The sequence below is a fragment of the Proteiniphilum acetatigenes DSM 18083 genome, from assembly GCF_000380985.1.
GTDB lineage: Bacteria > Bacteroidota > Bacteroidia > Bacteroidales > Dysgonomonadaceae > Proteiniphilum > Proteiniphilum acetatigenes.
The window spans coordinates 1-57671 of sequence record NZ_KB905708.1; the positions used below are offsets into that span (position 1 = coordinate 1).

At 41.8% G+C, this 57671-nt stretch carries 41 protein-coding genes (1 of these 41 running past the window's edge); 17 read left to right on the plus strand and 24 right to left on the minus strand.

Annotated elements, in window-relative coordinates:
• Window positions 1–151: ATP-binding protein (locus tag F597_RS21145; RefSeq protein WP_044060366.1), on the plus strand; the 151-nt coding region annotated here is incomplete at its 5' end.
• Window positions 152–703: 552 nt separating this feature from the next.
• Here the strand turns inward: F597_RS21145 and F597_RS0117425 are convergent.
• The 8 genes from F597_RS0117425 to F597_RS0117460 all read right to left on the minus strand — a co-directional run bounded on the left by F597_RS0117425 (window position 704) and on the right by F597_RS0117460 (window position 11896).
• Window positions 704–3700, minus strand: a complete 2997-nt coding sequence (locus tag F597_RS0117425; RefSeq protein WP_019541037.1) for an anti-phage protein — start codon at window positions 3698–3700, stop codon at window positions 704–706.
• A 560-nt stretch (window positions 3701–4260) separates the two neighbouring features.
• Window positions 4261–5577, minus strand: a complete 1317-nt coding sequence (locus F597_RS0117430) for a hypothetical protein (RefSeq protein ID WP_019541038.1) — start codon at window positions 5575–5577, stop codon at window positions 4261–4263.
• A 34-nt stretch (window positions 5578–5611) separates the two neighbouring features.
• On the minus strand, window positions 5612–6130 hold the full coding sequence (locus tag F597_RS21150) for a hypothetical protein (protein ID WP_019541039.1): 519 nt from the start codon (window positions 6128–6130) through the stop codon (window positions 5612–5614).
• 177 nt (window positions 6131–6307) lie between these two features.
• Window positions 6308–8530 (minus strand): antiviral reverse transcriptase Drt3b, encoded by a 2223-nt coding sequence (drt3b, locus tag F597_RS0117440; RefSeq protein WP_019541040.1) that lies wholly within the window; start codon window positions 8528–8530, stop codon window positions 6308–6310.
• A complete protein-coding gene (gene drt3a, locus F597_RS0117445) occupies window positions 8527–9942 on the minus strand; it encodes an antiviral reverse transcriptase Drt3a (protein ID WP_019541041.1) in 1416 nt (471 codons plus the stop codon). The genes drt3b and drt3a overlap by 4 nt, the downstream gene beginning before the upstream one ends.
• Before the next feature lie 178 nt (window positions 9943–10120).
• Window positions 10121–10552, minus strand: a complete 432-nt coding sequence (locus F597_RS0117450; RefSeq protein WP_019541042.1) for a hypothetical protein — start codon at window positions 10550–10552, stop codon at window positions 10121–10123.
• A gap of 2 nt (window positions 10553–10554) precedes the next feature.
• Window positions 10555–11214: a trypsin-like peptidase domain-containing protein gene (locus tag F597_RS0117455; RefSeq protein ID WP_019541043.1), complete on the minus strand. Its 660-nt coding sequence runs from the start codon at window positions 11212–11214 to the stop codon at window positions 10555–10557.
• A 268-nt stretch (window positions 11215–11482) separates the two neighbouring features.
• Window positions 11483–11896 (minus strand): helix-turn-helix domain-containing protein, encoded by a 414-nt coding sequence (locus F597_RS0117460; RefSeq protein WP_019541044.1) that lies wholly within the window; start codon window positions 11894–11896, stop codon window positions 11483–11485.
• A gap of 815 nt (window positions 11897–12711) precedes the next feature.
• On the opposite strand from F597_RS0117460, the gene F597_RS21155 reads away from it, so the two are divergent.
• The 6 genes from F597_RS21155 (at window position 12712) to F597_RS0117495 (ending at window position 26212) form a co-directional block, all read left to right on the plus strand.
• Window positions 12712–15873, plus strand: a complete 3162-nt coding sequence (locus F597_RS21155) for a SusC/RagA family TonB-linked outer membrane protein (RefSeq protein ID WP_081624411.1) — start codon at window positions 12712–12714, stop codon at window positions 15871–15873.
• Between the two features lie 43 nt (window positions 15874–15916).
• Window positions 15917–17770 carry a RagB/SusD family nutrient uptake outer membrane protein gene (locus F597_RS0117475; RefSeq protein WP_169337997.1) on the plus strand — a complete coding sequence of 618 codons (1854 nt, stop codon included), beginning with the start codon at window positions 15917–15919 and terminating at the stop codon, window positions 17768–17770.
• 136 nt (window positions 17771–17906) lie between these two features.
• Window positions 17907–18587 carry a DUF3823 domain-containing protein gene (locus F597_RS0117480; protein WP_019541048.1) on the plus strand — a complete coding sequence of 227 codons (681 nt, stop codon included), beginning with the start codon at window positions 17907–17909 and terminating at the stop codon, window positions 18585–18587.
• A gap of 145 nt (window positions 18588–18732) precedes the next feature.
• Entirely contained in the window at window positions 18733–21339 is a 2607-nt protein-coding gene (locus tag F597_RS0117485) for an alpha-glucuronidase family glycosyl hydrolase (RefSeq protein WP_019541049.1), read from the plus strand.
• A 151-nt stretch (window positions 21340–21490) separates the two neighbouring features.
• Window positions 21491–24256 carry an alpha-glucuronidase family glycosyl hydrolase gene (locus F597_RS0117490; protein ID WP_019541050.1) on the plus strand — a complete coding sequence of 922 codons (2766 nt, stop codon included), beginning with the start codon at window positions 21491–21493 and terminating at the stop codon, window positions 24254–24256.
• 138 nt (window positions 24257–24394) lie between these two features.
• Window positions 24395–26212: an alpha-amylase family protein gene (locus F597_RS0117495; protein WP_019541051.1), complete on the plus strand. Its 1818-nt coding sequence runs from the start codon at window positions 24395–24397 to the stop codon at window positions 26210–26212.
• 105 nt (window positions 26213–26317) lie between these two features.
• On the opposite strand, the gene F597_RS0117500 is transcribed toward F597_RS0117495, so the two are convergent.
• Together F597_RS0117500 and F597_RS22925 are read right to left on the minus strand one after the other, a co-directional pair.
• A complete protein-coding gene (locus F597_RS0117500; RefSeq protein WP_245542049.1) occupies window positions 26318–27421 on the minus strand; it encodes a glycosyltransferase family 4 protein in 1104 nt (367 codons plus the stop codon).
• Entirely contained in the window at window positions 27309–27761 is a 453-nt protein-coding gene (locus tag F597_RS22925; protein WP_245542051.1) for a hypothetical protein, read from the minus strand. Before F597_RS22925 ends, F597_RS0117500 begins: the two co-directional genes overlap by 113 nt.
• 435 nt (window positions 27762–28196) lie before the next feature.
• Between F597_RS22925 and F597_RS0117510 the strand changes: the two genes are divergently transcribed.
• On the plus strand, window positions 28197–28412 hold the full coding sequence (locus F597_RS0117510; protein ID WP_019541054.1) for a hypothetical protein: 216 nt from the start codon (window positions 28197–28199) through the stop codon (window positions 28410–28412).
• A 64-nt stretch (window positions 28413–28476) separates the two neighbouring features.
• On the opposite strand, the gene F597_RS21160 is transcribed toward F597_RS0117510, so the two are convergent.
• Together F597_RS21160 and F597_RS0117520 are read right to left on the minus strand one after the other, a co-directional pair.
• Window positions 28477–28815, minus strand: coding sequence for a DUF4907 domain-containing protein (locus F597_RS21160; RefSeq protein WP_157279225.1), 339 nt, complete (start codon window positions 28813–28815; stop codon window positions 28477–28479).
• Window positions 28808–29833, minus strand: coding sequence for a Kelch repeat-containing protein (locus F597_RS0117520; protein WP_019541056.1), 1026 nt, complete (start codon window positions 29831–29833; stop codon window positions 28808–28810). Before F597_RS0117520 ends, F597_RS21160 begins: the two co-directional genes overlap by 8 nt.
• 312 nt (window positions 29834–30145) lie before the next feature.
• On the opposite strand from F597_RS0117520, the gene F597_RS0117530 reads away from it, so the two are divergent.
• The 4 genes from F597_RS0117530 to F597_RS21170 all read left to right on the plus strand — a co-directional run bounded on the left by F597_RS0117530 (window position 30146) and on the right by F597_RS21170 (window position 34621).
• On the plus strand, window positions 30146–31489 hold the full coding sequence (locus tag F597_RS0117530; protein WP_019541058.1) for a DUF4270 family protein: 1344 nt from the start codon (window positions 30146–30148) through the stop codon (window positions 31487–31489).
• A complete protein-coding gene (bamG, locus tag F597_RS21810) occupies window positions 31476–32699 on the plus strand; it encodes a BamG family beta-barrel-assembly machinery protein (RefSeq protein WP_019541059.1) in 1224 nt (407 codons plus the stop codon). The genes F597_RS0117530 and bamG overlap by 14 nt, the downstream gene beginning before the upstream one ends.
• A 507-nt stretch (window positions 32700–33206) precedes the next feature.
• Window positions 33207–33839: a sensor histidine kinase gene (locus tag F597_RS22480; RefSeq protein WP_157279227.1), complete on the plus strand. Its 633-nt coding sequence runs from the start codon at window positions 33207–33209 to the stop codon at window positions 33837–33839.
• Window positions 33839–34621, plus strand: coding sequence for a LytR/AlgR family response regulator transcription factor (locus F597_RS21170; protein WP_019541061.1), 783 nt, complete (start codon window positions 33839–33841; stop codon window positions 34619–34621). Before F597_RS22480 ends, F597_RS21170 begins: the two co-directional genes overlap by 1 nt.
• 58 nt (window positions 34622–34679) lie before the next feature.
• Here the strand turns inward: F597_RS21170 and F597_RS0117550 are convergent, their stop codons facing one another.
• Window positions 34680–35933 (minus strand): MFS transporter, encoded by a 1254-nt coding sequence (locus F597_RS0117550; protein WP_019541062.1) that lies wholly within the window; start codon window positions 35931–35933, stop codon window positions 34680–34682.
• 506 nt (window positions 35934–36439) lie between these two features.
• On the opposite strand from F597_RS0117550, the gene pdhA reads away from it, so the two are divergent.
• The 5 genes from pdhA to F597_RS0117575 all read left to right on the plus strand — a co-directional run bounded on the left by pdhA (window position 36440) and on the right by F597_RS0117575 (window position 41641).
• Window positions 36440–37549, plus strand: coding sequence for a pyruvate dehydrogenase (acetyl-transferring) E1 component subunit alpha (gene pdhA, locus F597_RS0117555; protein WP_019541063.1), 1110 nt, complete (start codon window positions 36440–36442; stop codon window positions 37547–37549).
• Window positions 37546–38523: an alpha-ketoacid dehydrogenase subunit beta gene (locus tag F597_RS0117560; protein WP_019541064.1), complete on the plus strand. Its 978-nt coding sequence runs from the start codon at window positions 37546–37548 to the stop codon at window positions 38521–38523. The genes pdhA and F597_RS0117560 overlap by 4 nt, the downstream gene beginning before the upstream one ends.
• 96 nt (window positions 38524–38619) lie before the next feature.
• A complete protein-coding gene (locus F597_RS0117565; RefSeq protein WP_019541065.1) occupies window positions 38620–39948 on the plus strand; it encodes a dihydrolipoamide acetyltransferase family protein in 1329 nt (442 codons plus the stop codon).
• Between the two features lie 82 nt (window positions 39949–40030).
• A complete protein-coding gene (locus F597_RS0117570) occupies window positions 40031–40864 on the plus strand; it encodes an ROK family protein (RefSeq protein WP_019541066.1) in 834 nt (277 codons plus the stop codon).
• 210 nt (window positions 40865–41074) lie between these two features.
• Window positions 41075–41641: a SagB/ThcOx family dehydrogenase gene (locus F597_RS0117575; RefSeq protein ID WP_245542048.1), complete on the plus strand. Its 567-nt coding sequence runs from the start codon at window positions 41075–41077 to the stop codon at window positions 41639–41641.
• Window positions 41642–41645: 4 nt separating this feature from the next.
• On the opposite strand, the gene F597_RS0117580 is transcribed toward F597_RS0117575, so the two are convergent.
• From F597_RS0117580 to F597_RS0117630, 11 genes are all read right to left on the minus strand, one after another.
• Complete coding sequence (locus tag F597_RS0117580) at window positions 41646–43064, minus strand: sialate O-acetylesterase (protein ID WP_019541068.1); 1419 nt, start codon at window positions 43062–43064, stop codon at window positions 41646–41648.
• A 491-nt stretch (window positions 43065–43555) separates the two neighbouring features.
• On the minus strand, window positions 43556–43951 hold the full coding sequence (locus F597_RS0117585) for a heavy-metal-associated domain-containing protein (RefSeq protein ID WP_019541069.1): 396 nt from the start codon (window positions 43949–43951) through the stop codon (window positions 43556–43558).
• 97 nt (window positions 43952–44048) lie between these two features.
• Entirely contained in the window at window positions 44049–45665 is a 1617-nt protein-coding gene (locus F597_RS0117590; RefSeq protein ID WP_019541070.1) for an efflux RND transporter periplasmic adaptor subunit, read from the minus strand.
• Between the two features lie 58 nt (window positions 45666–45723).
• Window positions 45724–47322: a TolC family protein gene (locus F597_RS0117595; RefSeq protein ID WP_019541071.1), complete on the minus strand. Its 1599-nt coding sequence runs from the start codon at window positions 47320–47322 to the stop codon at window positions 45724–45726.
• Window positions 47309–51157, minus strand: coding sequence for an efflux RND transporter permease subunit (locus F597_RS0117600; RefSeq protein WP_019541072.1), 3849 nt, complete (start codon window positions 51155–51157; stop codon window positions 47309–47311). Before F597_RS0117600 ends, F597_RS0117595 begins: the two co-directional genes overlap by 14 nt.
• 138 nt (window positions 51158–51295) lie before the next feature.
• Window positions 51296–51808 (minus strand): HYC_CC_PP family protein, encoded by a 513-nt coding sequence (locus tag F597_RS0117605; protein ID WP_139224222.1) that lies wholly within the window; start codon window positions 51806–51808, stop codon window positions 51296–51298.
• A gap of 229 nt (window positions 51809–52037) precedes the next feature.
• A complete protein-coding gene (gene ablB, locus F597_RS0117610; RefSeq protein WP_019541074.1) occupies window positions 52038–52910 on the minus strand; it encodes a putative beta-lysine N-acetyltransferase in 873 nt (290 codons plus the stop codon).
• A complete protein-coding gene (gene kamA, locus F597_RS0117615; RefSeq protein WP_019541075.1) occupies window positions 52876–54192 on the minus strand; it encodes a lysine 2,3-aminomutase in 1317 nt (438 codons plus the stop codon). The genes ablB and kamA overlap by 35 nt, the downstream gene beginning before the upstream one ends.
• Before the next feature lie 166 nt (window positions 54193–54358).
• On the minus strand, window positions 54359–55963 hold the full coding sequence (locus F597_RS0117620; RefSeq protein ID WP_019541076.1) for a 4Fe-4S binding protein: 1605 nt from the start codon (window positions 55961–55963) through the stop codon (window positions 54359–54361).
• Between the two features lie 118 nt (window positions 55964–56081).
• The gene (locus tag F597_RS0117625) at window positions 56082–57023 is read right to left on the minus strand and encodes a DUF362 domain-containing protein (protein ID WP_019541077.1); all 942 of its coding nucleotides are present in this window, start codon (window positions 57021–57023) and stop codon (window positions 56082–56084) included.
• 128 nt (window positions 57024–57151) lie between these two features.
• Window positions 57152–57671, minus strand: the final stretch of a protein-coding gene (locus F597_RS0117630; protein ID WP_019541078.1) for a TonB-dependent receptor. 1382 nt of this gene lie beyond the right edge of the window; 520 of the gene's 1902 nt are visible here — the last part of the coding sequence; its start codon lies off the right edge, out of view; the stop codon is at window positions 57152–57154.

Sequence of the window (57671 nt, forward strand, 5' to 3'; positions counted from 1 at the left end):
CAAGTCACCCAGCCAGTGGGCGGAGACACTGGATGATGAAGTGTTAGCCACAGCCATCCTGGATCGACTGCTATATCGTTGCGAGGTGATCAGGTTCGAGGGAAACGGTTACCGTATGGACAACCGGAAAACTTTCCTTGAGAAAGAATAAAAAAACAGTTGAATACAATAAAAAAAAGATAGTTAATGTAATGTTAAACCTGTACATTGGATATTGCCAAAAGTTGTACACTCAACATTGCCATTTTTTGTACATTGTAAATTTGCTAATTACAAACTCTTTTATGAACTTTAAAAAGGATATAAAAAATATGGGGTTCACCAAATGCTTACAATGCTTTTGGGTGTCCCTGCCATCTAGATTCATGTTTATCTTTGTTTTGAAAACATAAACACTCAAAAGGGGAAGACCTTCGGCACCCGGGCGGGGACAGCATACCGGAGTGGCTGGTTGTGGACATTCCAGCATGTTGACCCCTGCAAGTCTTTAAGAATAGAGGCCTGCCTGGGGCAGTTCTACAGAGAGGTCAGGATGAAACGGAATTTACAGCTATCTTTGAAAATCGGGTTTTGCTGTCTCTACAGCAAAACCCTCCGTTTCTTATTTACACAAATTTTGGACACTGTCGATAAATTACACGGCTGAAAATGGGAGTATCCCACCAACCTAACACAGCTGGAGGGATACTCACTCAACCCTATTTTATTTACTTAACATTTTCATTTTTAATGAATTAGCTATTTGCTGTTTTTCCTTATAATCAATGTGATTATTATATACATAAGCTCTTGCCCTTGCTCGAAGAATTGAGAATGCTACATGATTATCCTCAAATTCCTTAGAAAGTTCTCTGAGTTCTTTTATAGAAAGTTTACTATATGCACTTTTGATACTAAAGGTTACTAGTTTTGCGGCTGGCGTATTTATTTCTTTAGCCACTTCATCAAAAATGTCTTTTAAGTCTTTATTTCCAACACAATATATCATTTTAGAGAAAATCCCTATACATTGTTGAAATGTCATATATTGGAAGAATTTATTTATTTTTTTCACAATTTCTTGATTACTATCCCCCTCTTCTATTCTATTTTTGAGAGACTCTATTAATTCATTTTGAGTGAATTTACTTATTTCCCCAAAAAAAGTAATAGTTCTAAACGCTGTATAATATAGTTCTGTAATAATCTCCTTCAGTTTTTCTTTATCAATAGATCCTTTTCTGTTTTTTACTATTTGTCCTACAATCTCGATAGCTTTAAGTGCATGAGACATTTCTTGTACTAACTCATTCGCTTCTTCTTTTTCTATTTCATTATCTTGGTTAGCATTTTTTTTCTCATTTATCCTATCACTCTCTTCTAGATTTTTTTCTCTTTCTTTTTTGGGATCCCTATTTGCTTGTATAATATTTGAACTAATATCCCTTACTATGCCTTCAATTTGATTATAATAGTCATCATCTTTGTGTAAAGTTATAGGTGTGTAGTTGTCATAGGGTGCCATTAAGGAAAGTGTAGCCTCATCAATAAGGAAATCGTCTTTAGAATGATGTGTTGTCAAAACTAATATGTTAGCTGCTTTTTCATCTGATAAGTTGTTACATAGATCTGTAATAATTCGCTTACCTTCTTCTTGATGAATTAATTCTACTAATTTTCTAGAGATTAAAAAGTAAAAAATATAATTATACCTAAATTTATAATCACCATCATCATCCTCTGTTAATATGTTTGATATTATAAGATTATCTTTTATTTTTGTCAGGTTTTTTGCTACATATTTTTGATTGTATAGCCTATAAAACTCATCCAAATAATTCCCACTAAAAGAATCCATATTCGTTTGATATAGATTAAAAGCTAGTTCCGATAAAAAATTGAAATAAGAATCTATGTCTTCATTTTTTATTTTAGCTTTATCTGTTAATGCAACGTATATCAGTGATTGATAGCAATAACCTAAAGACGTTTGTTCTAAATTGTGTGGTGTTGCATATATTAGTGTTTGGAGTATTGATAGTACATATACCGGATAGGATGGTATTAATTTATTGCCTAACACTGTTTGGATCTGATCAAAGTGTATTTTCGTTTTTTCTAAGATGATTTGGTCTGTATAAGTTTGAGGAGATTCGTTCAAAAGATGATATTTCTCAATTAACTCATTTCTTTTTTTGTATCCCAAAGGTTGAATATAGTAATAATTTATTTCTTTAAATTCGGCATTTAAAGCAGAAGAGAAAGTAAATATTGAAGTCGTACCTATAATAATTTGACTAAAGTGTAATTGCAGATTCTTTATAATATTGATTAAAGTTGCAGCATTATATGTAAAATTCTGTAAATTGTCAATTATTAATATTTTTTTCTCTTTATCATATTGTAGATAAGCTTCAAAATCAGCAACTTCATATTGTTCCTCAAATAATTTTTTTATTGTCTTATTCTCTTCATATTTCATTAAATTTTTTGCGTCCAAAAGGATTGGGTACTTGTATTTATCTAGAAAGTTTAAATATAACATATTTAATAAACTTGTCTTTCCAGATTGAGCATCTCCTTCTAGACTAATAATAGGCCTACTTTCTTCTAATAATCGCTTAGAATTATATACATCATCGATTCTTTTTTCTTTTGTAGATATTCTCTCTAAGTCAGGGAAAACAAAGATATCCGATAGGTGGATATTCTTACGATTTTCGAACTTTAAAGGTAAATCTAGTGAATCCAACTTATCAATAAACCCTTGTTTCGGTTTGAAAGTTTTATCAATATTTTTAGCTCCATTTATAGAAAAGTTATTTTCAAAGTTACATATATATTTATCTTTATCCCAGTTATATTCTTTAATTATTCCACTTTTTTCTAAAATATCAATGACTATGCTTTTAAAACCTGAACTTTTCTCATCTTCGCTTTGTAATGCTTTTCCTGAGATGTATATTGTTTCTTTCTTTGTTTTGAGATCTTGATTTTTAATATGTTCTTCTTCGTGTTCGTGCCCGTATATAAGTATTTGAGAATTCTTCTCCAAGTGTTGAGTGAATGCCTTTCTGTTATTTGGTTCAGTATTAGGTGTAAACCAATTTAACGGATGATGAAATATCGACAAATTTAAAATATTACCTTCACAAGAAAAATCATCTGGAATTTTAGTAAGAGGAAAATACATTTTTCCAACATTTTCCTTTATGCTTGACATCCATGCCGTATTATAACAGGTGAACTGAATATAGCTACCATCTATTTCTCTTTTTATTTGGTACACGAGTTTATTAGAAGGTATCTCTCCTTTAATTTTTTTATAAAATGTCCAAAAATCATCCTGCACCTTAATACAAGTATCAATTATACTATTATCTTCATTGTATTTTGCGGAATGAACATTATCTATTATAATATCTCGCACTTGGTTCGGTTCGTGAAAATTACAGTCATGATTTCCTGGCACAAGAATATATTCAAATGATGTATCTTCGATAAATCTTTCTAGGGAATTTTTAAATTTCGTAAGTATTGTCTCAGCCTCATTATATCCTTTCCCTTTATTTGCTATATCTCCAGATATAATAATGAATATCTTGTCTATCTTACTAAAATCTAAATGCAAGGCTGATACTATTCCAGCAATCTTATCTTGAATCCAGTTGTTTGTTTCTTTGATGTGTAAATCTGTTAAATGAATTATGCCTATTTTCATCAATTTATATATTTTATAAGGTTGTTACAGGGTAAATGACTGATTAATAATTCTGTGCTGGTCGTTTATTAAAAAATAATAGGTTGATAATATACATATTTTTATATTTTGCTCCATATTAAATTAATCGACTCAAAATTAAATATTTTATTCTAATAAACAATATATGTTCCATTTTATATTCTCCTATTTTTACAGTTATATATTGCTTGTCCAATTTGTGGGGACTGGGAGTTGGTTTTGAACAAATTTTAATTATTTTTACCGAGAGGATCAGGTTATAAACAGAACCCTTCAATTACTATTTACACACTTAATGGGATAGTGTCTCTCGGGGGCTTACACAGTTCCTGGAATACTCCCAAATCATAACAGGGATGGTTGCAGAAGTGTGGTATTCTCGTACATTATTTTTAGTTATCCTTTGGTAAAGATGTAAGTACTTGGGGTATTTCCCCTTTATTATTCGGCCGAAATGCATCTATCTCAGAATTCAACACCACCTCATCCCTAGGTCGTATGGAACACTCAGAGTAATATCTATTATCACACGTCTTTATTTATTGCATATCAAGAGGTAAAGAATTTTGTATAATACTTTTGTTGTATAATCGATATATTTTAAGAGATTCTGTCATAAGGCATACTCCTTCTTTTAACCATTGTTTGTTTCTGCAATCTTTTGTCATTTCGATCTTCGGTGTATCTTCTGCATATAAAGATTTTAAACATTTATCATACATAGAACATTTAGGATCATAGATTGGGTATTTTGTGATGTCAATTTTGGGTGAAACTCGATTGATAACCATTTCCAGTCCTCGTAAAAACGCAATATCCTTATATGTTGATTCCCCTGTTGGAAGTTTTGCCATTAGTGTAAGATTCTCTGCCTCAGCTAAAGGTAATCCGTAAAAATCAAGTAATAATTGGATTGATTTATCTGATGTTATATCGGTTTCATACAGTAGTTTCAGTAAGAAACTTTCTCCGCTCTCAATTTCTAATGAACAATTTTTAAAAACCTTAGAAAAATATTCTAAATCACCTCCAATAGCTGATTCTATAGTTGATTGATAATCTGAAATAAATTTCAAAGAAAGATCTTTTACTGTTCTGCATTTGATATGATGTAATTCTGATTCTTCCAACATATGTTTATACAGGGTAATGCCAGTCATTCTTGGATTTTTACGTACAATATCTAATACTTCAAAAAAGCCATAAGCTGGATTATTATACATTAACGAACATAAGCATATACTAAATAACATTTTCTTGTCATCTGCAAACTCACGAAGATGGTCATTACATATAATCTGAACAGCTTTATATGGAATTTCTGAATGCTCTGTTGTTGCATCGAAAAAAGATTGGAAGATATGTGACATACTTTCTATGATACACAAATATCCGAAAACAAATTGCTCCGTTTCTCTTGTTTCTGTATTGACTCCTAAAACATCAACGCCAGCCTTGTTATTTTTTGCCTTTAATATATTTATTTGATCTATCTTATTAATTGAAATTGATATTCCTACACTCCCCTTTAAAACTTTATATTGTTCTATCAGTGTATCAATCACAGGATAGAGTGGTCTGATATTTAGTGGTATTTCAATAGTGTCATTTTTTGCAAAATATTCTCTGCAAAATCCATAATAATTATTATATATTATTCCATATGATATTCCGAATATAGTGCTTACAAATTGCAAGTAATGTAAATATTCGTGCATGAAAGTTCCTTTAGTTGCTGCATCTAACTTATGTACTTCTTCATCTACCATTTCACTATAAATATACATGTGAAAAAAATTAGTTTCACATTTACCTCGTTTTTCACCATCTCCAATTATATCCCAAAAACCATTCATATCTTAATCTATTAGTTAATGAAGATTCATATCATTATATACTTTGAATTGTCACTTCAATTTTTTCGCCTTCAATGCAGCCAGTACACTTTAAGGGATTGAAATCTTCCAATTCTTCATTGCTTTCAATATCATATGATTCTGATGCTGGGCTATCTTTTATTGAATCTAATATTTCTTTTACTTCTTCAAAAACACTTTCTGGCAGTTCAGAAGACATATCGAACCGCTTTCTACTTCCTCCGACATACATATAATCGAACAAATTTGGATAATACTTCTTTATGTCTTTTCCTTTCTCTTCATACAGCTCAAAGTGAGCAAAAGCAATTATATTCCCTCTTTTTGTAGAACCTATTACTTTAGGTTCTAATCCGACCCAATTGATTTTATATTTTATATCAGTATGGCCTTTCCATGCAGATTTTCCTCCAATCCCTATCACGGCATCATAGTTCCAGTTTCGAATTTGTCCCATACAATCCTGAATTCCAAATATTCCTCTTTCATCAGGATCGTGTTTATGTGTTCTCTTATAAATTAAAACTCTCATATTTTGTTTATATTAGGACATTATATGCAATCATTAGTGGACACTAATGAGGTATTTACAAAACTAAAAATACCCCAAACTCCAAAGGTATTTTTATTGTATCTCCTCAAAAGAAGAAAAATGCACCGCTATGTGTGTAAAGTATTTGAAGTTTGTTGCGGAACACTATGTCTTTGTCTATGAATAAACTTCTTGAGAAACTTTGGCGTTAATTTCATAATTCAAATTAAAACCTTTCCATTTTATGAACCATGATTTCTGTTTCATGGCATATTCTATTATTTCTCCCTGTTTTAGATTATCTTCAACTCCAAATTGAGCTAAAACTTTTTTCTTGAAGGTGTTGTCTAAGTGAGGACAAGACAAAATATCCATTTTTAGAAGAATTAATTCGGTTGAGATATCTCTTTGCTGCTTGTCGACGTCTTTGATTTTTTTCAATATAACCTTTTTCAGAAAATTCAAACTCTCTACATATTCCATATTGTCAGAATAGTAGTACAAAAGTACCGAAATTAATAGCATATTCCAAAATGTATATTCTTTTATATCTCTTTCTCTTAAATCTTTTTTTACACATAAATACTTATTGATTGTGTCGTCTGAAATTGCATATCCATTTCCCATTTCCTTAAGGGCAAGTAATAAGTAAAATGCCTCTAATTGAGAGTTTTGATTAAATGGAGTTGTCTGCATTACTAAATTGATTTCGTCTTGAATTTTCTTAAATACAATCTCTATATTTGATTTGTCAAAACGAATAACCTTTTCCTTTTTCAATTGATAATTATTTTTGAGGTATAGTATTACTACATTAAGTATTGATAATACTTTGAGAGTCGTGTTAATGCGTTTGTTATTCGAATACAAAAAGAAAACAATATCTAAGATGTTGACAATAAAATTTGTTAGCATCTTCTCATCCTGCTTTCTAAGTTTAATACACTTATCTCTTTCTTCAGAAGATAAATTGTCACTATGTTTTGCAAAATAGGAAAGATACTTGAATCGGCTATCAAATTTCTTGAGTAATGTTTCAAGTTTTGAACAAATCTTCGCTAATGAATAGTTAATCAAATTCTTATATTCAACCCCTGATTCTTTAATAATTACTTTGTATTTGGTATTAAAAAGATTTGGACTTATATATAGACTTCGCTTCTCAGATAACAATTCCCGAAGTTTTTCAATTTTAAAATTATTTTCATCCTTCTCTTCTACATTAATTATGTCCTTTTCTTCTTCATCCGAATCCTCAGAAATTATTTCATTTTGAATTTTAATTTTTAAATTTTCAGAAAATAGATTATCTATTTTTTGTTTTGCTAAAGTAATGTCTGTAATAAAGGGTTTTTCAAAGAGCGTCGTTTTGGCGTCGCTTATTGTTAATTTGTATTGTCGTAAACGTAAAGTAAACTGTTCTAAAATATGATTTTTGGTTGCTTCATCATTATAAAATAGAAAATAATCATCAACGTAGCGATAACACTCATAATCTTTATTGAGATATTTTTCTTGTGAGATCATATAATCCTCAACGTCCTTATCTACTCTTTGTAAAATAATCTCTGCGAAAATCCTTGAAAACTCGGGACCAATAACAATACCATTTGTTTCTCCAAAATTCATTTTCTGCATTAAATCGTCAAATTCATTTCCAAATGTGTCTTCATATTGTTTATTGTTCCAAGCATTTTTACCCTGTTCTATTCCTCCCAATGTCGCCCAAAGAATAGAATGTGTGTAGATGCTGTTGAAGCAATCTTGAATATCAAATTTCAGCAACTTATCAAACTTCTTCTCTGCCCGTTGATAACGATAATCTTCATAGAATTTGTAAATGTTACTGTATTTCTGATAGCTAAAGTAGGATTTTAAGTTTTCATACTCATTCATGTATTCTTCTTTACTATCTACTTTTCTACCAAGTAATTGTTCGTGTAACCTGTCTTTGTAATAAAAATAACAAGCGACCTTGTCCGGATGACGAATTGAAAAGTTACTCAAACTACAATGATGTAAGATTAAGTACTTATATTTTTCATAAAACTCAACCATTTGAAGTTGATTGAGGGGATGTATAATGGTTAATTCCCTGAATTTTCCTTGCTTATGGGCTATTCGATAAGAGAAGGGAACTCTGATTTTTTGTTTTTCTATATTTAAAGAACCATCTGTTTTATTTGCGGAAATTCCCAATAATAGCTTAAGAGACTCGAAAGCCTCATCAGGCATATTCTTATCCCAATAAAGGTTATTATCTGCCGTTTTAATCTTGTATTTTATGAGGAAACGATAAAAGTGTCGATTTGAAAAAATTAAAGGTGTTTCGTATGGCAGAACATCTGAAAAGATAACTCTTTCCTTTTTATATTTCAGTTCAATCTTTTTCCGTTTCATTGTAAAATCTTTTTTATCGTTTTCATTTCATCTTTCGAGAAAATATGGTACGTTCTATCCTTAAAACCTTTTTCAAAAATTACATTTCTGTATATAAAATTCTTTATTTTCTGTTCATGTAGTTGTTGTATACTTTCATTCGGAAACAGTTTGTTATAAAGAGATAGTTGTTGTGTCTTTAAAAAATCGTCAAGTTCAAATATATCGTTATAGAACTCTTTATCCAACAAGTAATTAGAGTGAAATATGCCTGTTTTAACTCGGCTTTTCGCACCACTTAATTTTGTATTTGAGCATGAAAAACGTAATGCTAATAGAAGGTCCTTTTTTGCATTTTTGATCCCATATTTATTAGTATTATTAAAGTTCTGAAAGCACTTTGTTATCCGATCTCTTATTTTTTCTTTTTTTGCATCCGATAATCCAAATAGCACACTTGTCTTATTTCCGTTCCTTTTTATGTATAACGCGTAACCCAAATAAGTGATAATTTTTTCATTCATATTTGGTACAGATAAATCTAATAAACTGCATTTATCATCACCATTATCCTTTAATGATAAATTTTCTCTACTAACAATATCTTTTATTTTGGTAAAATAACTATCAATATCTTTTTTGGGTAGTTTTGGAGAAATGATAATAAATATATCATCAACGTAGCGGGCGTAATAAATGACATCCTCCATATTTCTGATCTGGTTGTCAATATCTTTCATATATAATTCGGAAAGATAAGAACTAATTCCGACACCTCGCGGAACCCCTTTGTCGATATCAATCTTCTCAGGATCTTTTTTTCTATTATAATCCTCTATAATTTGCCTAATAAATTTCTTTGACTGTGTGTTCAATAGTGTATTGTTACTGATTTTCCTTAGCAACTTATCTTGTATAATGGATTCAAAAAATTTTGATACATCAGTGCGAATTATATATTTGGGACTGCTGTCATTTAGTAATAACTTTATTTGAGATAAAATTAGATGTCGACTGCTTTGCTTTACATTGAAAGTTTTACGAACATTATATTGTAGTTGTTTTATGGCGAAAAAAGCCTCTCTTGTGTCCTGAATTATAAAAACATCATTCTCTGTTGGTAATAAATCAAATTTAAAATCCTTACTATTAATCTCCTTACTTATTTTTTCTAATTCATCATGTCGTATTTTCTTTTTCTCTAGTATTAATTCCTCCTTTTTCTGCTTATTTTCTATTAGTGTCAACTTTTCCTCTTCAGTCCGATCTTGTGATTTTTTACGTTTAATTTGCGTACTTTTATCATGTAACGATTTAATTTGGTTAAGAATACCTTTGTACTCTGTTCCTAAATATTCTGTGATAGTGTTTTTCCGATTTTCAATATCATAGATAGTTTCAAAGTTATCTGCTGTAAAAGACTGATCTAGCATTGTATCTGCTTCTTAGTTTACTAATTTTATAATAAAGAGAGTTTATTTAAAGACAGATATTGTTATTCCTCCGGTCAAGAAAGCTTCCGACAAAATCTCTCCTCTGTCCTTCGAATTATATTCCGGTTCTGTTCAACATCGGTTTCATTGCTTGTCCTACAGACACGACGACATAGGGTTATTGGAATTTATAAGTATTACAAAAGACATTCAGTCCAGCCTTAAGAATTATTGCAATTGATAAGACAACAAATGGACTACATAAAGCTGCAGCAAATCCCAGTTCGTTTCCAACAAAATTTGATACGCCAGCAATTATTATTTGCGTAGTGATACCTCCTTCTAATTTCAATTGTTTTACTAATTCAGTTTCAGGCGAGTCGTTACAAATCAATTTAGCTACTTCCGATAAAATTTTTTGAAAAATACTTTTGTCCCAATTATTTATACCTTTTGCCGTCATTCCAATGGCGGGCATGCTGGAAATTTCAATTCCTATTGTTTCCAAAGGGATTCCTGATAATTCTAAGTTGTAAACGGCTAATTTTAAAGTCGGATCCAGGCTATCAATAAAATCCGTATATTTAAATTGTTCAAGTATGTTTTTCATTATTAAAATGTTTTTAGTGTTTCATTAATTATAGAACTAAAAGTCACATAAGTAACGTTGGTGTCACTAGCTAATGGAATATCTCCAATTGAGACTACATTAGGAGGTGCCAAGGTTCCTCTAACTACACCACATAAAGATCCATCAGATCTTTTAACAACAGCAGATCCAGAACTACCTTGCAAAGTTTGATGAGAAATAATTAGTTCGTCAATTTTAATTGTCTTCATAAAAATTCTCCTGCCTTTAGCCGACACATTTGTTATAGAGACCGTTTCTAAAAAAGATCCAAGAGTTGAATAGGGGTACCCTATTACAAGAAGTTCTTCACCAACCGAAATACCATTAAAGTCTATATTTATCTTAGGGAATGGCACCTGAATGTCAGTTGTTCTTCCTTTAAAGAATGCTAAGTCGTGAATTGGATCAGCTTTGATCATATCTACATCAATTGCTTGAATACTATCAATTGGATATTCTTGAATTGCAGCAATGTTTCCGGAATGTGGAGGTATCCCTATTTTAAATTCTGTACATTGTCCAATTTGATGTAATGTGGAAACGAAAATGGGAAAACTGTCTTTTTGTCCTACGAGAACTGAGCTGGCTAAGAGTCTGTCAGTGGATGCTAAAGGTAGTACTATGGCCATAATATTTTGCATTTATTTTTCATTGTCGTTATTTAAACTTAGGCATAACGCTTTATTTACACAATAAGGATGGAAGAGCTTTGAAATGACGGAAAACCTTTCTACGCACCTTCTCAAAATGTTTGGGCAGGGAGAAACCGGAATCTTATTTCTTGTCCTTTAATAATTGTTCCAGAAGAGCGCTTTTTTCTTTTTCCAGTTCGAGCATCCGTTCGTAGAGGGCGGTTTTTTCCTTACTCAGTTCGATGATTTGCTCAATTGGATTATATGTCCCCAGTAATTATTTCTTTTCTCCCAACAACTTTTCTAATAGCGCGATCTTTTCCTGCTCTTTTTCCAATAATCTTTCAAAAAGTTCCGCGATCTTATCTATTGGGTTATTGATAATATTATCTCCGGCAATATAATTATAAGCAGAGCCTGAGTTATTGTCGATCCTATTATTCTCAATAATCACCGTTACCGGATCTTCTTCCAGTTCTTTGATCAGTTGGGGAGCTACGTTCAGGGCTTTGGCTAATTTATCAATTATCTCATCTTCCAGCACTTTTTTCTGTTCGAAATTGGAAACGCGTGCCTGGGTGATTCCCATCATATCAGCCAGGACTTCCTGCTTGATTCCTAAAGAGTGACGAATGCGCTTTACGGCATGTCCGTGATGTGTATTTTTGAAGGTCTGCTCTTTTGTTTCCATTTTTTATTTGTTTTTCCGTGTTATATGGCAAAAATAGTGATTTTCGGTGATATACTTATAATTATATCCGGAAATTGCATAATTATACGCCGATTTTGTTTGGTTATTCACAAAAAATCTTTTTTTCTTTGTCATTGTATTACTTTTTTTAAGAATAGTTTTTTCTTGTTCACTATGTAATCGGCTTATAATAATCTGATTGCCTGTGTAGGAAATTGAATCTCATAGAGAGCGAATCTCTTAATTGTGTAAATATTAAGTGAAAAATCACCAATCTGTTAAAAATTACCCTATGGATCCATAACAAACTAAAATGAATTATTATCTTTGTATCGTTAAACTACGGTACGAAGTAATATAGCGCTTTTTTTGATCTCCATAACGAATCAGCAAAATTCTAAGCAAAAGGTCAAAAAAATGGAAGCGCCCTTAGCAATAAGGGCGTGGACATTGTCATATTCTTTTGCGATGGCTTATTGCTGAGCCAGTTATGGGGAATAGCGACAATCGTCCGCGCCTCTTTTTTATATCCCGCATATACATTAGAGTTTATCGAATAAGATTTCAGATGCCTGATTTTCAGTAATCTTATTTCTTTATCAATAGAGTATCAATACTTCGCCAGCACGATTGCCCGTTACCGCACCGGGTTTCAGTTACCTGAAAACTCACTCCTCTTTCAGCCGGCGTTCGCCGGAAATACCTGTTTCATTTTTCAATAAATGCCGATAAGCATTTGCCGTTGTAGCGACTCAGATTCACTGTCGGCCTGTAAGGATAGAGCATATCCTTAATACGTATTTAATTTTAATCGCATGAATAAGACATTTAAAATCATTCAATTGCCTCAATGGGGCAGGGTAGGGCTATCCCTTACCATCCAATTCATTTTTGTGTTTGTATTATTGGGCACGCTCAATGGTTTTGCCAGTAACTATGTTCCCGACACACAAACTTCTTTGGGCGTACAACAGCAAAAAAGACAGGTTTCGGGAACCGTATCGGATGTAAACGGTGAAGCTGTTATCGGAGCCAACGTGATAGAAAAAGGTACCACGAACGGTACCGTTACCGATCTCGACGGGCATTTTTCACTCACCGTTGCGGGTGACGCTGTATTACAGATATCCTATATCGGCTATCTGGAGCAGGAGATCAGCACTGCCGGAAGAACTTCTTTCGATATTGTATTGCACGAAGACACGAAATCGTTGGATGAAGTGGTGGTCGTGGGGTATGGAACGCAGAAGAAAGTGAATTTAACGGGGGCACTGGCTTCCGTCGGCCGGGAAGAGATCAAGTCAATTTCCACGGCTAATCTGGTGACAGGTTTGGCAGGGAAGCTTCCGGGGCTGAAAGTGACCCAGCGAACCGGGGAGCCGGGTTCATATACTACTTCCTATGATATCCGCGGGTTCGGTGCTCCTTTGATTGTGATGGACGGAATAATCCGCGACGGAGCTGATTTTGCAAGGCTCGACCCTCATGACATCGAAAGTATTACAATCCTGAAGGATGCTTCGGCTGCTGTTTACGGGATAAAAGCCGCCAATGGAATCATTTTGGTCACTACGAAAAAGGGAGAAACGGGAAAACCCACGATTTCCTATACAGGAGCCTATGAATGGCAGAGAATAAGCAATACTCCCAAAGTGGGAACGGCCTATGAGTATGCTGTCCTGACCACTGAAAATGAAATCAATGGCGGAAGAGCGCCCGGCGAAACAACGTATACGCCCGATGACCTTCAGAAATTCAAGGACGGGACTTATCCCAGTACGGATTGGTATCATGTTGTCGCCCGCGATTTTACTACGTTGAGCAGGCATAACCTGAATATTTCGGGAGGAAGTGACCGGATCAGATATTTTACTTCCATAGGGTATTTAGGTGAACAAGGTCTTTGGAAAAGCGGTGACCTCAATTATCATAAGTATAATATCCGGTCAAACGTTACCGGGAAAATCACCGATGAGTTGGAGATCCAGGTAAATCTGGATGGTATGCTTGAAAACAAGAATGAACCGGGAGAGGCTGCATGGAACGTTATTAAATTCACATGGATGAACATTCCGACTTATTCCGTGTACGCGAATGATAATCCGGAGTATTTGCAGGATATGACCTATCCGTGGAATCCGGTAGCCATGACAACGGCCAGCATAGGAGGATATACAAAGACCAAAACCAAGACTTTCCACGGAAATATGGTTTTGAATTATGATGTGCCTTTTATCAAAGGGCTACAGGCCAAACTTACATACGGATTCTATAATAAAGACTGGTTCCAGAAAGCGTGGCGGCAAAAATACTCGACTTATGATTATGACAAAGTAAACGATGTGTATATCCTGAAAGGAACCCAGAACAGTCCTTCGAACCTCAGTGCGAATTACTATCCGACAGAGATCACTACGTTTCAGGGACAACTCACCTACGAGAAGACGTGGAATGAAAAACATACTATTAAATCATCGGTTGTCTTTGAGGACAGGTACGCGAAGAATGATAACCTGTGGGCCAGAAAGGAATTTGCTATCGATATAGACCAGTTCTTTGCCGGTTTATCCAAAAATGCGCAGGTTAATTCAGGAAGCCTGTATGAAGATGCGAATCAAAGCCTTATCGGACGGTTGAATTATGATTATTTATCCAGATATCTCTTCGAATTCGCGTTCAATTACAGTGGTTCATCCAAATTCCCCAAAGGTAAAAGATGGGGATTCTTTCCTTATACTTCCGCAGGATGGCGCATATCAGAGGAGGAATTTTTTAAAAGGGTTTTTCCTGTTATTTCCAATTTGAAGGTGAGGGCATCGTGGGGAGAAATGGGAGATGACGGTGCTTCTTCTTTTCAGTTCCTGACAGGATATAACTATCCTGACAGAACGTATGTGATCGATGACCAGGTCATACCGGGCCTCGGGTTCAGGGGAATGCCCAATCCCAACATCACCTGGTATACCGTCACTACAAAAAATATAGGGCTTGACCTTGATATAAAAGACGGATTGCTATACACGCAATTCGACCTTTTCAGGCGGGATCGCACCGGACTATTGGCTACACGCACCCTGACTATCCCGAGAACCGTCGGGGCCGATTTGCCGCAGGAGAACCTGAATGAAGACATGCGGAGAGGATTCGAACTGGTAGTGGGACATGCGAAAAGAACAGGTGACCTGAGATATGACATTTCCGGGAACTTCACGTTTACAAGGGGCAAGCCTGTGCATGTGGAAAGGAATCCGGACGGGAACAGCTACCTCAATTGGAGAAGTAACCCGGTCGGCCGTTGGGATAATCAGACATGGGGTTACCGGTATATCGGCCAGTTCCAATCGGAAGAGGAAGTGCTTACCTCTCCGATACAGGACGGACAGGGAAACAGGACGCTGCGTCCGGGTGACCTGAAATATGAGGATGTGAACAGGGACGGGATCATTAATTCTCTCGACGAAGTGCCGATTGCCCGGAGCCATATCCCTGAAATAAATTATGGATTGAATATCAACGCATCCTGGAAACAATTCGACCTGAATCTCCTTTTTCAGGGAGCAGCCAATTTCAACTTTCAATACATAGAACAAATGAGGGCTCCCCTTCCGTGGGGACGGAACAGCCTGAGCCAGTTTATGGACAGGTGGCATCATGAGGACATATATGACGTGAACAGTCCGTGGATCCCGGGTAGGTTCCCCGCCACAAATTATCCGCCGTCCAACAACTGGAATTCCGAGTTCTGGTGGCCCGATGCGTCGTATCTGAGATTAAAGAATGTTGAATTGGGATATGCCATCCCTCAAAATATTTTAGGTAAAACCGGCATTCAAAGCGCAAGGATCTTTGTGAGCGGGTTCAACCTGTTTACATGGACGAAGATCAAATATATCGATCCGGAGCAGGATCCGAACACCTATAATTACCTGTATCCGCTAATGAAAAATTACAATATGGGTATCAATGTCACATTTTAAATTTAAGACGAATATGAAAACAAGTATCAATACATGTGAATTTATGGAAAGCCGAAATAAATACATCCCCGCTTCGCACGATTACATAAAACCAGCCTGTTTTCGGAAGGGAAAGAAACCTATAGCTTGCATAATCCTGTTATTGCTCGGGGCAGGTTTTTTCCACTCCTGTGACAGCCGGTTGGATATCGCTCCTATCAACATCCTGACGGAAGAGCAGATCTTCCAGAGCGAATCGGCGATTGACGCTTACATGGTCAGTTTATATGACAGGATGCAGATGGAAGACCTCACTTTCCGTACCGGGGCAGGGAATTATCTGGCCCATAATACGGATGAAGTGATGCATCATTTCACGGATGAAAAAAGCAGCATTATCGATGGTACTGGCACCCAATGGTGGGGATACGATAACGTGAGAAACGTGAATGACCTGATGGAAAAACTTCCCAATTCCATTCTTGGTGAAACGAAGAGGAAACAGGTATTGGGCGAAGCCAAATATATCCGGGCTTATTACTATTTTTCGATGGTAAAAAGGTATGGTGGAATTCCCATCATCAAGAATGTGCAGAATTTTACCGGTGATAACTTGGAAGAATTGCAGGTTTCCAGGGATAAACATGAGGATGTGTACGATTTTATTGCCAACGACCTGGATAGTGCTGCCTTGTTGCTGGGAGAAACAAATTCCAAAGGTCGGGTGAACAAATATGCCGCCCTTGCGCTCAAATCGCGGGTCATGTTGTATGCCGCATCGGAGGCGAAATATGCAAGTGTCCAACTCGACGGGATCATCGGTATACCTTCGGCAAGCGCCGGTAAATACTGGCAGGCCGCTTATGATGCGGCGGAAGCTGTCATTGCTTCCGGAAAATATGAATTGTATAATAAGAACCCTACGGATAAGGCCGCCAACTTTCAAATGTTGTTTTTAGATGAAAACAACCCGGAAGCCATTTTCTCGAAATACTATTCTTATCCCGATAAAGGGCATTTCTACGACATGTTGGTACTTCCTTTCGGGGTAAGAGGCCCTGAGGGGTATGGTTCAAATATGGGACCGACACTGGAATGCGTGGAACAGTTTGAATATATCGACGGGACACCGGGCACGTTAAGGATCACGGATAGTGCGGGAAATCCCATTTATTATGCAAACCCTGTCGATCTGTTTAAAGACAAGGATCCCCGTTGCGTGGCATCGATCATTGTGCCTTTCAGCGAATGGCAGGAAACGGTCATTGATGTGCAGGCCGGGATATATGACCTTGGTCAGAAATATGAAGCCGGAGATTACAGTGCCTTGTATAACGTGGAAACCCACCAGCCCGATAATATTAATGGTACACTGCATATCGTCGGATTAAACGGCTTTGGCGGGAACGAAAAGACCCAGACCGGTTTTTATGTCAGGAAATACCTGGATGTGAATCAGCCACGGTCGCGGGCTACCCAAAACGGTTCGGATCAGGCATGGATCGACTTAAGATATGGAGAAGTGTTGTTGAATTATGCGGAAGCCGCCTTTGAATCAGGTCGGACGGAAGAAGCTAAATGGGCGGTCAATGCCATACGCGAACGTGCCGGGATCAGGCTGCTTGAGGATCAGGAGGTCACCCTGGAACGGATCCGCCATGAGCGGATTGTGGAACTGGCTTTTGAAAATCACCGATGGTGGGATTACCGGAGATGGCGGATTTCCGATGACATTCTGAGTAACACCCGATTCCATGCCCTGAAACCCTATTATGATGTGCAGGCCGAAGCCTACCGGTTTGAAACCGGAATCGCGGGACGTTTTCCCAAAACATTCCCTGTAAGGGCGTATTACGAACGGATCGATCCGGGGGAAATTACCCGGAATCCCAACATAATCCAGAATCCGAATTATTAACCCTTCAAGTTTCGCATGAATATTTAGAATGTATGCGACTAAAGCTACAAAGGGTCACAAAATATTGTCACACGAATGATTTAGTTGCAATCATACAACTTACGAAACTTGAATTAACCCTAAAAAATTTACTTCGATGAAATATAAAAAGATACTATTCCTGTTGCCGATCCTATTGTTTTTTGCAGCATGTGAAATTGATAATTATGATGAACCGGATGGAGGGATCTACGGAACACTGACGGACAATATAACTAACGAGCCGTTACAATCGGAACAGCCGAATGGATTTAACATCAAGCTGTTCGAAAGGGACGGCCAGATGAATTCACCCATTATCTTCTCGGGTAAACCGGACGGTACTTACGAAAATGCATGGATCTTCCAAAATGAATACAAGGTACTTCCTACGGAGGGCGCCTTTTTCCCGGTTGATACCATTACTGTAAACGTAGGTGCCCGTACGGAGTTGAATTTCACGGTAACTCCATTTCTTGCGGTTGTCGATGCTTCGGTGCAACCCTCGGCAGGAAAGGTCACCGCGAGTTACGGCATTGCACGGTCGCGGGTGGGGGATAAAATCATTGAACGGAAAACGCTCGTGTCCAAAATACCGACGGTGAATAATGCCATATATAATTGGAAGCAGGATACGAACGTGTCGGGGATAGCCGATGAGGCTCTTTTAGAAGCTTCATTCACCGATGAGGTAACAGGTCTGCCTTCCGGGAATTATTACGTCCGTATCGCTGTCACGACCAATAATGCTTTGAAAAGATACAACTATAGTAAGGTCTTCGAAGTGACAATTCCTTAGCGTTGTGTTTCTTTTGACTTTCCGGGTATAAAGGGAAGAACCTGTCATTGTAACAGGCGGGTTGTACCCTTTATGCTCAGGATAATCAAGGGTAAAGAACAAAGAAATATTCCATGCACCGACAAGAAAAGAATAAAATAATCACATGAGAAAGATCAATTATTTTTTATATCTGTTTATCTTGACTATATGCATCATTCCGGTAAAAGCTCAGATCATTTCGGGGAGCTCCGGTTCCGCAATCGAAGAATATGCCGTAAAAGAACTTCAACGGTATATGTATCAGTTATCCGGTAAATGGCTGGAGATCATTCCTGATTCGGTTCCCTATACTGATCCTGCGTTTATTGTCGGACGGACGGCAAGCAACAGGCTTATTGCAGAGTTGGAAGCCATGGGGATGATCGGATTGCCCGATACGCCGGCAGGAGAACAGGGATATATCCTCAAAACCATAGAAAGCAACGGGAAATCCTGCCTGGTCATCGCCGGACAAAGTGAAACCGGTGTTTTATACGGGGTTTACGGCTTATTGCAGGATCATTATCACGTCGGCTTTTATTTCAGCGGGGATGTTCTGCCCGATACAAAGCAGCCTTTTCGCTTGCCGGTAGTGGATGAACAAAAGAGTCCTTCGATGTATATCCGGGGATTCCTTCCCTGGACGAATTTCCCGCAGTCAGCCACTTCCTATTCCTGGAACGACTGGAAGTTTATCATTGACCAGACGGCCAAAATGAGGATGAACTTTATTCTTGTTCATAATTATAACGGAGAGCTGGGACATAATGAACCGTTTCACAACTTTGAGTACCGGGGATACTTATCACGGGTCTGGATGCCGACGGTCCGGACGGGCCATAAGTGGAGTTCGCCCGGATGGGATGTGAATGAGTACTTATTCGGGGCATCCGGTTTTTTTGACGATTATGATTTCGGCTCGGAATGTGCCCTGCATAATGAAAACCTGACAAATGAACAGGTTTTCAGGAAAGGCGTATCGCTTTTTCAAAAAGTCATTGCCTATGCGCATTCACGGGGAGTGAAGATAGGGCTGGGGTTGGATATCAACCTGATCATGCCCGATTACCAGACAGCCCCTGATGACCCGGAGGTGATCGCGGCCCGTGTCGACCAGATTGTCACGGATTACCCGGATCTCGATTACCTGTTTTGTTTTCAGTCGGAAAATGTGGGAAAGGATACCGTGTTTTTTAATACCTGGAAAAAGATCTTTGACGGGTTTTATGAGGGCGTAAAAAAGAGGAGTCCCCGAACCCGACTGGCTGTTTCAGGATGGGGTTTGAATCCTGTTTCGATTCGGTCTTTACCTGCCGATGTCATTTGCGCTCCCATTGCCCACTATTCTGCTGAATTCGAGAGCGGGGATATTTACGGTGAACGGGAATACTGGGGTTGCCCGTGGCTGGAACGGGATATCAAAAGCTCCCAATATTATTATCCGTATGGGATCCGTCTTTCAGGAACGATTGATAGCTACAGGAGAAGAGCGCCGAATATGAAGGGTTTCTTTGCCCTTACCTGGAGGCTGACCGATGCCATTGAACCCAAAATGAAATATATCAGCAAGGTACCCTGGGACGACGGGATTGTTTCTTCAGTACAGGTTTATCGTGAATATGCCGTTTTGAATTATGGCCCGGATGCGGCCAATGAGATCACGGCGATCATCAACGGGAACGAGCCTTTCGCGAGTGATTTTGGCGAATGTGAACCCACCAGACCATTTCTGCCCGACAGTACCGGAAAAACGGAACTGGCCAAAGCGGAGGAACAACTTGCAGTGATCGACCACCTGGTCAACAATGCAGCATCCCCCTCGGCACGTTTTCGCCTGTATCTCTTACGTTGCCGGATCGCCGCGGCAAGAGACCATATCCGACTGAACGAGAATTTCGAACACTATTCGCTGGAGGATCTGACGGCTACCATGCGGTCATGGACTGAGAATTTTATGCACCGGGTGGTCGATATATCCACGTTGGGAAATATCGTCAGCATACAAAACCGTTTTGTCAGGAATAATTACCTGCCCAAAGAAAAGGAACTCCGTAAACAGCAGTTGGTGACAGGTTCTTCCTGTGGGCAGGTGGTAGAATCCAATAATAGAACGCCACGGATCATAAGTATCTCGCCCCCGGTATCACATCCTGTAAGACAACCGCTTTCCATGAAGATCTCTTTGTTGGATGACAGCGACGACGAGGATATTTCAGCGGTTTTCTATTACCGCAAGCCGGGATCATCAGCATGGACGGAACTGCCAATGACCCGGAAAGTCAAAAGCACCTTTACAATTGATCTGCCGGGAGGATTGATCACCGGGGAGGGACTTGAATATTATTTTCAAGCCACGGACGGTGCAAACGTGTCCGTTTTCCCGGTAACCGCACCACAAGTCAACCTGAGTCTCGTCACGTATCGTACGCCCGGTACAGCCCCTTTGCCTCCCTCTGGTGTATCTGTCACTGCAAACCGTATTCAATGGGGTAGGAGTGGGGATGATGTATTCCAATACAGGATCTACCGCAGCACTTCCAAAGACTTTCAACCCGGACTGGACAACCTGGTCACCTATGTATCGAAAGAGACAAATTCGTATAAAGACAATCCGGAGGATTTCGACGGCAGAAAGATGTCGGGTAAGCGGTATTACAGGATCACGGCCGTTGATTTTCACGATCATGAAAGTCAACCGTCGGATATAATTACCATCGATTATTCAAACTAAGAAACTGTTTAAATTCTCCCGAAAGGAGTATAATAATCATTATCATGCAAGAGCATGATTAAAAGTGAGTTCCATTGAAAATAAATAATTTTAATCGTATAAAACAATGTCAATAAAAAATCTTCACCATCAAAAAGTTTTCACACCTATCATGAAAAGATATAAATCAGATTTTCTGCTCTTACTGTTAGTATGTATAATGTTTTCGGGATGCCAACCGGACAGCCCTTTTTCCCGGATCGTCTGTGCAGAACAGGATAATGCTCCTGTATCCTATGCCTGCACGGATCTTCAGCGCTATATCGGCCAGATAACCGGAAAAATTCCTGCCAGCGAATCCCTTTCAAAGTGGGAAAGATCGCATAAACCGGCCATCGTGATCATGGATAAGAAAACATTCAGCCAATATCTTTCACCGGAAGAACCGGTCGGTGAACTGGGAGAAGAGGGATTTGCCATCAAAAAGATCGTAAAGAACGGCAAAGAATCGATCTTATTATACGCCGAAACACCTCTGGGAAAGGTGAATGCCATCTATGGCCTTCTGAAGGAACTGGGCTGTGAGTTCAGGCTGGGAAGCGAATATGTGCCGTCCTCCCTTTCTGTCGGTTTGCCGGATAGTTTGATCATCAAAAAACCTGCATTCTCGACCCGGGGTGTTTTGCCATGGTATAATTTTTTCAACAGCCCGACAAGCTGGGATCCTGTCGACCACCGGGCGTTTATCGATCAACTGATCCGTAGCGGCGCCAACACCCTTACTTTCCATACGTACGATACCGAGCCTTTCGGAGGATACGAAGAGGAGGGTGTCATGAAACAGTCCGAGCCATTGAAAAATTCCAAAGAGGGCACCTGGGGGACTAATCCGATGAGTACCGGTGAATTTTTATATGGAACTGACGGATTATATGACACGGAATACTTCGGGGCAGCAAGTACAAACGCCGGTTTAAGCAGGGATGAACAGATAAAACGGGAAAAAGAGATCTTAAGGGATGCTTTCTATTATGCAAAATCACGGGGACTAAGGACTGCTTTCGGTTTTTCCGCTACCGGTGATCCCACCATCCGGGAAGACCGGAATCGTTTTATCAAACAGCTTAAAAACGTCGTGGAATTCTATGATTGCCTGGATTATGTTGTCCTGTGGCAGGAGGAGACGAAAGGGGCGCAGGGACATCCGTTACAATATGACACCCATATCCTCGCCCAGACAAGGGATCCGCAGAGTAAGATCGTTCAATACGGAAAATACCGCAGGGATGTGTTTAAGCGGATCGTCGACGAGGCGAACGGGGTCAATCCTTTTTTCAAGCGGGATGAAGAGGGTAAACTGTCGAGGGCTACCGAGGGTGCCCGTCTGGAGATGTATGGCAAACTGGGCCACCGGATCCTGTCGCGTTATGAGCAGGCTCCCAAATTAGTGATTTCGGGATGGGGCGGTGAGACATATCTGGTTTCGGCCGAGTATTATGACGGACTGGATAAACTGCTTCCCAAAGATGTCGTCTTTTCCTCGCTCGATCATATTGCTCCCCAGCCAAAGGTGGATGAAGCATATGCCATTCTCTCTCCCGACAGGCAAAGATGGCCTGTCCCCTGGTTGGAAAATGATGGCGACCAGTGGCATCCCCAACCTTATGTCCATCTTTATGAAAAGACAGCGGAGAACTTGCTCCAAAGTGGAGGCCAGGGTTTTCTTGCCATTCATTGGAGAACCCGGGAAGTGGAAATGAATTATGGTTATCTGGTCGATTTTGCCTGGGATACTACTCTGACAGCCCAAAAATATTTCCGGAAATTCGCGAAAAAATATGAGGATGCAGGTCTCTCCGGAGAGGTAGAGAGGATCATGACAGAACTGGATCAGATGGGATACAGATGGGTCGGAGGTCGCGGACAGAATGAATGTGCCCGCTTTACCTGGGGACCGGGAAATGAGGATAAGCGTATCAAATTACAGGAAATAAAACAGCGGCTCGATGACTTGTTACCGAAAGCAAAAGAGGGGAAAGAATATCTGGAGTGGACAAGCGACCGTATCCAATGGGTACTGGACTATCAAATGGCTGAGACCAGAGGAGCCCGGGCAAAGGAACTGTTTAATGAGGCAAAGTTGATAACCGGGGAACGTCGGCTCGACCTCGCCGCGCAAGCGGTGGAATTACTTTTCGGCGATGAACTGGCCAAAGCCATGCAAAGCTATTCCAAACGGATTACGACAAGAGGAGAATACGGTGTTTTGGCAACAATAAATACGAAGGCGGCAATAGATTGGGCCGGGATGCTGGATAAAGCACGGAAGATTACAGGTATAAGAGATAACGATCAACCAACGGATACCGGTTTTGCAGACAAGATTATTGTACCTCGTTTTTATGGATCTGTCAGCGAGGGGAAAGATTTCCGTATCGATGCGATTGTTTTAGGTGGAGGAGAGGCCATTTTACACTACAGGATACCGGGCAAAAAGAAATGGGAGTCGCAGATAATGGATACCGGAAACGGATGGTGCCGGTCGGCCACTATCCCTGTGGAAAAGATGAAGACGCCGGCACTGGAATACCGGATCGTAGTGGAGAAAGAAGATAGTATAAACATCATTTACGGTCCGAAGATGGTTTCTGTATTTAGCGATACCCCTCTGAAAGGTAAAATAGTTCCCAAAGAAACAATTTCAACCGGTATCCCAAATCAAATCCGGATTTCATCTGAAAAAGGGATGGATGTGTTGAAGTGGACCGATATGATACAGGCCGATTTCTATGAGGTGCTGATCAATGGTCAACACCTTATAGAAACTCCTGTTAACTTTTTCCCGGTGACAGAAAAACTCCGTAAAGGACAAAAGATTACCGTCAAGGCAGTAGACGGGATGGAAGTAGTCTCAGAGTTTAGTACATTCATCGAATAACCCCCGTCTTTTATAAAAGAATAAATACTAAAAAGTGAAATGGTAAGAAATAAAACCAGCACAAGAATTTTTTTGGTTAAATTATTTGATAATCAAAAAAATATTCACATCTTCAATGTCGATATATAAACTAATCGTATGAAACGGTACCTTTTTCTTATTTTTATCTGTGTAGCGACATCCATTACCGCCCAATCGTTTGAGATCCGGGGAGTTTTGCCGTGGCATAACTTTCTTTCGGGTCCCACCGCCTGGAACGAAGACGATTACCGGGAATACCTTGATGAGTGCCAAAAGAACGGGATCAACTTTATAGGATTCCATAACTATACCGGTGGCGGCGAACGCTATTTCAACTATGTGGAGCCCATGATAAAGATCCGGTATAAAAATGTGTTGCCCGACGCGCGCTTTGACGATGGCAGTACCGCCCGGTGGGGCTATTTGCCGATGAAAGTGAAGGACTTTGCTTTCGGAACAGACAGCCTCTTTGAACTGCCGGAAGGAGTGGAATACTTCGGGGCCGATTGTGCGGTATTGGCAAAAACCGGTGAGGAACGATATGAAAAGGCCCAGTCTTTGATGCAAAAAGTGCTGAAGATGGCCCATGAACGGGAAATGCAAATGGCCATGGGTTTTGAATTCGGAGTGGCGCCACCGGAATATGCTTCGGTCAGAACACGTGGTGATATGTATTGGATGGGCAATGGCAGCCTCGTTTATAACCCTTTTGATCCGGATGCTGTGGGGATTTTGTATGCGACGATAGATGATATCCTGGAGACATACAGGGGATTGGATTACGTCTGGTTATGGCTGAACGAACATTGCATGTTCGGGGTAGACCCGCAGGTGGCCTTAAAAAACAGACTCATGAATGAATTTTACAGGAAGAACGGAAAATATTATCAATCGTCAGACCAGGAGGACAGCTCAATCCCGTTCCTTGGCGTCTGGGCACAGGCTTATATCCAAAAAGCCTATGATTATATCAAAAAGAAAGCGCCCTCGACGAAAGTGATCATTGGAGGGTGGGGTGCCGAGTACCAGATGGGACTTCTTTTAAAAGGATTGGACCAGACGCTTCCTGAAGATATTATTTTTTCCATGCTCAACCCCGGCCAGGGAGCCAAGGCTCATCCCGATTACTTTAAAGAGATCGCTACCAACCGGAAGATATGGGCTATTCCCTGGTTAGAAGGCGACGCTTCGCTGTGGCACCTACAACCCAGGGTTGCCAACATGAAGGCACAGGTGAAAAAAGCGACCGAAGACGGCCTCCATGGTGTGGTCGCCATCCATTGGAGAACGGAAGAAATCAAACTGAATTTTGAGACATTCTCCCGTTTTGCCATACATCCTGCAGATAGCCGGAGTGTGGAAGATATCTACAGAGATTTTTGCTTGCGGGAGTACGGAATGTACGCCGCAGATCATCTGACTCCGTTACTGGTCTCGATGGACACCACAGGGATACTGAACGGGATTGCATCGGCCGTCTATTTTGCTTATACACCATCCTGGGGCAGGCTTAACCCGAAGCAATCCGAATTATGCAGGTCACTCATTCACGAGATCGGCAATTGCCTGTCAAACGAAAAAGATAGATATAAACAACTTAATCTGGATTGGCTGAGATCGGTTTATGAATTTACGTTGCTTCTGGATGATGTAAGCCGGAGCATTGAACCCGCATGGAAGTTAAGGGAATTGTATTTGACCGGTGAGGGAAAAGGTGAGGGAGACGGCGGTGGAGAAAAAGAAATCGCCAGACAGCAGGTCGACCAGGCACGGGAATCCCTGGCAAAGGCACCTGTCGAAGTGATGATCCGGACTTTTGCCTCACGGGTACGTTCCCGTGGCGAACTTGGTGGACTGGCTTCTATTAATCAGCGGGTCTGGGGAGAATACCTGCTCCTTCGGGATTTCTTAAATAATAATTATCCATTAAATTAGCTTATTCTAAATTAGAGTGCCTTAGAGATTCCTGATAAACTGCATCTATTCTAATTTTACATATACATTCACTGGAGAATTTCAAAACAACAGCAACGAATCCGATTAAATACATTCTCTTTTTTTTAGGCTTTCGGAATAATGAGCCAGATTCTCAATATCGTTGAAATATTCTTCCGCTAAATTCTCCCAATTAAGAGTCGATGTAAATTGTAGACCTTCGGATTGCATTTTCTTTCTCAGGGAATTATCATCCAGCAATTTTTTTATTTTTTCTATATAATCATCCGGCTCATCAGGTCTGCACAAAAAACCCGTTACCCCGTCGTCCACCAATGCCTGTGATCCTCCACCCCTGGCTATTACGGGCACACATCCGCTGGCCATTGCCTCGATCACCACATTTCCGTATGACTCGGATATGGAGGTAAATAAAAAAATATCGGAAGAGGCATAGACTTTGACCAGAGTTTCGTGTTCTAAAAAACCAAAGAAAAATGCATTCTTCATTCTTGTCCGGGCCTCGTTTCCGGCAATACCATCACCGGCAACCAGAAAATTGACTTTTAGCCCAAGTTCCTGAACCCTGTCGTAAACAGCAAACAGTGTCTCAAGATTTTTTTCCCAGACCAGCCTCGAAACGAACAGGATAGATGGATAATCGTTATTTGTCAATCTTTTTATAAAAGACCGGTCCCTTTTATCAGGCGAAAACAGAGAGGTATTAATCCCCCGTTGCCATAATTTAAAATTTCGTGGCGATACGCCATGCTCTTTCAATTCTTCGGCAATCTGAAGCGTAGGGACATAAGTCACGTCGCATTTGTTATAAAAATTACGGTAGGTTCTGGCAATTATTGCCTTGGTGAAATTAATAAGAAATGGCAGATTTTTCAGGTAATACTTTATATATGAAATAAAGTGTGTATGATATATGGATAATACGGGTATCCCGTGTTTTTTTGCATAATTAAGTGCAAAGAAGCCCAGCGACGAAGGGGTTGCAATATGAATGACATCTGGCTGAAACATGGATAAAGCGGTGACTAATTCGGCTTTACACAAGTGTGGAAGAGCTACTTTATAGGTGTGATTATTAGGAATGTTCATTGTCGGGATCTCCCGGATTGTATGTTTCATCTTGTTTTTTGAATACATTCCGCAAAAAAACAGATAATTGTATTGTGATTCGGGAATCCTGTCTATCAACTGGAACATGGTCTTGTTTGCTCCATCGAAATCCCGGATTAAAATATCCGAGAAAAATGCCACTTTTATTTTTTGCTTTTTCCCAATTACTCTCGGTTGACTTTTTTGAATTGACTTTAACAGCATGTTCTTTTTGTTTAAACACGGATTGGTTATTGAGCCAAACCGTATGACCGGTCAAATGGGTTGACCGGTCATAAATATCATTTGCGTTATGTAGCTCCGACAGTTTTACAACCATACAGATAGGGGTCTTTCCATATTTCCCCTCAAAAACCGGTGATGTAAAACCTGTATATCTTCCTGACCGACTAATTTGTCTTTCATCAATAATATTCAAAGCAATAAATGGATAGCCTAACCTGAATAGCTATAAACGCCCACCAGGCGCTCCTTTAACATTGCCAATACATTTTTATAACGGGTGCGGATCATAAAGAATATTGAAAAAGTAAACTTTGCGATCAGTCTCCATTTGCCTTAAAAGGGTAGCATCGGTGATCTTCATATATACATATTTTTGACAAATCTAAAGAAAAAGTGTTACGATTTAATCGCGATAATATTAAGTATTTGCTACAAAAAAGATCATGGAAAACAAATGATAATCCCGCGATAATAGATTCTATTTAAGGTGGTTAAATCTTAAAAAATCTTAATGCTTTTCAGGTAAAAAATAACCCGGATAATTCGATTATCTGTATAGAGAAATCACTATACTATTTTTTGTTTCAATTATCGATTATGTTTAATTTCAACAATAATAGAAAAGAGTATGTGCCGGATAGGGAAGGGCGAAAGAAGTAGAATTGCATGGTTTCTGTTTGTCCATGAATTGTTGAACCGTTTCGAATCGGGTAAAATATCGAAAAAGGAAAAGCAACCCGTATCGCTATGGGTTCCTCTACCTGAAGGGGATCTGACAACGAGCCGATACCAGCTCAACCCGAGAAAAACGCAAGATCGGGCATACTGGGCAATTTTTCCGTAATCCTGGTGATCATAATCGTAGCCGGCATGGGGATGTATGTGCTTTCGGAGTGCGTTGTAATTTTTCAATTATAATATATACTGATTTTCTCATTAAGTTCTTCCATCGTAATTGAAGGGTCTTCATTGTTTTTTATTTTTGATAAAACGAGTTCCCCGATTTCCTGCGCTGATTTTTCATCAGGGAAGGGTTGATTCCATTTGATGCATGGCATGTAGGGTTGTACTATGATCACTTTCTCTTTTTTGTTTATCTGATATCCCCAACCATTGCCTGATTTAAATGTCCTTACACTATACATATCCGCATTTTTATTTTCACCTGAAAGTGTGAATAAAAAATATATCAACAGGATAATGCTGATTACGAATAATAACATGAGGACTAAAATTCTTTTAGTCATATTCATTATACTCGTCCCTCGGTTTAAATTCCCACATATCATCAAAATAAAGATCGGTGGATGATGTAGAGCCTGTGCCGGTTAAAACAAACCCCCTGTTGTCAATCGAAAAACCAACAGCTCCGGTTCGCGCCGTTCCTTCAAAGGATGTTCTTTCCGTCCATCTGTCGGTAATCGGATTGTATTCCCAGGTATAGCTGTTAAGTCCGCCGGTCTCACCCGTGGCTAAATAGCCCAATCCGTTAATAACAAAAGAAACCGTATTCAGACGGGTAATGGTCGTATAATCGTCGTCAAAATCATCATCGGTCTTATCCCCTATCTGCGCTTTTTGTTCCCATGTCTGGGTATCGGGATCGAACATCCAGAAATCGGTAGGATAACCACTGCTATTCAAACCTCCGACAACATATGCTTTATTGTCTATAATGAAACTGGTGGCATTCGCGCGTTTTGACCCTTGAATACTTACCCCGGTTTCCCATGTATCGGTGGCGGGATCATATTTATAAAAATCCATATAATAATTGGTCCCCAAACCGGTACCTGCATAACCGGTTCCGTTCAGATAAAATGCGGTAACGCCATAACGGGCGCCACCGGGAAAATCGGCTTTTTGCGTCCATTGATTATTGTCCGGATCAAACTCCCAGAAATCGCCATAATTATTTGTCGCATCCGTTCCGGTTCCATAATAACCTTTGTCTTCAGAGGCGAAAGCAAACGCGGCATTTCTGGCCGTGCCCGGAAAATCGGCTTTTTGCGTCCAATAACCCTGATCAATATTATACTCCCAGATATCATTTAATCTTCGCTTCTTGGTGGTATAGCCTCCCACTACATATGCTTTTCTGCCTATTACAAAACTGGAAGCAAATGCCCGTATCGGCCCCCCGAAATCCGACCGTTTGATCCAGTTACCCACCAGGTCACTATCCTCATCAGAACAAGAGAGAAAACCGAAAAGACTGCATAAACCAAAAGAAAGGACGATTAATAATTTGAATCGATCATTCATAACAATATGGATTTTTTAATACGTTACTATTTTAATCAAGTACCTGCAAAAGTAAACAAGTCCTCTTTCCCGGAAAAAAAATATCGATGGATACCGTTTGAATTACGGTGAATAGCTAAAAATCACCGGTCAATGATTGCCTGGCGATTTTTCCTGACAAATTGCTATTTATGGAATATAATGAACAATTCAAAGATGTAATAATTCAGTTTGTCGATAATATTTTCCAATTGTATTTTCTTCATCTTTCTTTGTGGAGTCAATTAAAACATATTTATGAAATGAAGCCATACTCATATAAAAAACAATCATATGAAGTTTTTACCTTGTATTTTATTATGTGTCCTCTTTTTCGGATCATGTGTGAGTGATGATTTTTCTGTAGGAAATAATTTAGTTTCGGTAAAAGGAAGAAGTATGCTTATAGAAGACTGCACTGTGGCATTGGAAACTCATCTGGGTGATTCATCCGTCACAACAGGATTATCCAGGATCTTTGAAGGTAAATATACATCTGCTGACTTCGGGGTTATTACCGCCCATTCTTATTTCGACTTTAACCCGCCCAGCTACAGCAGCTCGGAATTTGGTTCCGATGCCACTGTCACGGTTCAATTTGATTCCATTTCACTGATCCTGAAATATGACGACTTTAGTTATGGGGATACAACCCGGATCCAGACATTGAACATATACAGGCTAAGACAAATTATTGAATTAGATGATAAAAGCCAATTATACACCACCTCATCTGTTCCTGCCGAAACAGAGCCGTGGGTAACCTGTCAATTCCACAGGCCGGAAGAACATTGGGAAAATGACAGTACTTTAGAAGTAAGGTTGCCCGATGAATTCGGATTAGCGTTGGTTGACCTGATGCATGCCCAATCTGATCTGCTGGATACGTATGCAAACTTCCGGATGTATTTCAAAGGGATCAAAATTTCTCCGGGAACCGACGATAATGCCGCCGTCAACAGTTTTGTGCTCGATGAAGAATATCCGGTCATCAGGCTTCATTATACGACAATAGGCGCGGTTACTACCGAAGAAAACAAGATAGATATGACCGTGAATACAAGTACTGCATTTTCCCAGATAGAGGCAGACAGAAACAACACCTTATTGCATTCGTTGGGCTATGACAACCCACTACCGTCTGCGGAGACGGATAATAAAGTCCATTTACAGGGATTAACGGGGTTATATACAAAAATGAGCTTTCCGGATCTGAATGAAATACTAAAACTGGGAGAGCAGGTCATTATTTCTTCAGCCATCCTCTATGTTTACCCCGTATCAGGAACATATAACGATTTTACTCCCCTGCCTGCCAATCTTTCATTGAATTATCTGAATGAAAACGGGAAGGCAATAGATATATATGTAGATCCGAGTACAGTAACGGTACAGTCCGGAACCCTGGTCGAGGATAAGATCTATGGCAGAAACACCTACTATGCCTTTGATGTGACAAGTTATCTGCAATATGAGTTAGGCTTGGTAGGAATGTATAAATCATCCTTACAATTATTTCTGGACGATACCGAGAAGAACAATACTTTAAAAAGCCTGGTATTGGGCGATTCATCCTTTTCGACTGAGGAAAACAGGGTTAAATTAATTATATACGTTATAGTTTATGATAATGATTGAAAAACGGTTTCTTCTGGCAATTCTATGTCCGATATGTTTTATTTTGAATATGCAGGGCCAGGCCACTCACTCTCCTTACTCTATGCTGGGGTTGGGTGAAATAGAAAATAAGGACTACGGAAGGACTGCCGGCATGTCTGATATTGGAATAGGAGTCAGAGAGTTTGATTATCTGAATGTGATCAATCCTGCGGGGATCAGCGGCCTGGATAGTTTAAAATTTATATTTGACATATCGGCAGCAGGAAAGTATTCCTTTTTTACAGAGAGGGGAAAAACAGATAATACCATCAACGGGAATCTGAAAAAAATATCCTTAGGGTTCAGGCTTATGCCCGGATGGGGAATCTCTTTAGGAACAAAGCCTTTCAGTGATACAGGTTATCGGATATATAGCGAGGAACCTATCGAGGGGTCGACTGATACTAAAGCCGTATATCTTGAGGGAAGCGGAGGATTATACGAATTATATCTGTCGAATGGGTTTAAAGTGACAGACCACTTTTCCGTAGGTATTAATACAAAATATATCAGTGGTACATTGAAACAAACAGAAAATCAATCAGAGTATCTTTTTGAAAAGGAGTCCCGGGTCTTCCAATTTTATAATACATTCGGGATGCAGTATCATAAACAGGGCCTGACATTGGGGGCGACCTATGGTTATAAACAAAATATAACGATGAATAACAAGACAAGCATATATGATAACGCATACAATCTGATTCAGGAACAAGATGACAGGTCCAGGGAACAATTTATTCCTGAAACTTTTGGAGTAGGATTCTCCCATGACAGTAAAAAAGTTATCTGGGGCATGGACTTCCGGTATCAAAAGTGGAAAGGAATTGAATCCGGCGTGAGTAGCGCCAAAATTGTTGATTCATACAGGATCAATACCGGAATAGGGTATACGCCGAATGGGAACAGATATTACAGGATCGGGAATCAGGGAATCAGGAATCGGGGACAAATACAAGTCGGAACATCTTTCTCTAAATCTTATATACAGTTAGGGGGTAGGGATGCTTATAACTATTCTGTTTCAGCAGGATACAGTTTTCCGGTCAGTTGGAACTTATTGAATATTACACTGGAATACGGCAATGCTTTATCGGCACCCTCGAATTATATAAAAGAATCTTATTTCATGCTGACATTCAATTGTTCCGTCATCGACCAATGGTTCAGGCTAAGAAAATTCGATTAGTATTATTTCGCTATAGTGTATTTGACTTTTAAACGGACTGTTGATATGTATAGGAAATTAATAAGAATATTATTGCACGTTCTTTTGTGGACGATTATTCTGGCTACAATAACTCTAATGTCCCTGCACCCGGACAATACATTTTCTTTGGCAAGAAACCTTCCGTTTATAATTACCTATTTGTCTTTGGTTTGCTTTTTTTACCTGAATGCCGATTATTTATTTGTTAAATTAATTCCCAATAAAAAATACTTGCTTTACATTCTTATTGTGGGAGTCATTCTTTTGTTGTACATCTATTTTCATCATTATATTTTTTCCCTGTTTTTTCAATTGGATTCTTTTCATGGGCACAATATTCCTCCAAAAGGTCCCCCTCCTTTAGAAGCACATCACTTTATGCCGGAAAGGAGAAGGATGATCCCTATCAGACGGATTATATTGCCTTTGACGCAGTTTCTCTTGTTTTGGGCACTTAGCCTATGCTACAGGCTCATATACGAATGGATGTCATTAAATAAAAAAAACAAAGAAATAGAGGCTGAAAAATCCATCATTGAACTTGCTTATCTGAAAGCCCAGATAAATCCTCATTTCATTCTCAATACACTCAATACAATCTATTCGTTCATTCTTAAAGGGAGTGAGAAAGCCTCTGACGCAATATTATTATATTCCCAGGTTATCCGTTATATTTTCGATAAAATAGAAACAAACTTTGTACCCTTACAGGAAGAGATTGATTATATAAATAATTATATCGACTTGCAGATTTTGAGATTTACGGATACTTTAAATATTGAATTTGAAATCAAAGGCAATGTTGGGAATCATAAGATTGCCCCTCTTACATTTATTTCTTTTATCGAAAATAGTTTTCAATATGGGATAAGTAATCATTATCCTTCCACCATATCCATTCATATTGAAGCATTGGATGACAGTATACACTTCACCACAAAAAACAGGAAATACAAAAAAAATGATTTTCAATATATAGGAAGGAATATTGGAATAAAAAACACAAAAAGAAAATTAAACCTCATCTATCCCGAAAAGCATAAACTGTCCATAAAAGAAACAAATGATTCTTTTTATCTCGATTTAATTATCTTTAATACGTCTTATAAACAGAAATAATGATGAGGAAAATAAATTGTGTTATCATCGATGATGAACCCCCGGCTTCTGATATTTTAAAATACTATATAGACAAGACTCCGAATTTTGAAGTAACAGAAATATATTATGATCCGATAAAAGCTTTGGAAGGATTAAGGGGTAAAAAAGTGGATGTGATTTTTTGTGATGTGGAAATGCCTGATATTAACGGGCTTCAGTTGCTTGAGTCCCTTTGTTTAGACCGGAATAAAAATACTCTGGTGGTTATAATCTCGGCTCATGCCAAATATGCGATTGATGGGTTTGACATCAATGCTATCGATTATTTACTAAAACCGGTATCTTTTGCCAGATTTCTAAAATCTACACAAAAAATACTGGACTACTTAAAGGATCAAAATTCGAAAGATATAGATACAGGCACTGAAGAACAGATGCCATTAACGGAATCGTCAAAAGATTATATCTTCATAAAATCGAAAGGTAAATTACTTAAAATAAACTATACTGAAATTCTTTACATTGAATCTATCGGTGATTATGTGAAAATTTACCTTGAAAACTCCAAATCTATTGTGATTATGGATAGCTTGAAGTACTTAGAAAAAACACTGCCTGACGACTTTTTTAAACGGATACATCGTTCCTATATAGTGGCCATATCACGAATAAGAGCCATAGAATATAAAAAAGTCATTATTGGAGAAAATTTATCGTTGCCCATAAGTAACTCATATTATAATGCCTTGTATGACAGTCTGGTGTCTAATCATATCGTGAGATCAATAAGTGAACGATAAAGGATATCAAAACTGCTGAATTTGCAATGTGAATTACGAAAATAAGATATCTCAGAATTTATATCTCTTTCTTTCTCCTGGTTTCAATATTTGGAAGAAAAGCCGTTATTATTCCGATTAAGGGTAAATAAGCACAAATATTGAACACAAATTCAATGCTTGTTTTATCTGCAAGCCAGCCAAAGAAAGCCGAGGCAATACCTGCTATGCCGAAGGCAAAGCCAAAAAACAGGCCGGCAATCATACCCACCTTTCCCGGAACAAGATCGGTCGCATATACCAGTATGGCAGAAAATGCAGAGGAAAGGATTAAGCCTACAAACACGGCCAGGACGACGGTAGCCCAAAGACCGACATGAGGCATAAAAAGGGCAAAGGGAGCGGCTCCGAGTATGGAAAACCAGATAATATATTTTCTGCCGAATCGGTCTCCTAAAGGTCCCCCCGCAATTGTTCCGGCAGCCACCGCAGCAAGGAAGGTAAATAAGTATAACTGCGAGTGCTGAACGGAAACATTAAATTTTTCAATCAGGAAAAATGTGAAATAACTCGTCATACTTGCCATATAAAAGTACTTGGAAAAAATGAGGAAAAGCAGTATGATTAATGAACCAATTACCTTCTTTCGCGGCAATGTATTGGCTTTTTCTGCCTGTATCCTGCCATGAGCTGTCAGTTTTATATGCAAGTGTGCCTGATACCATCTCCCAACCCTGAAGAGAATAAGGATAGCCAGTAGAGCCGCCAGGGTAAACCATATAATAGCAGGTTGTCCGAAAGGTATGACAATCAATGCCGCTAAAAGCGGCCCCATAGCACTTCCGAAATTTCCTCCTACCTGAAAAATTGATTGTGCAAGCCCTTTCCTTCCGCCTGACGCTAATTGTGCCACTTTCGAAGATTCCGGATGAAATACCGAAGAACCTATACCTACAAGAGTAACTGCCAGAAGAAAAGCGTAAAAATCCGAGGCGACCGACAAGACGATAAGTCCTGTCAATGTAAAACTCATTCCGATGGAAAGGGAGAATGGCTTTGGATGCTTGTCCGTATAAAAACCGATAAAGGGTTGTAATACTGAGGAAGCAAATTGAAATGTAAGGGTTATTATGCCTATCTGTGTGAATGAAAAATTAAATTTCTCTTTAATAATGGGATATACGGCAGGAATGACCGACTGCATCATATCATTGAGTAAGTGGGCAAAGCTGATCGTGAATAAGATTGTATAAATCGTTTTTTGATCGATCACTTTTGACTGTACTCTGTTTTTTTGCTGTGGTTCTTCTTCCGTTTTAGTTGATGGATCCATTGGACTATTTTGTTATTCTTTCAGTCGCATTCCGTTTTTTACCTGTTGAATAAGAATCGGGAATGAGGGTGCAAAATTAATAATATTAAAATGAAACCGCTACACGGAATCATAACTGTTTTATGAACAGGGCAACTGCCGCTAAAATAATATCGGAAGTGATAACCGCAGTCAAGGTTTGTTTGAGTCACCTACCTGTCTTTTTATCCGTTTGTAAGTATTTTTTAGACCCGTTTGCGCCTCTTTTAAGAACTATTTATTGATCGGACTGTTATATTCACAGCATAGGGTTATTTAAAATTCACAGCGAAGTGTTATTTAAATATGTTCGATTTCATCAGTCGTTTTCAATTTTATTTAAACAGCATTATTTCTGAGCTCAACAAAGGCAAAACTTGTTTTGACTATGTATTCGCTTATCGAAATAATTCTCGCTATGGTATAGCCCGGACAAGTTCGATCTATACTTATTTAGCTTAACAAAAACGTTCAAAACAGACAGATAAATGATCCAAAATGATTTACCTGCGATTTTTCGTGACTTCAACCCAATAGAAGATAAAATGTTGCAAGTCATCGACAATGAGGGCAATGTGGTGAATAAAAAGTTGATGCCCGTGTTGGATGACGAAACGGTCATAGAGGCATATAAACAGATGTTATATGAGCGGATAGCCGATGAGATGGCTGTTTCCTATCAACGTCAGGGACGGATGTATACCTATACCCCAAATATAGGGCAGGAGGCCATCCATATTGCTGCCGGAATGAATATCCGTGAGGAGGACTGGCTGGTACCCGCGTTTCGTGAAATGGGCACCCTGTTGGCAAAAGGGGTTACCATGAAAGAGATGTTCCTGTTTTACCTCGGGAATGAACATGGCGGCAGTTTCAAGAATGTCCGCCATGTGTTGCCTATAGCCATCTCTATCGGGACACAGTTTCACCATGCCACCGGTATTGGCTATTCTGTCAAATATCAGAAAAAAGATGAGGTGGTGTATACTTTTATCGGTGATGGGGGTACTTCAGAAGGTGATTTCAGTGAAGGATTGAATTTTGCGGGAGTATGGCAGGTTCCGGTGGTTTTCACCATACAGAACAATCAGTATGCTATCTCCGTTCCGGTGAAGTTACAGACCAATTCGATCAACCTGGCCGTGAAGTCGGTCGCTTTTGGTATTCCGGGAATAAAGGTGGACGGAAACGACTTTTTTGCCATGTACCTCGCCTATAAAACGGCTTCCGAGTATGCCCGTGCGGGGAAAGGCGCCGTGCTGATCGAAGCATTCACTTACCGTCGCGGTGCACATACCACCTCCGATGATCCCTCAAAATACCGGGGGAAGGATGAGGAAACGAGGTGGGGACTGACCGATCCGCTGATCCGTCTGCAGCGTTATATGCAGAGTAAAGGGATATGGAATATCGATGAAGAAAAACTCATCTCAGCGTATAAGTCGGAGATTGATGCCCAGTTTGTGGAAGCGGAGAATAATAAATCCTATCCATGGGAGGATATATTCGGACATATGTACACCGATATGCCGGACGAATTAAAGAGACAAAAGATGGAGTACGAACAATTCTTAAGCTGGAAGGAGAACAGAAGATGAGCGTAATGACAATGGTGAAAGCGATAAACAATGCGCTCGATATAAAACTGAATGAAGATAAGAGTATTGTCATCTACGGTGAAGACGTAGGTGTGGAAGGTGGCGTCTTTCGTGTGACCGAAGGGTTGCAGCAGAAATACGGCGCCGATCGGGTGTTCGATTCCCCGCTGGCGGAGTCGGGTATTGTAGGTACAGCATTAGGTATGGCTGTGTCGGGACTCAGACCGATTGTGGAACTGCAATTCGAAGGTTTTACCTTTCCTGCGTTTAACCAGATACTGTCTAACGTATCCCGTATGCAGAACCGTTCCCGCGGAAAATATGCAGTTCCTTTGGTGATCCGTTTTCCCTACGGGGGCGGTGTGAATGCACTGGAACATCACTCCGACAGCCCCGAGGCCCTCTTTGCGCATATACCGGGACTCAAAGTGGTGATCCCATCCACTCCGCATGATGCGAAAGGATTGATGATCTCGGCTATTGAGAGCAATGACCCCGTTATCTTTATGGAACCGAAACGGGTTTACCGTGCCATCAAACAGGAGGTGTCGGAAGAGAAATTTGCCCTTCCTCTCGGCAAGGCCAGAGTAGTGCAGGAAGGAACGGATATCACAGTGGTGGCTTTTGGCGCCATGATCCGTGAATGTCAGAAAGCAATTGCGATGGCACGCGAAGCCGGCATTTCGGTCGAGCTGATCGATCTGAGGTCCATTTATCCTATCGACCGGGAGACCATCCGCAATTCCGTACGTAAAACGGGACGGATGATCGTGGTGGCCGAAGCGCACGAGTCTTTCAGTGTGGGGTCGGAATTAATCGCCGTAGCCAACGAAGAAGCTTTCCTCTATCTGGAAGCGCCTCCGAGAAGAGTAATGGGATTCGATACCATTGTACCCTTGGCTCAGGGAGAAAAATATTATATTATTTCACCTGACCGTATTTTTTATGAAATCGAGAAAAGCGTTAAATTCTAAAAAAAATCAAGAAGTCAAGAAATTTAGAATTGAAAATCGACGAAGTCAAATCTTGAATTTTAAATCTTGAATCTTGAATTTTAAATTTTTAATCGTATGAGGTTTGTATTTAATTTCCCCGATTTAGGCGAAGGACTGGAAGAAGGAACCATATTGGAATGGTTTGTATCTGAAGGTGATAGTGTGAAAGTAGGCGATTCTCTCGTGCAGATGGAGACAGACAAGGTGGTAGCTGATATCCCTTCGCCGAGAAGCGGAACTATTGCCGCACGTTATGGTAATGTGGGAGATATAATCCAGGTCGGTTCCCCGTTAGTAGAGATTGAAATAGAGAGCACAGGAGAAAGTGCGGGAAATAAGGAAAAGGTTCAGGAAAGTGCTGTTACAGAAAAACAGGCAGTCGTGGAAGCAGGAGTGCCTGTCCAGGCCATTTCGGAATCGGAAGATGGCGCAGCGGTGGTAGGCACTATGGAATTGGCCGGTGAAGGCTCTTTATTGGCTGCAAGCGATGAAGGATCTTCCGAAACGGGGAGATCGGGCGCGGGGGTACGGAAAGTGCTTGCAACACCGGTTGCACGCGCCATGGCAAAAGAGATGGGTATCGATATCAATAATGTACCCGGCAGTGGCCCTTCGGGAAGGGTGAAGAAAGAGGATATCCTGAATTTCAAATCACCATCAGCAGAGACAGGTGACAGAACAGATACTTTTACAGCCGGGATAGAGGATGTAACTTACAAGCCGCTTACTCAAATAAGGAAGACCATTGCAAAGAATATGCTTCACTCCAAACATAACGCGGCACATATGTCGGTTTTTGAAGAAGTGGAGATATCCGTATTGAAGGAGGTAGTCACGAAATACAAGCCAAAATTTGCCGGCAAAGATGTAAAACTAACCTATCTTTCCTTTGTCGTGAAGGCTGTAGCGCAGGCATTGAAACAACATCCCCAGCTCAATTCCCAAATCGATACCGAAAATAACCGGATGATCTTCCGCAACCGCTATCATATCGCGATTGCAGTGGATGCACCCGACGGATTGGTGGCACCCGTAATCCGGGATGCTGATCGTTTATCTATTTTCGAGATAGCGAAAAAGATAGGAGAGCTGGCCCAAAAGGCGCGGGAGAGAAAACTGGCACTGGAGGATATGAAAGAGGGCTCTTTCACTATTACCAGTTTCGGTTCCATCGGCGGTATCTTTGCTACCCCGGTAATCAATTACCCGCAAGCCGGTATCCTGGGTATCGGGCGTATCCTGAAAACGCCTATCGTGAAAGATGATGAAATTGTCATAGGCAATATCATGCCGGTATCGCTTACGGTCGACCACCGCATTGTAGACGGTGGGGAAACCACACGCTTTGTCAAGAGGGTGATGGACTACCTTTCCGATCCAGTCTCATTATTAATGGACGACTAAATACACGAAATAGTTCAAGTGTGCTTGATTTTTCTCCCGGCTTTTGTTATATTTGTATATAAAATTAAAATATAGCAAATATATGGAAAACATTCTTGGTATTGATATTGGAGGTACTTCCATTGTAGGAGGCCGGATTGAAGGTGATATTATAGTTGAACAGATTACCGTGGACACTTGCGCTCAGGAGGGAGGCGATAAAACGTTGAATATCCTGAAAGAACTCATCCGGCAGCTAAAGACTACCGATACCAGGGCGATTGGAATAGGTGTGCCGAGTGTGGTGGACAGAGAGAAGGGAATCGTTTATAATGTACAGAATATAAAAAATTGGGATGAAGTACATCTGAAATCACTGCTTGAGGCAGAATTTGAATTGCCGGTTCATATTGACAATGATGCCAACTGTTTTGCCTATGGAGAGAAAATCTATGGTAAAGGCAAGGAATTTCAAAATTTTGTGGGTATTACGTTAGGGACAGGTGTAGGGGGTGGCATCATTCAGGATAATCATCTGTTATTCGATTCCAACTGCGGTTCCGGAGAGTTTGGAGAAATACCCTACCTTGATTCGATCCTTGAAGAATATTGCGGAAGTCGTTTTTTTACCCGGACGGCAGGCCGTTCAGGATACGAAATTGCATTAAAAGCACGCGAAGGCGACAGAGACTCAATCGCAATATATAGCCAATACGGAAAACATATCTCTATGCTGGTGAAGGTGATACTCTTGATCCTTGACCCACAGGCCATTATTTTCGGAGGTTCCATATCTAAATCATTTGACCTCTTTAAAGACTCAATGTATGAGAATCTCAAAGATTTCCCTTATCCTAAGTCGGTAGCTAAAATTCAGATCCTGACTTCCGATCTCCACAATATCGGCATTCTCGGAGCAGGCGCTTTATGTGTATAATTACCAATATGGAGAAGTGACAACACTTTATGGTGTGAGTTTTGGGTGACACGACTGGTGCCCACATTTTTATAACAAAGGAACCGTACGATGGTTAGTCACAGGATGTCATAGTCACAATATTGTATTATATAAGTCGAATAACAAGATTTTGAATTAAAAAAGATGTACATTATGACCCGATTTAGTATTTTATCATTAATTTTTATCATGTGCTGTTCGATATCAGCCCAGGATATCAATTTGCCTGCACCCAACAAGACAGGAGGAAAACCCCTGATGCAGGCGTTGAACGAGAGAAAATCTATCCGGTCTTATCAGGATAAGGAGTTGACCTCTCAGCAACTGTCTGATCTGTTATGGGCCGCCAACGGGTTCAACCGTGACGACAAACGAACGGCACCGACAGCAAATAACCGTCAGGAACTGGAGTTGTACGTAACAACAAAGAATGGAGTCTATTTTTATGATGCCCGTAACCATCTCCTGAAAGAGGTGAAAAAAGGCGATCAGCGTGCCCAGGCAGGCACTCAGGATTTTGTCGCCCGGGCAGCACTCAATCTGATCTTTGTTTCCGATATGGAAAAAGCATCAAGCAGGGAATATGCCTATACCAACTGTGGATTTGTAGCGCAAAACGTTTATTTGTATTGCGCATCCGAGGGGTTAGGGGCCGTTGTCCGCGGCTCGTTTGATAAGGACAAATTAAGCGAACTGCTCAAGTTGAATTCCAATCAACAGGTTTTATTGACGCAATCGGTCGGATATCCTGATTGACCTGTTATTTCTCAAATGAATCTGTTCTGAACGGTACTACCGGAAGCTCACGTATTCCGGCGAGGTTCCCTGTCTGGAAGTTTTTGAAGCAATAACGGACAGCTACGGGTTGGTCAACCCCTTCGCGGTATACTTCCACTTTGCCATCGCGTACTATTGCTTGTGCGGGAAGGAACTGACCGTCTGCCGCAGCAATTTCGAACCCCTCTATACCGTCTGTCCGGTTGAAGCCTTCATTTGCATGATCGAAAGAGACGATTACTTTTCCGTCACGGATTTCCATTGAATTGTACTCGGGTCCGTAGGCAGCTACCCGTTCATATCCATAGGTTTTGTTGAGGGCCATAAATGCAAGTCGCTTTCCTACATCAGTCTTATTGCGTGGGTGGATATTACGCAGTTCATAAGGTTCCACCAGATCGTTGGTGGAGATCATTCCGCTGTGAGGGATTAGTTTCTGTGCCTTAAACTGTGCTTCACGGAGGTAGGCAGCACCGGTATCATTGGCGTTCCCATATTCAAAGGGGGCGATTTCCACATAGTAGAAAGGAAGTTCGGGATTATTCCATTGTGTGCGCCAGAGAGTCACCATATTGTGAAGACGTTCGGGATAAACCTGATGAGCGCCGACATTCGATTCACCCTGATACCAGATAAAACCTTTTATCACGTAATTAGTGATCGGGTGTATCATGCCGTTGTACATCAATAGCGGACGGGCCATTGGATGTAGTTTATTGACTGCTTCTTCGTTCAAATCCACATCGGGATAGGTCCTGAGGATTTCCCTGTTAGTCCACCCCTCTACTCTTGTACCACCCCATGAAGAAACGATAATCCCTACGGGCACATTCATCGATTTGTGAAGTGTCTCGGCAAAGAAAAACGCCGTAGCACTGAAACCCGGTGAGTTAGCCGGATTACATACCTGCCAGCGTCCCTCCACGCTTTCGAGAGGTTCAAATGACGGTGTCTTGGGGATTGTGACAAACCGGATGGCCGGGTATTGACCGGAAAGGGCAATGGTTTCATTGGCATCCAGAATAGGATTGTTATTGAACCCTTGAAGGGGCATCTCCATATTGCTTTGTCCTGATGCCAGCCATACTTCACCGATCAGGATATCCTTAAGCACCACCTCTTCACCATCGGAAATCGTGATAGTACGTGGGGTAAAACTTGCTTCGGGTGTCTCGATCACGGCGATCCAGTTACCTGTATTGTCTACTGTGACACGTACTGCGGTTTTGCTCCAACAAGGCTTGACTTCCACTGTTTTGCCCCGTTCAGCTTTTCCCCATATATTCACCCTGCTGTTTTGTTGCAGCACCATCCCGTCGCTCAGGATCTCAGGCAGTACCGGTTTTCCGTATAAAACCAGACCGAGAGTAAGAAGTACCGGTAATAGAAAAAATCGTTTCATTTGCTTTTAGTTTTTATATACTTGGAACTTAAATGGATTTATGTTCAATTGCGATTTTACCTTTGTGGAACGATAATGTGATTTCACGAAATGATATAATCGAATTGTTGTTCATGATTTCAAATTCCCGCAAATATAGTGAAAGCCGAGAGAAAAGCCAAACTTGTTTGAGCTTTTCCGAGGCGTATCTTATATTCTGGAAATATAGTGAAAGCCGGGAGAAAAATCAAGTTCACTTGAACTTTTCCGTTAAGAGAGAACAGAACGAGTTTACTCGTTTTGCCGAACGTAGGAAAAGTCTAACTTGTTGAATCCCCCTCAAATTACACTGTTGATATCTACATTTTTCTCCCATGTACACAAAGGATTTCTACATTTTTCACTTATCTTGTTTGCTATATTCGGGTGCTGCCCCCTTATCGGGATAAAAAAGGCCGTCTCAGGAATTATTCTGAGACAGCCTCCGATATTATGAATGGAATCTGAAAAAATTAACCTCTGTATTTGCAGCAAGCGGGTAATGCATCATAGGTAGCCTGGTCGGCTCTGTCCCTGTCGGTATCATATCCCACCCCGGCAATTGCTTTACTGATAGCATCGATATCAGTCTGTTGCGGATTGAAATGAAAATGGAGTTCTTTTTTCTCCGCATCCCATTCGGCCGTCGATACACCTTCGACGCTTTTTGCCGCAGTTTCGATATTCTTTTTACACATATCACAAAGTCCCTGCACACCAAGTACGGCATGCTCATCGTGTTGTTCTGTTCCTGCAGATGCTTCCATTTCTGTTTGTGATGTTTCGCCACCACTTTTGGAACCACCCGAATTACATGCGGCGAACAATAGGGTCGCGGCAATCATTACTGATAATGCATACTTCTTCATAATAACTTCTTTCTAATTGTTTATTTAAATCTGAGAAACTGTTTTGAATTTCCTTTTGTTTAACGAAAAAAGGGTGTTTTTGTTCGTTACTGCCCGTTTACTCCCTGTACTTGCAGCATCCGGGCAACGCGTCATAGACCTTCTGATCTGCCTTGTGCTTGTCTGTATCGTGACCGGCTTTGGCGACAGCCTGAGAGATCTTGTCGAGATCGGTCTGTGCGGGATCATAATTCAGGTGCAATTGCTTTGCTGTCCCATCCCATGAGGCGGAAGATACACCTTTCACACTCATGGCAGCTTTTTCGATACGCTCTTTACACATTTCACACAGTCCCTGTACCGTCATCATTGCATGCTCATGTCCGGCGGAAGCATGATCGGGCGTATGACTGTCGCTTCCCGGCATAGAGTGACCTTCGTGTCCGGTAACGGCGCGGCCCGCCTCATCGTTCATCATACTGCGCTTTCCGGAAAGTTGAGCGCTTGCATCGATGGTAAAGGCCCCATTCGTCACGATCTCATCGCCATCCTCTATCCCCGAAAGAACCAGATAGGCTTCGCCGAGTGAAGGGCCGAGTTCTACCTCCCGGAGCAGATATGCCGGTGTTTCGGTATCAGGTTGTTTCACATAGACAATGGAACGTTTGCCTGTCCATAGAACGGCTGATTTTGGGATGACAATCTGGTTGTTGTACTGCTTCAGTGGAGCATTCACAAGAGCGTTGGCATACATCCCCGGCATCAGTTCTGTACGCGGATTGGTTGTCTCAACCCTGACCTTGGCAGTACGCGTCGTCGGATCGAGAATCGGATTGATAAAAGAGATCCTCCCTGAGAATGTTTTTCCGGGAAGTGACTGAAGAGTATAATCCAATTTATCGCCTACCTTCAGAAAGGGGAGATCCGACTCATAGGCGTCGAATACCGCCCATACCCGGGAGAGATCGGCAATATCGAACAGAACGGTTCCGGTGCTGATATAGTCTCCCTGGTTGACATTCTTGGAAACGACAATACCACCGGTATTTGCCGTTATGTCTGTCAACGGTGATACTTTCCCCGATTGTTCAATTGCGGCTATCTGTCCGTCCGATAATTTCCAGAGCGATAGTTTCTCTCTTACCGCCTGTAGCAATGCCGGCTGGATATCTTTCATCTTTACCGCTTCCAATAATTCCTGTTGCGCGCTTAGCAGCTCGGGAGAGTAGATAGTTGCAATGGTCTGTCCCTGCCGTACGCTTTCTCCGGTAAAGCTGACCATGAGTTTCTCGATACGACCGCTTACGTGTGATGTTTGTGATTGCGAAAGCCGTTCATCCACCTGGATAGTCCCGTAAAGACGGACATTCTTTACCGGATTCTGCCGGCTGACGACCGTCGTTTGGATATTAGCCAGTGCAACCGCTTCTGCGCTTAATTGAATAGCGTCGGGATCGATGGCGGCATCACCCGAACCGGTTGTTTTCAATGGGATCAGATCCATTGCGCAAAGAGGGCATTTTCCCGGCTTATCCATCCGTATCTGCGGGTGCATGGAACAAGTCCATACCTCTTCACCATGGTCATGATCGTGGTCGTGTCCTGCCGCTGTCGTTTGCTCACCTGACGACGAATCGCCGGAGAAGATCAACCAACCCAGGAATAATCCTGCCAGCAGAATTAATCCGTATGTGACATATTTATTGTTCACTGCTTTTTTTATTTTGGAGTCCATGTTTTTTTAATTGAAAATTGAAAGTTGAAAATTGAAAACTTATCGCGCGAAGCATCTATCATTTTATCATGCGCAGCACATTATCGTGCGAAGCATTAAATGAGACGAGTTTTTGTATCGAAGCCACCATCGTATTGTATTCGGCGACAGCTTCGGCTTTTTTTAAGCGGTAATCGAGCAACTGACGTTGTACTTGTATGACATCAGTCAGGTCGCTTTTTCCCGAGACAAACTCCTGTACCAGCAAGTGGTATGTTGTTTGGGCGAGCTGAGATTGCTTTTCATACAGGGTGATCTTTCTTGAGGCGTCATCCAGTGAGTGCCTGGTGCGGTATAGTTCAGTCTGCAGGGCGTTTTGGGTGTCGGCATATTGCTGACGGCTTGCCTGCCACCGGATACTGCTCTCCCTTTGTTGTGCCTTGTATTTACTACGATAAAGAGGCAGGCTGATGGAGACCATCGGCATAATCATATCCATCCCGTTCATCTCTGTCACGGGCAGGCCTGCGTGCCCCATATCCATGCGTTTACCGATTACTGAATACTGGATGCCTATACCTAACATCGGATAACTCATCTTTTTATCCATCTCTGCTTTGGCTCTGTAGGCCGCCCCTTCTTCGTCGATCATAGCCAGCATCGGATTGTTCAGACTGATCTGCTCTGCCGTTAGCGCTACGTCTAATGAAAAAGGTATCGGAGTGATCGAGTCGGGAAGATGTACTTTACTGCCGGACGGCCTGTTCAATAACGCGTTGAAGGCGGCCGTTTCGGCATTGATTCGGGACAAAATGCTTTCGATACTGTTCTCCAGTTCGGCGATCTCCAATTGAATACGCAATACATCCGACATACCGGAAGAACCGCTCATACTTTGCATGCCTGCTCCGGAACCCATGGAAGACATGGAACTGCCCGAAGTTGAAGACCGGGTAGCGCTTCCTCCCATAGACGAACCCATGGAATTCATACTCCCCATATTTCCTGATGCTCCCATACTACTTGTACCGGTCGTTACGGGACTCGTAACCGGTGTTGCTTGCGTACGTCCTCCGGAACCTGTGTTTCCTGCCGGAGAAGCGGAAAACTTACGCAAGGCCAGTGTCTCCAATTGCTTCAGATAATCCCTGTTTTCGCGGCTGTTGTTCAACTGCTGTTGCAAACTGCAAAGGAGGAACCACTGGGTATATACCTGCAGGTAAAGATTGTCACGGGTTTCCCGGAATTGTTCAAAAGCCATGTTGGCCATGTGTCCGGCTTCGGTACGTGCCGCCTTGCGTGTTCCGAACCATGGGAACATCTGCATCAATGTGAAATCGGCGATTTGCCGTCCGTCCAGTATTTCCATCGGTTGCAGAAAGAAACCGATTTCCAGTTCAGGATCGGGATAAGCGCCTGCCTGCGGCATCTTCTCCAGCGATGCCTTATATGCCAGAAAATAGGCTCTCACACCCGGATTATTACGTGCAGCCGTTTCCAGGTAATGGGCGAGAGAATCGGGTGACTGCCGGGGGATAGAGGCGACGATAAGTGAATCGGATATGAGCCCGGTGTCAGGAGCGGCAGTAAACGGACTGGTTGTCTGTGCAGCCGCAGAAATGGCCGTAAGACCTGCAATCAACAGGAGAATGCAATATAGGTTGTTATATCGTTTCATAATCTCTTTGTTTTATACTATTCTTATGTTGTTTTTTGATAGCGCTTTCCCGCCACCAGCATTGCAGGATAGGCACCACGAACATGGTCATCGACTGGATCAGCATACCGCCGAATGTAGGAATGGCCATCGGCACCATGATATCGGCACCCTTGCCCGTAGAGGTAAGTACCGGCAGGAAAGCTATCAGGGTGGAGGCAGTGGTCATCACTGCCGGGCGGACTCTTTTCAGTCCGGCATAGACAACTGCTTCCCTGATCTCTTCTTTGGTCTGCGGATCCCTTTCCAGAAAAGTATCGTGAATATATGTCCCCATCAGTACGCCATCATCAGTGGCAATACCGAAAAGCGCGATAAATCCGACCCATACGGCAATACTCAGGTTGATGGGATGCATCTGGAACATATCCCGGATATTTGTGCCGGCCACAGAGAAGTTCATAAACCAGGGTTCGCCGTACAACCACAGTAAGATGAATCCTCCCGCCAGGGCGACGAACACCCCTGAGAAATGGATCAGCGATGCCGTTACCGTCTTGAACTGGAAATAGAGGATCAGGAGGATGGTAATGAGGCTGATAGGTATAATGATCAGCAATCGTCTGGAAGCACGTGCCTGCTGTTCATAATTTCCTGCGAAAGTATAGGATACGCCGTTGGGCAGGCTGATTTCTCCGTTGCGGATCTTCTCTTTCAATAGCTTATCGGCTTCCATTACCACATCTACCTCGGCTTTGGCACCCACTTTATCAAAGATGACATATCCCACTAAGAAGGTATTCTCACTCTGTATCATCTGTGCTCCTCTGGCATACCCGATATCGGCCACATCGCCAAGCGGTATCTGTGCACCGGTGGCAGTAGGGATAATCAGTTTCGATAACTCTTCGGGATGTTCTCTCAGTTCGCGGGGATAACGGAGCCGTACCGGATAACGTTCACGCCCTTCCACAGTAGTGGTCAAAGCCATTCCGCCCACGGCAGCGCTGATGGTTTCCTGTAAATCGGCTACCGTAATGCCGAATCGCGCCATATTGTGGCGATTCAGTTTGATTTCTATATAAGGTGCGCCCACAGCACGGTCGTAGAAAACGGTCGAGGGCAGGATAGAGGGTATCTCTTTCAGGGCTGCTTCAAGGATCCTGCCTCCCTGTTCGATAGACTCCAGATCCGGTCCCGATACTTTTAATCCCATGGGCGCCCGCATCCCGGTGGAAAGCATCACCAGACGTGCTTCAATAGGTTGTAGCTTTGGCGCCGAAGTGAGTCCTGGCAGATGGGATACATTTACGATCTCCTGCCAGATATCATCCGGGCTTTTAATATGGGAGCGCCACTGCCTGAAATGTTTTCCGTATCTCGAATGCACCAGGCTGTCGGCCGGTATCAGCCTGAACTCATCTTCTTCCGGATTATAGGTGGAACCGTCTGTCAGCAGGAATTCTCCTTTGCGGTTCACCTTAAATCGTTGCCGGCGCCCGTTCTCATCCAGGATATATTCGGAGCGATAGTTGATCGTATTTTCAAACATCTGTGCCGGTGCCGGATCGAGGGCCGAATTCACCCGTCCCCATTTCCCTACGGTCATCTCCACTTCGGGGATATTGGAGATCCGTTTGTCGAGCATCTCGATATATTGCAGGTTCTGTTCAATACCCGTATGGGGCATGCTGGTAGGCATCAGCAGGAAAGAGCCTTCATTGAGGCTGGGCATAAATTCTTTACCGATCCCCGGGAATTTATCGCTTGCCGCCTGCCAGAATCCCGTCTGGCGGAATGATTTCCAGCCCACGGTCTCGAACCCTGTGGCCACAACGCCGAAGGTCTTGTCGAATCCCATCCAGATGATAATGCCGAACAGTACGGTGGCAATCGGTATAACCATGAATTTCCATCGGTTGGCGAGACTCCATCGCAGGATCTTTTCGTAGTAAATTACCAGCAACCATAATAGTCCCAGAATAACGCCTATGATCAGGATCACGAAAATGAAGTTGCGGGGGATACCGGCATAGGTCCCCAACGGGAGCCATTCTACAGCGAGCAGGTAAACCACGGTAATGATGGCAATACCGATACCGATAAAAGTGGGTATTCTTTTATTTTTCCATCGATCTGCAAACAGGTTATTCAGTCCGAAAAGAGGCAGGGCGACATAGGCGCCCACCCCGGTGAGGATAAGCAATGCAATACCACCTGCTATTAATAAGATGTTTCCTACTTTTCGAATCAGCTCGGAGGTGATCCTGAATGAAAAGAAATAATAAGTCAAGGTAGGTAAGATGGCTATCCCCAGCAAAACTGCCGATAGCATAGCAATAGTTTTTGTGTAGGCCAGGGGGCTGAACAGTTTACCTTCCTGCGCTTCAAGAAAGAAAACAGGAAGAAAGCTCACTACCGTGGTGAGTGAAGCGGTGAGTACGGCGCCCGATACTTCACTTACGCTTTTATAGATCAGTTCGATAAATGCTTTGCCTTTTCGTTTATCCTTGTTCTCCTCCATCTCCATGTGCCGGATGATATTCTCGACAAAGACCACACCGATATCTATCATCACTCCGATGGCGATGGCAATACCCGAGAGCGCTACAATATTGGCGTCTATCCCCATGTTTCGCATAAGGATAAAGGTGAGTAACACCCCCACGGGCAATATGCTGGATATGACTACCGATGCACGGAGATTAAGGATAATAACGATCACGACAATTATGGTGATTAGTATCTCGTGAGTGAGAGATGTCTCGAGGGTGCCGATAGTCTCATGGATCAATCCTGTCCTGTCGTAGAACGGTACAACCGAAACTTTGGAAACCGTTCCGTCGGCCAGTGTTTTTTGCGGCAGTCCGGCTTCTATTCCGGCAATCTTTTCCTTTACGTTATCAATTACTTTTAACGGATTAGAACCGTAACGCGCTACCACAACACCGCCCACGGCCTCTACACCTTCCTTGTCGAGTCCGCCCCGGCGGGTAGCAGGTCCAATATTGACGAAAGCCACATCTTTAATCATTACCGGTACTCCATTACGTACGGTAATTACCGCCTCTTCGAGATCGGAAACCTTTTTGATGTAACCCAGCCCGCGTACCAGATATTCTGCCTTATTGATCTCGACCGTCTCCGCACCGATATCAAGATTGCTTTTTTGTACTGCGTTCATCACATCCATGATGGATATGTTATAGGCACGCATGGCGTTGGGATCGATCTCGACCTGATACTCTTTTACGTATCCTCCCACGGAAGCGACCTCAGCCACCCCTTCGGCAGAAGAGAGACTGTATTTCACCTGGAAATCCTGGATCGATCGCAGTTCATCGGGATCCCATCCTCCCGCAGGTTTTCCGGTTGCAGGGTCACGCCCTTCGAGGGTATACCAGAAGATTTGTCCCAGGGCGGTGGCATCGGGTCCAAGGCTTGGTTGTACTCCTTCGGGCAAGGTGCCGGAAGGGAGCGAATTCAGTTTCTCGAGGATACGCGACCGGCTCCAGTAAAACTCTACATCATCCTCAAAAATGATATAGATAAATGACATACCGAACATGGAAGAACTACGGATCGTTTTCACTCCCGGAATACCCAGTAAAGAGGTGGTAAGGGGGTAGGTGACCTGTTCCTGTATATCTATGGGCGAGCGTCCCATCCATTCTGTAGCGACAATCTGCTGATTTTCTCCGATATCCGGGATCGCATCCACCGGTACGGGGTCGCGGGGAAGGAGGCTGTACCAGTTGAATGGCGCCGTAGCAATCCCCCACACGATAATAAGGATCAGCAGTAATATGGTTATTAACCTGTTATGCAGGAAATATTTGATGATCTTGTTCATCATAAAAAAGTTAAGAGATTAGATATGTATTAAAAAGAGAAAACAATAGATTACCTGCGCAACCATATGAGTAATGACCCTTTAATTAAAGAAAGGCCATAGAAACCTCATACGGTTGTACCTGTAAACGCGACCGATAAATCAAATGCGGTAAATACAGATGTAAGTGAGCAAGCTTACATCTTTTAGGAAGAGACCTTCCGGAGGAAAGTCAGGATGAGGGGTACGGATGTCGGTTATGGGATCCGATAATTTATACAACCGGGTCAAAATGGCTCCTACAGTGTCAAAAGAGAGAGGTAAGAGGCGGGAGGCCGGCTGTTCTACCTTATTCTGGTAGTCATCGGTAGTTAGCTCAAGTATCTCTGTGTTGCAGCATTTGTCTCCGGCAAAGTGTAACTCATGACCGTGACGGGCAGTTCCAATCCTCCTCGGATCTTCATTCGTGCCCGAATTCCCGGTCCTGTGCGAATTGCAGCAGGAATGGTTATTCCCGTGGTCTGCCGCATGTATAGGGCTAATATCTGTGGCGGCGTGCTGGGCAAATAGGTTGAGTGATTGCAACTCTCCCGCACAATAATGCAATGCGATAACGGGTTGTATCGCAAAGATCATCATGATGGGTAGCAATAATATGGCAGTTGTTCTACTCATGACACTCACCTTATCGTTGGTAAAGTTGCTCAATTAAAATTAGTTATTGCACTATGGCAGAGGATAAACTCGTTTGGACTATACTCATTTAGCTTAACGAAATCCCTATCACCGGTACAACAACGAAATACCTGACAAGTTTACAAAAGTATCAATTATTTTTGACTATGTCTTGTATTTTTTGCCGATTTTTTGGAGGTTTAATTGATAAAAAGATAATCCCAATCCTTTATATTTTTTCCAACCGCTTATAATAGAGATTCATACTCTCTGTTTTTCCGTCGATATTGGTGTTGTTGAGCAGGGTGCCTGAATAAGTGAACCCCGTACGAATGAATGTTTTGTTCATGGGGACGGACTGAAGGCGGGCAATGGTGTATAGTGTGCATATACCCTGTTGCCGCATCTCATGCTCCATGTGTCGGAGAAGTAACATTGACAGTTTGTTTCCCATGTGGGATGTGTGTGTTGCGAAATCGGTCATTTCAGCATTTTGAGCCTCCCTATCGATCTCCGAAGAAGACAGGGCAGCCAGTTTTCCATCCTTAAAGGCGCCGAAATACTGTACATGCTCATCCATCATCTCCGAGATATACTCCGGATCATAAATGGGAAAGGGATAGCTCTTGAATATATCGGAGTAGATACGTGTCATGGCCGGGATGTCCCGTTGGCCCAGCTTGCGTATCGTATAGGAAGCTTTATCGATTGCTTGCTGATTCCCCGTTGCCATGTCGGATAAAAGCCGGTGAAGTTGCTGTAACCGGGGCACCGGGACAGACGCCCGACCCTGGTCATTGGGGAATTTGGAAACGAAGAAAGCATCTTCTTTCCCGTTATAAAAAGCCGGAATGTAGCCTTCCATTCTATACCCTTCGGCTAAAAACAGGGGATATGCGCTTGACGGAATTTTGCAAAAGATCTTCGAATAGTTTTGCATGTCAGCTAATTGATTCATCCGGGGAATGATGCTCTCCGTATCCTGTACCGCCAATTTCATCAGATAGATCCGGTTGTTGAGTTTTCCGTATTGGAGGATAGAGCCGTTCGCTGTTTTCTCTATCCGGTCAGGCATTGTCATTGCGTCGTTGAATTCTTTCATTATCTTCGGGTATCAGGGATATGGTATCATTGGTATTTGAAAGTAATTTTTCTATGCCGATAGCTACGTCCTGATCTTCATTTTCCTGCAGGTTCAAATCCAGATTACAGCTCTCGCAGTTGCGGTCGCAGTCTTTAGGTGCATAACTGTCCGGCTCTTTATAGGTGGTGATCACACCTTCATAATTTCTCAACACTACTTTGTTGGTAGACCATGAGATGATATAGTTAGGCATCACCGGAATCTTTCCGCCTCCACCGGGTGCATCGATCACATACACCGGGCGTGCGAACCCGCTTGTGTGGCCCACGAGGCTCTCCATGATCTCAATGCCTTTCCCGACAGGCGTCCTGAAATGAGATAATCCTTCCGAGAGGTCGCACTGGTAAAGATAGTAGGGTCGTACCCTGTTCTGCACTAATTTGTGAACAAGCGATTTTATGATCCTGGGGCAATCGTTTACATCAGCCAGCAGCACCGATTGGTTCCCTAACGGAAACCCTCCGTCGGCCAGCTTGGCCAGTGCCTCTTTCGATGAACTGGTTATCTCGTTAGGATGATTAAAGTGCGTATTTATCCATAAAGGATGATATTTTTTCAGTACCGAAATTAAATTATCGGTTATCCGGTAGGGTAATACCACCGGCATCCGGGTGCCGATACGGATCACCTCCACATGCGGAATCCGGCTTATTTCAGATAACAGCCAGTCGATCATCGAATCGGAAAGCATAAAAGGATCTCCGCCCGAAAGCAGTACATCCCTCACCTGGGGAGTGTTGCGAATATATTCGATACCGGTAGTCAATTGTTTTCGTGACGGGATAAAGTCTATATCTCCCACTTTACGTTTACGGGTGCAATGACGGCAATACATAGAGCAAACGTTGCTTACCTGAAACAAAACCCGGTCGGGATATCGGTGTGTAATTCCTTCCACGGGACTGTCCTTATCTTCCGAAAGGGGGTCTGCATATTCCGATGACAGTGTATTCAATTCTTCCGATCCGCCAAAAGCTTGTTTGAAGACAGGGTCATTCCGGTAATTGTCTTTATGGATAAGAGAAAGGTAATAGGGAGTGATGGATAGCGGAAACTTATCAAAGGTCTTTTGGAGTTGTTCCCTCTCTTTTTTTTCGAAGCAGATGCCGGTAATATATTCGAACTGATCCAAGGTTTTAATCGAGTGTTTTAGTTGCCATTTCCAATCTTTCCAGTTAGATAGCTGCGGTTTATCTTCAATTTTGTTTGCAATTTCCTCTTGTACTTTGTTATAAATCATAAATGCTGAAATTTTCTATCTGAACAAAAGTATAACATGAGGATGGGGTAGGCAGATTATTTGAGTTAAATTAAGGTAAATTACCTAAAAATATACTTTCAGTCTTTATACTGAAAAAATCTGATGTAATTGAACGACTCTTGCTGCACGATCCTCTATTTCCCGGTCAGAACCCGAAATCGTCTATCACGATCTCATCCACTTCTTCGTGTTCGATCTCGATGATGTTCTGCGATCGCAATCCTTCCACATAAATGGCTTTATAAGGGATAGCGGGACAGACATATTCGCAACCGCCGCAACCCACGCATATCTCCGGCCTGATCTCGGGGATGGTCAGCATCCCTTTATAGGGAACCATATGTACGGCCTGTGTGGGGCAGTGTTCCGAGCAGGCACCACAACTTGTCTCGTCGTAATAGACGATGCAGTTTTCAATGATCAGTTGTACCTGTCCCATCTGGGTATGGTTCTTTTCCTCTTTTGTCAATGGAAGAATGGCCCCGGTGGGACAAACTTCTCCGCAGATGGTGCAGTCGTAATTGCAGAAGCCGTGATCGAAGTAGAGTTTCGGTTGCATTATTCCCCCAAGTCCGTATTCCAGAAAAGCCGGTTTGATCACATGTGACGGACATTTGCTTACACAAAGGTGGCAGGAGATACATTTCTCCCGCAGATGATCGAAAGTGGGTGTTCCCGGAGGAGCAATAGGGATTTGTCGTTTGAATTCCCTTCTCGGAAGAAAATCACCGGAGATTCCTTCCGGAGACAAGGTATTACTTGTTCCTCCCCGGAATATGCTATCCGAAACCGTTTGTGCCACAAGGTTTCCTGCTGCCAGTCCCGTAATCAGAGAAGCGGACAGAAAGCGGCGCTTCGATTCATTCACCTGCTTCTCTTCTTTCACATAAGTATATGCCGGCACCGCGTCGGTTTCTTTTTTCTTCCCCGGCCGGACAAGGGTGTATTTCATCGCGTCACGGTTGCAGCTTTCGATGCAGTTGAAACAGGTAACGCAACGACTGTAATCGACCTGCTTGTTTTTTGAGTCGATACAAGAAGCCTTGCATTTCATGGCGCATAATCCGCACATGTTACATTTTTCATCTACGAACCGGATCCTGAACAGGGAGAATTTACTCAGGAAACCAAGCGTAGTTCCCACGGGACAGATGGTATTGCACCAGGTTCTACCATTACGCCATGCCATGTAACCTATGATTAACAGGGTAATAAGGGCAGTTACAAGAGAAAAGATACTCAGAGTATAAATGCTGACCTTATAAAAAGTATAATTATTGAACGAGGTGAAGATAATTTCCAGCAGATTATTCCCCGCTAAATAGGCCGGGCGCAGCAGATGGGTCACTATTCTTCCATAGGCACCGTAAGGATCGAGTAGTCCCAACAGAAAGGTGAATCCGAAGATAAATGCCGCAGTCGTGCCTGCCAGCACACTCCAGCGAAGCACGGTTTTAGCGTTACTATACCGGTATTTCTTTTTCCTGTTCAACTTCTTGGAAAACCATGCTACTATATCCTGATAGACACCCATAGGACAGATAGATGAACAGTAAATCCTGCCGAAAAGAAGGGTTAGCACCGCCAATGATACGAGAATGACGATATTAAGGGCAAGAAGTGCCGGGATCAGTTGTATTTCGGCCAGAAAGCTGACGCGATCGGGCAGAAATTCCCTGAAATCCAAAAAATAGAGCGTAATTAACGAAAACAAGATCACAGAGAGTGTAATACGTATTCTTTTCAACATGATGCTTTCCTCCTAAAGAGTGACGTAATAGGCGATTTGGCACGGATAGTACTACCCGGTAGCGGGTACCGGATGATAAATGATATTACGGATTATACGACCAAGAGAACGGAGAGGATTATATCCTCAGTCTCCTGATATTCAGGTTGTCCAGTTTCATTGTGCCGATGCCCAGTTCTTCTCCTTTGGAGATATGCGTTACCTTGTCGAGCGGCATTTCACGTGCCTGGTTGAAGAAATTGGCAGCAGCAGTGTCTGCGGCGACAATATCCTGAGAGATAAAAAGGCCTTTGGAAAGCACCACGTCGGAGAGAGACCTTCCCCTTGGGCCGCTGGTCTTCATCAACCTGTACGCATCTACTATATTTAAAACCGGTTTCTTAGGATAAGTACACACATCAGCAATACACTGTTGCAGGTCGTTGGCATGGAAAAACCCCCTGTCCCATACAATCCCCATATAGTTCTTCATAGAGATGGTAAGTTGGGCGCCACCATGGTTTTTCAGGACAGGCACATTGATCCATTTATCGCAGTCCACGATCGCCTGATGTATCTTCGTTGTTTTCAGGCTTCTTCCTTTGGGCAGGGAAACTGCTTTATAATATGACTCCTGATGGGCGGGCACTACTTTGGCGCCTGCTTTTTTTGCTGCCTCCTCAATACCGCTGTTGGCATAAGACTTGCGCCAGTCGTCGCAGGTATGGTCGAATACGGTCACCTCCGCCGCTCCGGCATCGAAACATTGTTTGATAATTTCCTCTACCAGTTTCGGATTGGTGTTGGCCGCCATCTCTACAGGCTGGTCCCATCCGATATTAGGTTTTACACATACCTTGTCGCCTTTGCTGATGAAGTTGCTTATTCCTCCCATCTCGGCGATCGCTTTGCGGAACATAGCTTCCGGTTCGCCTCCCATTACTGCTACCAAATCATATTTTTTGGCGGCGTTGGCGGTTTCGAACGACTGGGTGAGTACGCTCATCGCATCTGTCTCTTTTACTGTGGTAAGCGCTGCTCCTGTGAGAGCTACCGCTCGTAAGAAATTCCGTCTATCCATAATCTCTTTTTATTTAGATTGGCTGGTGTTTGTTTCCAGCCTGTTTGAATTTCTGTTTATTACCAGTATATCTGATTTCATATGGATTCGGTCATGCTAACCTAACCCCTGTTTTATCAGCATTATCCTTAAATAGTGACCCGTATTCCACCGAAAATTGTAGCTCCCGGCATCGGATATCCGGCATTGATTTCATATTTCTGACCCAATAGGTTTTCCCCTTTTGCGAAAATTCCAAGCCAGTCGAAAGCCTTAAAATTGATACGGGCATTCCAGAGTACGAAACTTCCTTGCTGCGGTTCGGGTATCAGGGTGGTATGGATATTGCCTATGTATTGCACTCCGGAGGAAATGTTCCAGCGTCCTATGGTGTAATTGGCACTCACATAGAATTTGTGTTCGGGAGCGGCAAGTAGCTTATAAGTCATATCCAGAAAACTGTAGTTTGCCGATAAGCGTAGCTCCGGTGTCGCCTGAAAAGTTGTGCTGACCTCGAAGCCTTTGTTTTCCACTTCCCCCGAATTCACATTCAACGGTCTGCCATCGGTCATTGCCACCTGGATCATATTGTCACCTTTTATATAGAACAGGTTGACGCCTAAGCTCAATCTGTTATCCATCAGCATTTGTAAGAGTGATACCTCATAA

Bases quoted from the DNA above. Each gene is read 5' to 3' on its own strand.
- pdhA (WP_019541063.1), top strand. From the start codon at position 36,440: ATGATCCAAAATGATTTACCTGCGATTTTTCGTGACTTCAACCCAATA.
- ablB (WP_019541074.1), bottom strand. From the start codon at position 52,910: ATGAAAGAATTCAACGACGCAATGACAATGCCTGACCGGATAGAGAAA.
- F597_RS0117480 (WP_019541048.1), top strand. From the start codon at position 17,907: ATGAAATATAAAAAGATACTATTCCTGTTGCCGATCCTATTGTTTTTT.
- F597_RS0117575 (WP_245542048.1), top strand. From the start codon at position 41,075: ATGTGCTGTTCGATATCAGCCCAGGATATCAATTTGCCTGCACCCAAC.
- F597_RS0117490 (WP_019541050.1), top strand. From the start codon at position 21,491: ATGAAAAGATATAAATCAGATTTTCTGCTCTTACTGTTAGTATGTATA.
- F597_RS0117620 (WP_019541076.1), bottom strand. From the start codon at position 55,963: ATGTTGAAAAGAATACGTATTACACTCTCTGTGATCTTGTTTTCGTTA.
- F597_RS21160 (WP_157279225.1), bottom strand. From the start codon at position 28,815: ATGACTAAAAGAATTTTAGTCCTCATGTTATTATTCGTAATCAGCATT.
- F597_RS0117530 (WP_019541058.1), top strand. From the start codon at position 30,146: ATGAAGTTTTTACCTTGTATTTTATTATGTGTCCTCTTTTTCGGATCA.
- F597_RS0117600 (WP_019541072.1), bottom strand. From the start codon at position 51,157: ATGATGAACAAGATCATCAAATATTTCCTGCATAACAGGTTAATAACC.
- F597_RS0117580 (WP_019541068.1), bottom strand. From the start codon at position 43,064: ATGAAACGATTTTTTCTATTACCGGTACTTCTTACTCTCGGTCTGGTT.
- F597_RS0117450 (WP_019541042.1), bottom strand. From the start codon at position 10,552: ATGAAAAACATACTTGAACAATTTAAATATACGGATTTTATTGATAGC.
- F597_RS0117485 (WP_019541049.1), top strand. From the start codon at position 18,733: ATGAGAAAGATCAATTATTTTTTATATCTGTTTATCTTGACTATATGC.
- kamA (WP_019541075.1), bottom strand. From the start codon at position 54,192: ATGATTTATAACAAAGTACAAGAGGAAATTGCAAACAAAATTGAAGAT.
- F597_RS0117585 (WP_019541069.1), bottom strand. From the start codon at position 43,951: ATGAAGAAGTATGCATTATCAGTAATGATTGCCGCGACCCTATTGTTC.
- F597_RS0117510 (WP_019541054.1), top strand. From the start codon at position 28,197: ATGTGCCGGATAGGGAAGGGCGAAAGAAGTAGAATTGCATGGTTTCTG.
- F597_RS21170 (WP_019541061.1), top strand. From the start codon at position 33,839: ATGATGAGGAAAATAAATTGTGTTATCATCGATGATGAACCCCCGGCT.
- drt3a (WP_019541041.1), bottom strand. From the start codon at position 9,942: ATGCTAGATCAGTCTTTTACAGCAGATAACTTTGAAACTATCTATGAT.
- F597_RS0117595 (WP_019541071.1), bottom strand. From the start codon at position 47,322: ATGAAACGATATAACAACCTATATTGCATTCTCCTGTTGATTGCAGGT.
- F597_RS0117550 (WP_019541062.1), bottom strand. From the start codon at position 35,933: ATGGATCCATCAACTAAAACGGAAGAAGAACCACAGCAAAAAAACAGA.
- F597_RS0117425 (WP_019541037.1), bottom strand. From the start codon at position 3,700: ATGAAAATAGGCATAATTCATTTAACAGATTTACACATCAAAGAAACA.
- F597_RS0117565 (WP_019541065.1), top strand. From the start codon at position 38,620: ATGAGGTTTGTATTTAATTTCCCCGATTTAGGCGAAGGACTGGAAGAA.
- F597_RS0117625 (WP_019541077.1), bottom strand. From the start codon at position 57,023: ATGGATAGACGGAATTTCTTACGAGCGGTAGCTCTCACAGGAGCAGCG.
- F597_RS21155 (WP_081624411.1), top strand. From the start codon at position 12,712: ATGAATAAGACATTTAAAATCATTCAATTGCCTCAATGGGGCAGGGTA.
- F597_RS0117560 (WP_019541064.1), top strand. From the start codon at position 37,546: ATGAGCGTAATGACAATGGTGAAAGCGATAAACAATGCGCTCGATATA.
- bamG (WP_019541059.1), top strand. From the start codon at position 31,476: ATGATAATGATTGAAAAACGGTTTCTTCTGGCAATTCTATGTCCGATA.
- F597_RS0117590 (WP_019541070.1), bottom strand. From the start codon at position 45,665: ATGGACTCCAAAATAAAAAAAGCAGTGAACAATAAATATGTCACATAC.
- F597_RS21150 (WP_019541039.1), bottom strand. From the start codon at position 6,130: ATGAGAGTTTTAATTTATAAGAGAACACATAAACACGATCCTGATGAA.
- F597_RS0117475 (WP_169337997.1), top strand. From the start codon at position 15,917: ATGGAAAGCCGAAATAAATACATCCCCGCTTCGCACGATTACATAAAA.
- F597_RS0117570 (WP_019541066.1), top strand. From the start codon at position 40,031: ATGGAAAACATTCTTGGTATTGATATTGGAGGTACTTCCATTGTAGGA.
- F597_RS0117495 (WP_019541051.1), top strand. From the start codon at position 24,395: ATGAAACGGTACCTTTTTCTTATTTTTATCTGTGTAGCGACATCCATT.
- F597_RS0117520 (WP_019541056.1), bottom strand. From the start codon at position 29,833: ATGAATGATCGATTCAAATTATTAATCGTCCTTTCTTTTGGTTTATGC.
- F597_RS22480 (WP_157279227.1), top strand. From the start codon at position 33,207: ATGTCATTAAATAAAAAAAACAAAGAAATAGAGGCTGAAAAATCCATC.
- F597_RS0117430 (WP_019541038.1), bottom strand. From the start codon at position 5,577: ATGAATGGTTTTTGGGATATAATTGGAGATGGTGAAAAACGAGGTAAA.
- F597_RS0117605 (WP_139224222.1), bottom strand. From the start codon at position 51,808: ATGAGTAGAACAACTGCCATATTATTGCTACCCATCATGATGATCTTT.
- drt3b (WP_019541040.1), bottom strand. From the start codon at position 8,530: ATGAAACGGAAAAAGATTGAACTGAAATATAAAAAGGAAAGAGTTATC.
- F597_RS0117460 (WP_019541044.1), bottom strand. From the start codon at position 11,896: ATGGAAACAAAAGAGCAGACCTTCAAAAATACACATCACGGACATGCC.
- F597_RS0117455 (WP_019541043.1), bottom strand. From the start codon at position 11,214: ATGCAAAATATTATGGCCATAGTACTACCTTTAGCATCCACTGACAGA.